Annotated in this window: 44 protein-coding genes and 1 pseudogene (1 of these 45 running past the window's edge); 27 read left to right on the top strand and 18 right to left on the bottom strand. The window is 67.8% G+C overall.

Features of this window, described 5'->3' with window-relative positions; genetic code table 11:
- Window positions 1-123: 123 nt before the first annotated feature.
- Together DAT35_RS55445 and DAT35_RS55450 are read right to left on the bottom strand one after the other, a co-directional pair.
- Entirely contained in the window at window positions 124-1,050 is a 927-nt protein-coding gene (locus tag DAT35_RS55445) for a hypothetical protein (protein ID WP_108077587.1), read from the bottom strand.
- Between the two features lie 298 nt (window positions 1,051-1,348).
- Window positions 1,349-2,275, bottom strand: a complete 927-nt coding sequence (locus tag DAT35_RS55450) for a hypothetical protein (RefSeq protein WP_108077588.1) — start codon at window positions 2,273-2,275, stop codon at window positions 1,349-1,351.
- Window positions 2,276-2,834: 559 nt separating this feature from the next.
- On the opposite strand from DAT35_RS55450, the gene DAT35_RS55455 reads away from it, so the two are divergent.
- From DAT35_RS55455 to DAT35_RS55480, 6 genes are all read left to right on the top strand, one after another.
- Window positions 2,835-4,028, top strand: coding sequence for a Dickkopf N-terminal cysteine-rich domain-containing protein (locus DAT35_RS55455; protein ID WP_108077589.1), 1,194 nt, complete (start codon window positions 2,835-2,837; stop codon window positions 4,026-4,028).
- 98 nt (window positions 4,029-4,126) lie between these two features.
- A complete protein-coding gene (locus DAT35_RS55460) occupies window positions 4,127-5,398 on the top strand; it encodes a di-heme oxidoredictase family protein (RefSeq protein ID WP_233262280.1) in 1,272 nt (423 codons plus the stop codon).
- A 27-nt stretch (window positions 5,399-5,425) separates the two neighbouring features.
- A complete protein-coding gene (locus DAT35_RS55465) occupies window positions 5,426-6,448 on the top strand; it encodes an EfeM/EfeO family lipoprotein (RefSeq protein ID WP_108077591.1) in 1,023 nt (340 codons plus the stop codon).
- A gap of 5 nt (window positions 6,449-6,453) precedes the next feature.
- Window positions 6,454-7,011 (top strand): hypothetical protein, encoded by a 558-nt coding sequence (locus DAT35_RS55470; RefSeq protein ID WP_108077592.1) that lies wholly within the window; start codon window positions 6,454-6,456, stop codon window positions 7,009-7,011.
- A gap of 154 nt (window positions 7,012-7,165) precedes the next feature.
- Window positions 7,166-9,235 (top strand): MASE1 domain-containing protein, encoded by a 2,070-nt coding sequence (locus tag DAT35_RS55475; RefSeq protein ID WP_108077593.1) that lies wholly within the window; start codon window positions 7,166-7,168, stop codon window positions 9,233-9,235.
- A 168-nt stretch (window positions 9,236-9,403) separates the two neighbouring features.
- Window positions 9,404-10,228, top strand: a complete 825-nt coding sequence (locus DAT35_RS55480) for a carboxypeptidase regulatory-like domain-containing protein (protein WP_108077594.1) — start codon at window positions 9,404-9,406, stop codon at window positions 10,226-10,228.
- An 84-nt stretch (window positions 10,229-10,312) separates the two neighbouring features.
- On the opposite strand, the gene DAT35_RS55485 is transcribed toward DAT35_RS55480, so the two are convergent.
- Window positions 10,313-11,140, bottom strand: a complete 828-nt coding sequence (locus tag DAT35_RS55485) for an Ig-like domain-containing protein (protein WP_199243304.1) — start codon at window positions 11,138-11,140, stop codon at window positions 10,313-10,315.
- Window positions 11,141-11,453: 313 nt separating this feature from the next.
- Between DAT35_RS55485 and DAT35_RS55490 the strand changes: the two genes are divergently transcribed.
- The 3 genes from DAT35_RS55490 to DAT35_RS55500 all read left to right on the top strand — a co-directional run bounded on the left by DAT35_RS55490 (window position 11,454) and on the right by DAT35_RS55500 (window position 15,061).
- On the top strand, window positions 11,454-13,049 hold the full coding sequence (locus tag DAT35_RS55490; RefSeq protein ID WP_108077595.1) for a serine hydrolase: 1,596 nt from the start codon (window positions 11,454-11,456) through the stop codon (window positions 13,047-13,049).
- 104 nt (window positions 13,050-13,153) lie between these two features.
- Window positions 13,154-14,101 carry an NAD(P)/FAD-dependent oxidoreductase gene (locus tag DAT35_RS55495; RefSeq protein WP_233262281.1) on the top strand — a complete coding sequence of 316 codons (948 nt, stop codon included), beginning with the start codon at window positions 13,154-13,156 and terminating at the stop codon, window positions 14,099-14,101.
- A 30-nt stretch (window positions 14,102-14,131) separates the two neighbouring features.
- A complete protein-coding gene (locus DAT35_RS55500; protein ID WP_233262282.1) occupies window positions 14,132-15,061 on the top strand; it encodes an AraC family transcriptional regulator in 930 nt (309 codons plus the stop codon).
- Here DAT35_RS55500 and DAT35_RS55505 read toward each other — a convergent pair.
- Both DAT35_RS55505 and DAT35_RS55510 read right to left on the bottom strand, forming a co-directional pair.
- Window positions 15,000-16,358 (bottom strand): hypothetical protein, encoded by a 1,359-nt coding sequence (locus tag DAT35_RS55505; protein WP_108077596.1) that lies wholly within the window; start codon window positions 16,356-16,358, stop codon window positions 15,000-15,002. The two genes, DAT35_RS55500 and DAT35_RS55505, sit on opposite strands and share 62 nt — an antisense overlap.
- Complete coding sequence (locus tag DAT35_RS55510) at window positions 16,355-16,831, bottom strand: hypothetical protein (protein ID WP_199243305.1); 477 nt, start codon at window positions 16,829-16,831, stop codon at window positions 16,355-16,357. Before DAT35_RS55510 ends, DAT35_RS55505 begins: the two co-directional genes overlap by 4 nt.
- Window positions 16,832-17,562: 731 nt before the next feature.
- On the opposite strand from DAT35_RS55510, the gene DAT35_RS55515 reads away from it, so the two are divergent.
- Window positions 17,563-18,957: an NAD(P)/FAD-dependent oxidoreductase gene (locus DAT35_RS55515; RefSeq protein WP_108077597.1), complete on the top strand. Its 1,395-nt coding sequence runs from the start codon at window positions 17,563-17,565 to the stop codon at window positions 18,955-18,957.
- Here the strand turns inward: DAT35_RS55515 and DAT35_RS55520 are convergent.
- A complete protein-coding gene (locus DAT35_RS55520; RefSeq protein ID WP_108077598.1) occupies window positions 18,945-19,442 on the bottom strand; it encodes a VOC family protein in 498 nt (165 codons plus the stop codon). The two genes, DAT35_RS55515 and DAT35_RS55520, sit on opposite strands and share 13 nt — an antisense overlap.
- 56 nt (window positions 19,443-19,498) lie before the next feature.
- Window positions 19,499-20,134 (bottom strand): hypothetical protein, encoded by a 636-nt coding sequence (locus DAT35_RS55525; RefSeq protein ID WP_233262283.1) that lies wholly within the window; start codon window positions 20,132-20,134, stop codon window positions 19,499-19,501.
- A gap of 145 nt (window positions 20,135-20,279) precedes the next feature.
- On the opposite strand from DAT35_RS55525, the gene DAT35_RS55530 reads away from it, so the two are divergent.
- The gene (locus tag DAT35_RS55530) at window positions 20,280-20,630 is read left to right on the top strand and encodes a DUF2845 domain-containing protein (RefSeq protein WP_108077599.1); all 351 of its coding nucleotides are present in this window, start codon (window positions 20,280-20,282) and stop codon (window positions 20,628-20,630) included.
- A gap of 2 nt (window positions 20,631-20,632) precedes the next feature.
- Here DAT35_RS55530 and DAT35_RS55535 read toward each other — a convergent pair whose 3' ends face one another.
- Together DAT35_RS55535 and DAT35_RS55540 are read right to left on the bottom strand one after the other, a co-directional pair.
- The gene (locus tag DAT35_RS55535; RefSeq protein WP_108077600.1) at window positions 20,633-21,283 is read right to left on the bottom strand and encodes an NAD(P)-dependent oxidoreductase; all 651 of its coding nucleotides are present in this window, start codon (window positions 21,281-21,283) and stop codon (window positions 20,633-20,635) included.
- 118 nt (window positions 21,284-21,401) lie between these two features.
- A complete protein-coding gene (locus tag DAT35_RS55540; protein WP_108077601.1) occupies window positions 21,402-22,718 on the bottom strand; it encodes a pectin acetylesterase-family hydrolase in 1,317 nt (438 codons plus the stop codon).
- A gap of 139 nt (window positions 22,719-22,857) precedes the next feature.
- On the opposite strand from DAT35_RS55540, the gene DAT35_RS55545 reads away from it, so the two are divergent.
- The 4 genes from DAT35_RS55545 (at window position 22,858) to DAT35_RS55560 (ending at window position 26,178) form a co-directional block, all read left to right on the top strand.
- A complete protein-coding gene (locus DAT35_RS55545) occupies window positions 22,858-23,538 on the top strand; it encodes a hypothetical protein (protein ID WP_108077602.1) in 681 nt (226 codons plus the stop codon).
- 98 nt (window positions 23,539-23,636) lie between these two features.
- Window positions 23,637-23,942 carry a hypothetical protein gene (locus DAT35_RS55550; protein ID WP_146210298.1) on the top strand — a complete coding sequence of 102 codons (306 nt, stop codon included), beginning with the start codon at window positions 23,637-23,639 and terminating at the stop codon, window positions 23,940-23,942.
- A 169-nt stretch (window positions 23,943-24,111) separates the two neighbouring features.
- The gene (locus tag DAT35_RS55555) at window positions 24,112-25,491 is read left to right on the top strand and encodes an L-serine ammonia-lyase (RefSeq protein WP_108077604.1); all 1,380 of its coding nucleotides are present in this window, start codon (window positions 24,112-24,114) and stop codon (window positions 25,489-25,491) included.
- A 42-nt stretch (window positions 25,492-25,533) separates the two neighbouring features.
- Window positions 25,534-26,178 (top strand): SRPBCC family protein, encoded by a 645-nt coding sequence (locus DAT35_RS55560; RefSeq protein ID WP_108077605.1) that lies wholly within the window; start codon window positions 25,534-25,536, stop codon window positions 26,176-26,178.
- A gap of 48 nt (window positions 26,179-26,226) precedes the next feature.
- Here the strand turns inward: DAT35_RS55560 and DAT35_RS55565 are convergent, their stop codons facing one another.
- Entirely contained in the window at window positions 26,227-26,700 is a 474-nt protein-coding gene (locus DAT35_RS55565; RefSeq protein WP_108077606.1) for a tetratricopeptide repeat protein, read from the bottom strand.
- A gap of 156 nt (window positions 26,701-26,856) precedes the next feature.
- On the opposite strand from DAT35_RS55565, the gene DAT35_RS55570 reads away from it, so the two are divergent.
- Entirely contained in the window at window positions 26,857-31,215 is a 4,359-nt protein-coding gene (locus DAT35_RS55570) for a carbohydrate binding domain-containing protein (protein ID WP_108077607.1), read from the top strand.
- Window positions 31,216-31,286: 71 nt separating this feature from the next.
- Here the strand turns inward: DAT35_RS55570 and DAT35_RS58625 are convergent, their stop codons facing one another.
- A complete protein-coding gene (locus DAT35_RS58625) occupies window positions 31,287-34,916 on the bottom strand; it encodes a hypothetical protein (RefSeq protein WP_146210299.1) in 3,630 nt (1,209 codons plus the stop codon).
- Between the two features lie 224 nt (window positions 34,917-35,140).
- Between DAT35_RS58625 and DAT35_RS61660 the strand changes: the two genes are divergently transcribed.
- The gene (locus DAT35_RS61660) at window positions 35,141-35,830 is read left to right on the top strand and encodes a hypothetical protein (protein WP_233262284.1); all 690 of its coding nucleotides are present in this window, start codon (window positions 35,141-35,143) and stop codon (window positions 35,828-35,830) included.
- 369 nt (window positions 35,831-36,199) lie between these two features.
- A complete protein-coding gene (cglD, locus tag DAT35_RS55615; RefSeq protein WP_233262285.1) occupies window positions 36,200-38,971 on the top strand; it encodes an adventurous gliding motility lipoprotein CglD in 2,772 nt (923 codons plus the stop codon).
- A gap of 46 nt (window positions 38,972-39,017) precedes the next feature.
- On the opposite strand, the gene DAT35_RS55620 is transcribed toward cglD, so the two are convergent.
- Window positions 39,018-39,569, bottom strand: coding sequence for a hypothetical protein (locus DAT35_RS55620; protein ID WP_108077616.1), 552 nt, complete (start codon window positions 39,567-39,569; stop codon window positions 39,018-39,020).
- Window positions 39,570-39,790: 221 nt separating this feature from the next.
- On the opposite strand from DAT35_RS55620, the gene DAT35_RS55625 reads away from it, so the two are divergent.
- Window positions 39,791-41,212: a hypothetical protein gene (locus DAT35_RS55625; protein ID WP_199243306.1), complete on the top strand. Its 1,422-nt coding sequence runs from the start codon at window positions 39,791-39,793 to the stop codon at window positions 41,210-41,212.
- 53 nt (window positions 41,213-41,265) lie between these two features.
- Here the strand turns inward: DAT35_RS55625 and DAT35_RS55630 are convergent, their stop codons facing one another.
- Window positions 41,266-43,422 carry a M13 family metallopeptidase gene (locus DAT35_RS55630; RefSeq protein ID WP_108077617.1) on the bottom strand — a complete coding sequence of 719 codons (2,157 nt, stop codon included), beginning with the start codon at window positions 43,420-43,422 and terminating at the stop codon, window positions 41,266-41,268.
- A 353-nt stretch (window positions 43,423-43,775) separates the two neighbouring features.
- Here DAT35_RS55630 and rsgA point away from each other — a divergent pair, with 353 nt between their 5' ends.
- Together rsgA and DAT35_RS55640 are read left to right on the top strand one after the other, a co-directional pair.
- Window positions 43,776-44,861 (top strand): ribosome small subunit-dependent GTPase A, encoded by a 1,086-nt coding sequence (rsgA, locus tag DAT35_RS55635; protein WP_108077618.1) that lies wholly within the window; start codon window positions 43,776-43,778, stop codon window positions 44,859-44,861.
- 95 nt (window positions 44,862-44,956) lie between these two features.
- A complete protein-coding gene (locus DAT35_RS55640; protein WP_108077647.1) occupies window positions 44,957-45,730 on the top strand; it encodes an alpha/beta hydrolase in 774 nt (257 codons plus the stop codon).
- A gap of 18 nt (window positions 45,731-45,748) precedes the next feature.
- Here DAT35_RS55640 and DAT35_RS55645 read toward each other — a convergent pair whose 3' ends face one another.
- Together DAT35_RS55645 and DAT35_RS55650 are read right to left on the bottom strand one after the other, a co-directional pair.
- Window positions 45,749-46,909: an acetyl-CoA carboxylase biotin carboxylase subunit family protein gene (locus DAT35_RS55645; RefSeq protein WP_199243307.1), complete on the bottom strand. Its 1,161-nt coding sequence runs from the start codon at window positions 46,907-46,909 to the stop codon at window positions 45,749-45,751.
- A 185-nt stretch (window positions 46,910-47,094) separates the two neighbouring features.
- Entirely contained in the window at window positions 47,095-48,147 is a 1,053-nt protein-coding gene (locus tag DAT35_RS55650; RefSeq protein ID WP_108077620.1) for a hypothetical protein, read from the bottom strand.
- Between the two features lie 218 nt (window positions 48,148-48,365).
- Between DAT35_RS55650 and DAT35_RS55655 the strand changes: the two genes are divergently transcribed.
- Both DAT35_RS55655 and DAT35_RS55660 read left to right on the top strand, forming a co-directional pair.
- Entirely contained in the window at window positions 48,366-48,980 is a 615-nt protein-coding gene (locus tag DAT35_RS55655; RefSeq protein WP_108077621.1) for a CAP domain-containing protein, read from the top strand.
- Window positions 48,981-49,036: 56 nt separating this feature from the next.
- On the top strand, window positions 49,037-50,050 hold the full coding sequence (locus DAT35_RS55660) for an NAD(P)-dependent alcohol dehydrogenase (protein WP_108077622.1): 1,014 nt from the start codon (window positions 49,037-49,039) through the stop codon (window positions 50,048-50,050).
- A 31-nt stretch (window positions 50,051-50,081) separates the two neighbouring features.
- Here DAT35_RS55660 and dhaL read toward each other — a convergent pair whose 3' ends face one another.
- The gene (dhaL, locus tag DAT35_RS55665) at window positions 50,082-51,779 is read right to left on the bottom strand and encodes a dihydroxyacetone kinase subunit DhaL (protein WP_108077623.1); all 1,698 of its coding nucleotides are present in this window, start codon (window positions 51,777-51,779) and stop codon (window positions 50,082-50,084) included.
- Window positions 51,780-51,854: 75 nt separating this feature from the next.
- Here dhaL and DAT35_RS55670 point away from each other — a divergent pair, with 75 nt between their 5' ends.
- Together DAT35_RS55670 and DAT35_RS61665 are read left to right on the top strand one after the other, a co-directional pair.
- Window positions 51,855-52,880, top strand: coding sequence for a lipoate--protein ligase (locus DAT35_RS55670; RefSeq protein WP_108077624.1), 1,026 nt, complete (start codon window positions 51,855-51,857; stop codon window positions 52,878-52,880).
- A gap of 89 nt (window positions 52,881-52,969) precedes the next feature.
- Window positions 52,970-53,506 (top strand): annotated as a pseudogene (locus DAT35_RS61665) (LysE family translocator); the annotation flags it as partial.
- A gap of 126 nt (window positions 53,507-53,632) precedes the next feature.
- On the opposite strand, the gene DAT35_RS55680 reads toward DAT35_RS61665, so the two are convergent.
- Both DAT35_RS55680 and DAT35_RS55685 read right to left on the bottom strand, forming a co-directional pair.
- Window positions 53,633-55,417, bottom strand: a complete 1,785-nt coding sequence (locus tag DAT35_RS55680; protein ID WP_108077626.1) for an NBR1-Ig-like domain-containing protein — start codon at window positions 55,415-55,417, stop codon at window positions 53,633-53,635.
- Between the two features lie 93 nt (window positions 55,418-55,510).
- Window positions 55,511-56,365 (bottom strand): helix-turn-helix domain-containing protein, encoded by an 855-nt coding sequence (locus DAT35_RS55685; protein WP_233262287.1) that lies wholly within the window; start codon window positions 56,363-56,365, stop codon window positions 55,511-55,513.
- Between the two features lie 118 nt (window positions 56,366-56,483).
- Between DAT35_RS55685 and DAT35_RS55690 the strand changes: the two genes are divergently transcribed.
- Complete coding sequence (locus tag DAT35_RS55690; protein ID WP_108077627.1) at window positions 56,484-56,888, top strand: hypothetical protein; 405 nt, start codon at window positions 56,484-56,486, stop codon at window positions 56,886-56,888.
- Window positions 56,889-56,999: 111 nt separating this feature from the next.
- Window positions 57,000-57,671: the 5' portion of a LysR family transcriptional regulator gene (locus DAT35_RS55695; protein ID WP_108077628.1), read on the top strand. The gene runs 213 nt beyond the window's last position; the window shows 672 of its 885 coding nt (coding positions 1-672); its start codon is at window positions 57,000-57,002; its stop codon lies off the right edge, out of view.

The raw sequence follows: 57,671 nt of genomic DNA on the forward strand, positions 1-57,671 counted from the left end.
TGCTCGCTGGAGCCGGACGCGGTCGTACCTGGTCAGCCCCCGCTGGGCGGGGCCCAGTGCCTTCCTCATCGGCACACCGTAGGCCCCGCCGCGCTATTGTGTCAGGAACTTTTGCCTACCTACTTAGTAGCTCTTGGCGCAGTAGCCGCCGGCCGCGTTCACCCAGTTCTGCTGGATGAGGTACTGGCGGGAGCCGAGCGTCATATTGTACTTGGAGCCGTTGGACGCGGTGGAGGTGGTGCCCCAGGTCCAGGCGCACTTGTCGGCGTTCTCGGCGCCGGACGTGTCGTACCAGGCGTTCAGGTCGGGGTCGGTCGCCGCCTCCTCGAGCTCGTGGGCGATGATGGAGGCCATGCCGTCCGCGCCGACGTTGCCGTTCGGGCTGGAGGCCGTCTGACCGGCGCACGACGACGGGCAGCGGGCCGCGTTACCCACGAAGCTGTACTTGATGTCCGAACCACCAATGGTGCCGTGGGTGTGCCAGCCGCAGTACTGGGTGCAGAAGCCCGAGGACGCCGTCACGTCCTGCGAGGTCAGCACGAAGTACACCGCGTTGGTGTTCTTGGGCAGCGTGCCGGCGTTGATGGCGTCCGCCACCACCTGCTGGATCTTCGCATCCGTCAGCGAGGTGCCGTACGGATAGGCCACTGTGGTGCTGCCGCCGTACACCACCGAGTTGTTCACGATACCGCCGGAGCTATTGGTGTAGGTGGTATTGATATTGAAGTACGGAGATCCACCGATGCTGTTGGCGAAGTCGGTGAGGATCGTCGTGGCGGTGTTGCCCGACCAGTTGCCGTACCAGATGTAGTAGATGGTCTTGGTGCCCGTCATGATCGGGCCACTGTGGTACGAGATGCCGTTGCTGGCGGCAGTCCCGGTCGGCTTGGCGGCCGTGGAGACGAACTGGCTGGCGATACCACCGCCCTTGCCCTCGGGCTTCACATCCACGGAGTCCTGCGTCTGCTCATCCTGCGACTGCTCCTCCATTCCACCGCAGCCAACAGCAGCCAGGAGGGAAGACAGAATCACGTAACGCACTGCGCGCATGGGGGGACCTCTCGGGTTCGCCTCGGAGCGCCGGAAGAGAAGTTTCCGGTCACGGGCGAAACAATCCCTAACACTTCCCACCGGCCAAGAAAAGAGGGCTGGCTTGGATTGCAGCTCTTTTTTGCCTGTCCGGCTTTCTTGAGGATGCAATTGATTGACATGAAATCATGGGGCATTCCGCCCGATCTTCCAGGGCGCTGGCGGACGCGCAGAAAAAAGACGGCGGGCCTCCAGCCGTAGCTCTGGAGACCCGCCGCCCATGTCTTCTGCAATCCGTTGGAGGACCCGCGACCCGCCGTCAGTACTTCACGGCGCAGTAGCCGCCAGCCGCGTTCACCCAGTTCTGCTGGATGAGGTAGTCACGGGTGCCGAGCTTCATGTTGGCCTTGGCGCCATTGGCCGTCGTGTAGGTGGTGCCCCAGGTCCAGGCGCACTTGTCCGCGTTCTCGTAGCCGCGGTTGTCGTACCAGGCGTTCAGGTCGGGGTCGGTCACCGCCTCCTCGAGCTCGTGGGCGAGGATGGAGGCCATACCGTCCGCGCCGGCATTGCCGTTGGGGCCCGTGGTCTGGGCCGCGCACGACGACGGGCAGCGATCCGGGTTGCCCACGAAGCTGTACTTGATGTCCGAGCCAGCGATGGTGCCGTGGGTGTGCCAACCACAGTACTGGGTGCAGAAGCCCGAGGACGCATTCACGTCCGAGGAGGTCAGCACGAAGTACACCGCGTTGGTGTCCTTGGGCAGCGTGCCGCCGTTGATGGCATCCGCCACGATCTGCTGGATCTGCGCGTCGGACAGCGAGGTGCCGTACGGATAGGCCACCGTGGTGCTGCCCGCGTAGTGCACCGCGTTGCTCACCTTGGCGCCAGCGCTGTTCGTGTAGGTGGTGTTGATGTTGTAGTACGGCGAGCCGCCGATGCTGTTGGCGAAGTCGGTGAGGATGGTCGTGGCTGTATTCCCGGACCAATTGCCGTACCAGATATAATAGACGTTCGTGGTGCCCGTGATGATCGGTCCACTGTGATAGGAGATGCCGTTGCCCGGTGCGGCCTGCCCCGACGGCTTGGCGGCATTGGAGAGGAACTCGCTGGCGAGACCGCCGCCCCTACCCTCGGGCCTCACATCCACGGAGTCCTGAGTCTGCTCATCCTGGGATTGCTCTTCCATTCCACCGCAACCCACAGCAGCCAGAAGAGAGGACAGCATCACGTAACGCATTGCGCGCATGGGGGGGCCTCACATGTCGCCTCGGAAGACCGGCAAAGGAATTTTCCGGTCACGGGCGACGCATTTCTTAACATCTCCTGAAGACCAGCGAAAGAGGGGCTCTTGGTTTTTGAGACTTTTCTCTGCCTGTCCAAGATTTCCACACCCGCAAGCGATTGCCACGGATTCTGGGGCATTCAGCCCCGCGAGGCGCAAGGAATTGCTCAATGAGCCAGACGATGGGGCATTCCACCCCGCACAACCCCATACGCGGCGTATGACTCGGGGCAATCCGCCCCACGGCGCTGTGGATTGATTCCACAAGTCAGGGCGAGCCCCCCCCGGACGACGCACGGCGAGTCACAGACATACACGACAAGTCACATGCTTGACGTGCCAATTGCATAGACGACACACCAAGCACCTGATTGACATGCCAATTTTTGACCGAGAGCGTCAACTGAAATGTCGCAAAACATACAGAGCGTCCTGCTTCGCGAAGCCTGGCGCCTGTCTCGCCAAGGACTGACACGGGCCCTCTTCCCGAAACAGGCCATGCCTTGTCAGAGTTCGGGGCCCCATGACTCAACACCCCCGCTCCCCCCGATTGTTTGTCGCGGTGCTTCCGCTGCTCCTGCTCGCCATGGCTTGCGGCAAGTCTCCCGACAAGACGCCCACGGATGAGACACCGCAGAGCACGCCCATCCCGCCCGAGCAGTTCGCGCAGGAATACGCGGCGGCCATGTGCGAACGCGCGCAGGCGTGCGGAAACCTCGCGCCCTATCTGGTCGATGGGTGCAAGACCGGCGCGAGCATGCTCATCGGCCCCGACGACGTGAAGAAGGCCGTGGACGCCGGCAGGCTCGTCTATGACGCGGACCTGGCGCGCCAGTGTGTCAATGGCATCGCGAAGACCCGGTGCCTGCAGGACGACCTCAGCGACGAGGTGCAGGCGCTCTGCTACGCCGCGGTCAAGGGCACGGTGCAGAAGGGAGAAGCGTGCTCGTTCCTCTTCGAGTGTGCCGCGGGCACCTGCGGAGGGACGACCGAGAACACGTGTCCCGCCACCTGTCCGGACGTACTTGCCGAGGGACAAGAGTGCTCGCGCATCCACGGAGCGCCGTGCGATGAGCGCGCCGGCCTGCGCTGCTCGGGAAACGTCTGCGTGAAGCCCGTGGACAAGGGCGAGAGCTGCGTCGACAACCTCGGCTGCAAGAGCGGGCTCCGCTGCGCGAGCAGCACCAACACGTGCGTGCCGCCGGCCACGGAGGGCACTGCCTGTGAGGAGGATGCCTCTTGCGCGGAGGGCCTGTACTGCCAGGACGGCATCTGCGCGGTTCGCAAGGGCGAGGGTCAGCGATGCTCGCTGGGGCCGGACGAGGTGGATCCCGCGCTCCGCGGTGCCCAGTGCAACGACGGACTGGTGTGCAAGGGCGCGGGGCTGGACTCCGAGGGCAATCCCCTCTCGGGGAGTTGCGTCAAGCCCTCGGCGGAGGGCGGCCCCTGTATGGACGCGCCGGCGAACAACTATGGCTTCAGCGACGGCTGCCTGACCGGTCTGAGCTGCGTGAACGGTGTCTGCACCCTGCCTCCCGTCAGTGGCGAGTGCCCCGCCTCCGGTACCTGCCGCCCCGGTGTGGCGTATTGCGCGGATGACAACACCTGCCAGCCCCTGCGACCCAACGGCGCGGCCTGTGACATCCCCCCGCAGTGCGCGAGCCGCAACTGCGCCGATGGGACGTGCACCCCCGCCGTCAACTACTGCCACGAGTGACAGGCTTCAGGGGGAGCGGCCTGGCTACCTGGCCGCCCCCTCCCAACCCACACGCATTGACATACACACACCGCCTCCGAGCGCGACAGGAGCCCCGATTGACAGCCAAACATCGGTTTCCATCTACTACGCCCGTGCAAAACATCTGGAGCATGCGTTGGTTGGGCGCGGTGGTCCTCGCGCTCGCGGGACTGGCCTGTGGTGAGAAGTCAGACTCCGAACCCCTCACGGTGAAGGCAGAGGACGGGACGGATCTCCCGCTGCGAGAGACAACGCCGGAGCTCCAGGCGCGGTTCAAGGAGGGCGACGCGCTCTTCGACTTCACCTACAACGAATCGGATGGGCTCGGGCCGCTGTACATCCGGGCCGCGTGCTCCTCATGTCACCAGTCCGCGGGCAAGGGGCCGGGCGCGGTGCAGAAGATGGCGGTGGTGGAGCCGGACGGCGTCACCTCCTCCGAGGACCAGAGCGCGCTCGCCTGGGGACACACGGTGCGCCCCTACAAGACGGCCGGTGCCACCCAGACGATCCAGGCCCCGGGAAGCGCCCAGAATGTGAAGCTGTCGCTGCGCGTGGGCCCGGCGGTGTTCGGCCGCGGCTACCTCGAGGCCATCGCCGACTCGGAGATCGAGCGGATGCAGGCCGAGCAGTCCACCCGGACCGATGGCATCCACGGGCGGGTGAATCGCGTCACGTACCACTCCCAGCCCAACCCGGAGCAGCCGTTCCACACCCACCAGCCGGGCCAGGGCAACCTCATCGGCCGCTTCGGCGTGAAGGCCCGCATCTCCACGCTCGACGAGTTCACCGCGGACGCGATGCAGGGCGACATGGGCATCACTTCGCCCATGCGTCCGGCCGAGCCCGCCAACCCGGATGGTCTCACCGACGACGGCAAGCCCGGCACCGACGTGGACCTCGCCCGCGTGAACGCGGTGGCCGATTACATGCGTCTGCTCGAGATTCCCAAGCGCGCGACGCCCGGCGCCGACGGCCCTCGGCTCTTCGCGGAAGCGCGGTGCTCCGTGTGCCATGTGCCCTCGCTCCAGACGCGGAGCGACTACCCCCTCGCGCCGCTCGCCGGCCGTGATGCGCCCGTCTACTCGGACCTGCTGCTGCACGACATGGGCACCGGCCTGGCGGACGGCATGGTGGACGAGAGCGCCACCTCGCGCGAGTGGCGCACCGCCCCGCTCATCGGCCTGCGCTTCTTCACGACCTACCTGCACGACGGGCGCGCGAAGACGCTCCGCGAGGCCGTCCTCGCCCACCAGGGCCCTGGCTCCGAGGCCAATGACTCGCTCAGCCGCTTCCAACAGCTCTCCAGCTCCGAGCAGTCCGCGCTGCTCGACTTCGTCTCCTCCCTGTAATCCCCCCACTCCCGACGAGAACCCCCCATGTACCGCCGGTTCCTCCCCCTCCCCTTCCTCCTCCTCTCCGCCGCGTCCTGCGGCAGCGAGCGTCCTCCCCAAGAGCAGGCCCTGCTCGATGTGAAGAGCTACATCCAGACCAACCTGGACGAGCTCCACAGCGCGGTGGTGGAGCTCCAGAAGGATGCCCCCGCTCCCGATGCCGACGGTTGGAATGCCACCCAGGACGCCGCCGCGGTGCAGAAGATGAAGGCGGACTGGCGCCGGGCCCGCATCGCCTACGAGCACGTGGAGGGCGCCATCGCCATTCTCTTCCCCGAGCTCGACGTCTCCACCGACCAGCGCTACGACGGCTTCATCGCCACCGGTCCGGATGATGACCTCTTCGACGACGAGGGCGTCACCGGCATCCACGCCGCCGAGCGTGTCCTCTGGTCCGACTCCATCCCCCAGCGCGTGATGGAGTTCGAGAAGGGCCTGCCCTACTACCAGCCAGCCGCCTTCCCCTCCAACGAGAACCAGGCACGCGAGTTCAAGGAGTTGCTGCTCACGCGGCTGGTGGCGGACGTCCGGATGATGAAGGCCCAGTTCGCCCCGCTCGCGCTGGACACCTCCGCGGCCTTCCGCGGGGTGATCGGCTCCATGGGCGAGCAGGTCGAGAAGGCCAACAAGGCGGCCTCCGGCGAAGAGGAGTCCCGTTACGCCCAGTACACGCTGGCGGACATGCGCGCCAACGTCGAGGCGGGCATCTCCATCTATGGCTACTTCAAGCCCTGGCTGCTCGAGCAGCCCGGCGGCAAGGAACAGGATGCGAGGATCGCCGCTGGCTTCCAGCGCGTCCAGGAGCGCTACGCCTCGTTGACGGGTGACGCGCTGCCCGAGGTCCCCGCCACCTGGAGCTCCGCGAAGCCCTCGGCGCAGGATCTCTCCACCCCCTTCGGCCAGCTCTACCAGGTCCTCGTCACCGAGTCGGATCCCGATGCCACCGGCTCGCTCGTGAGCGAGATGAACACCTCCGCCGATCTGCTCGGCATTCCCCGCCTGCCGTGAATCCCATGCGAACCTTCTTCCTGCTCGGCGTCCTCGCCGCTACCGGCTGCGGCGGTGATCCCGACGCGACGACCCCTCCAGATGTCACGGACGACACGCCGTTCATCGCCCTTCAGCGCGACTTCCAGTCGTTCTCCTCCTGGGAGCACTTCCATCTGGAGGGAGATGGCAACGGCACTCCGCACACCGGCGGCAACCGCGACATCTACATCAACAAGCGTCCGCCCAAGGGAGCCACGCAGTTCCCCACGGGCACCATGATCGTGAAACGCACGGACGGCGTCGGGGACCCCGAGAATGGCGGTCCCCGCACCTTCGCCATGGTCAAGCGCGGCGGTGACTACAACAAGGCCGGCGCGTTGAACTGGGAGTGGTTCGAGCTCATCCAGAGCAATCCCGACGACGCCTCGAGCCCCTGGCAGATCTCATGGCGCGGCCTCGGCCCGCCCGTGGGTGGCCAGTACGGCTCGAACGACGGAGGTTGCAACGGCTGCCATGGCCAGGGTGTGGCCAATGACTACGTGCAGGCCTCGGTGCTCCAGCTCTCCACGCTGGCGCGCTAGCTCCCGAAGGTGCGTCCGGACCGCCCCCCTCCCGACGGCATGCCCGTCCCCCGCATATGGGGACGGGTGAGCCCGGGCCTCCACGCCTGGAACCGGACGAGCCCGCCTCCCCTGAACAGACGGCGAGGCATAGCCTTACTCGAGGGGGACCTGGATGCCGTCGAGAGGATCCATCAGTCTTCGAGCGCTATCGAAGTCCACGGGGTTCCGGGCCACCGTGTACGCGCTCGGAGTGGTCCTCCTGAGCAACGCGAGCTCCCGCTTCGTCTTTCCCCCCGAGTCCAACGCGGTCCTCTGGCTCCCCCCAGGGCTGAGCCTCGCGGTGCTGGTGCGCGCCCGTCGCCGCCACTGGCCGGCCTACCTGACCGCCAACTTCCTGGCCCACCTCGTCCAGGAGATCCTGCGAGGAACTCCCCTGGCGGTGAACCTCATCTGGGCGGTGGGCAATACCCTGAGCCCCCTGCTCGGAGCGGTGCTGATGCGCCGGTGGGCGGGTGAATCCACGCTGTCGTTCACCCGGGTCCGTGACGTCGCCGTCTTCCTGATCGCCGGAGGGCTGATCAGCCCCCTGCCCAGTACCACGCTGGGCGCGGCGGCCATTGTCTGGAACGTCGGCGCCTCCTCCTTCTGGACGCAATGGCTGTACTGGTACCTCAGCGACATGCTCGGCACGCTGCTGGTCACCCCGCTGCTGTTGACCTGGGCACCGCGGGAGGATCACCTCGCCCCGCCCCAACGCCCCGTGGAACTGGCGGTGACGTGCGGGCTGCTGGCCCTCTTCTCCCACGTCATCTTCGGCCCGGGGATTCCCAACCTCCTGCCGCTCTCGCTGCCCTACGCCTGCTTCCCCTTCCTCCTCTGGGCGGCGCTCCGGTTGGGACCTCGCGGCGCGGCGACGGCCTCGGGAGTCGTCGGCACCCTGGCCGTGTGGCACACCACCGCGGGCCATGGCCCCTTCGCCTCCACCCTGGCCCCCATCCGGGTGCAGATGTTCTCCGTCCAGGCCTTCCTCGTCGTGGTGCAGTTGTCCGCGCTCACCCTCGCCGCGCTGGTGTGCGAGCGCCAGCACGCCGAGCAGGCTCAGCGTCTGCTGGCCCGCGTGGGCACGGTGCTCGCCGAATCCCTGGACTACCGCGTCACTCTGCCGCGCATCGCCCACCTGCTCGTCCCCAGGATCGCCAGCGGCTTCGCCCTCTGGTTGGAGTCCGAGGACGGACGCTGGGAGCAGGCGGCCCAGACCGGACTGCGGCCCGAGCAGGAGCAGCGTCTCCAGGAGCAATTGCGCCAACAGTCGGTCCCCACCGTCGCCCGGAGGGACCCGGAGATGGGCGTCGCCGTGCTCGTGCGGCTGCACCGCAAGCGCGTGCGGGGAGGGCTCGCGCTGGTGGCTCCCGGGTGGCATCCGCTGGATGCGCGCGATGTGGCCTTCGTCGAGGACCTCGCGCACCGCTGCGTCCTCGCGCTGGAGAACGCGCGCCTCTTCCAGGAGGCGAACGAGGCCATCCACGTCCGCGACGAGTTCCTCGCCATCGCGGCCCATGAGCTGCGCACCCCGCTCACCGCGCTCAAGCTGCACCTGCAGAGCCTGACGCGCCTGATGGTCCGGCTCTCGCAGGCCACGGAGCTTCTGGCCCGGCTGCAACTGGTGGCCCGGCAGGTCCATCGCCTGTCCCAACTGGTGGAGCGGCTGCTCGACGTGGGGCGCATCAACACCGGACGGCTGCGGCTGGAACGGGAGGCGGTGGATCTCTCCGAGCTGATCCACCGGGAGAAGGAGCTCCTCGCGGGAGACCTCGCGCGCGCGGGCTGCCCGCTCTCGGTGCGGCTCCACTCGAGCATCACCGGCTGGTGGGACCGGTACAGGCTGCAACAGGCCCTCACCATCCTGCTGAGCAACGCCATGAAGTTCGGCGCCCGTCAGCCCATCGAGCTCGAGGTCGACGAGACGGGCGAGCGCGCCCGCATCACCGTGAGGGACCATGGCATCGGCATGACGTCCGAGGCGATGGAGCGCATCTTCGGCCGCTTCGAGCGGGCGGTGTCGTCCCGGGAGTATGGAGGGCTGGGACTGGGGCTGTTCATCGCCCGGGAGATCGCCGAGGCCCACGGCGGGAGCCTCCATGCCGCGAGCACTCCCGGGAAGGGGACCACCTTCACCCTGGAGCTGCCGGCCTCCCACCTGCCGGAGATGCTTCACGAGACCCCCCTCCCCGCTCCCCATTGAAGGCACGGTGCGTCGATCCGCCACCCTGGGGAGCTCCCGAGCGCCTGCGCCTGTGGGGCATCCACCCAGTCGCCCATCGGGCCGCTTTTCTGTTACGACTGCCCCGGACATTCCCCACCCAGGTGCGCGCCTCCCCCCCGCGCACCGGGAGTGTGAGGAGACTGCACGATGAAGCTGCGTACGCTGGGCCTGTCGGTACTCGGTGCGATGGGTCTCTGCGCCCTGTCCGCCTGCAAGAAGGACGAGGCCGCCCCCGCTCCCGCGCAGGCTCCGGCTCCGGCCGCGCCCACCGTCAAGGCCGCGCCGCTGCCCGCGGATACGCCCCTGCCCCAGGACTCGGAAGAGGCCGCCCAGGCCCCCAAGGGAGGTGGCTCCGTCCACGGGTTCGTCACCTTCAAGGGCACGCCCCCCGCTCCCTCGCCCATCATCCCGGGCACGGATCCCAACTGCGAGGGCATGGACCTAGTGGATCAGCCCGTCCAGGTGAAGGCAGGCAAGCTGGCCAATGTGCTGGTGCGCGTGCAGGGCAACGTGCCCGGCGCCCCCACGACGCCTCCGAGCACCATGGTGGTGGTGGACCAGAACCGGTGCACCTACCAGCCGCGCGTGCAGGGCGCCGTCGCCGGCCAGCCGCTCGTGCTGATGAACAGCGATGGCACGCTGCACAACGTGCGCGGCATGTCCGGCGGCAAGCAGCTCTTCAACGTCACCCAGCCTCCCCTGAAGACGAAGGAGGCCCAGCCGCCGAAGGACGCGGACGTCATCCGCCTCAAGTGCGACATCCACCCGTGGATGACCGCCTTCGTGGTGATGAGCCCGCATCCCTACTTCGCCACTTCCGGCGAGGACGGCGCCTTCACGCTCCAGGGCGTGCCGCCAGGGACGTACACCCTCGAGGCCTGGCACGAGACGCTCGGCACGAAGACGGCCCAGGTGACGGTGAAGGAAGGCCAGGACACCGAGGTGTCCTTCGAATTCGTGGCCGCGAAGTAGGCGCGCGGCCCCCTGAACGCACCACGGGCTCCAGGTGGCAACCTCCCACCGGAGCCCGGGCTGGGACTGCCTGCTTCTTCTTGCCTACTTCTTCTTGATGGTGAGCTTCGCCTCGGTGGCCTTGCTGCCACCCTCGGCCTTGATGGTGACCGCGCCCGCCTTCACCGCCGTCACCTTGCCGGTGGCGTCCACGGTGGCGACCTTCTCGTCGCTGGTGGCGTAGGTGAAGGACACGCCCTTGATGGCGGCCCCGTCGGTGCCCTTGGCGACCACGGTGAGCGCCGCGCTCTCGCCCACCTTCAGGGTGGCGGGCACGGTCTCGAACGCCACCGCGTCCACCGCGGGCAGCTTCACGGTGACCTCGAAGCCCTGCGTCAGCTTGCCGGAGCTCACCGTCACGGTCGCGTTGCCCACGGCCTTGGCGACCAGCTTGTTGCCTTCCACCGCCACCACGTTGGCGTCGGAGCTGCTGTACTCCAGCTTCGCCGTCTTCACCGGCCGGCCGGCGTCATCCTGCACCTCGGACTCCACCACCGCCTCCGAGCCCAGGCCCGTGAGCGTGAAGGGCGCGCCCGTCACCTTGATGCTCGAGGGGATGACCACCTCGACGGCGGCCGCGCCGCTCACCTCTCCGGACTTGACGGAGATGGCGGCCGTGCCGCTCTTCACCGCGGTCACCTTGCCGGTGGCATCTACCGTGGCGACCTTCGCGTCGCTGGCGGAAAACTCGAACTTCGCCTTCTCCACGGGCTTGCCGTCCGCCGTGAGCGCCCGCGCGTCCAGGGCGACAACCTGGCCCGCCTCGGACAGCTCCACCGTCGCCGGCTTCACCTCGATGCGCTCCACCTTCTGGCAGGCGGAAGCGAGCATGACGACGGACGCGGCCATCAGCGGATTGAACAGCCTCTTCATGATGAATGTGCCTCCCACTCGCCCCGGGGCGAGTGCTTGATGTCGGGGATGAGGAACTTGGGGGTCCAAGGACCTGAGCGGTTAAACCCGCCACGCTTCAGCAATCCATGTTCCATATCCGACATCACTCCGGCGGGCGTGAAGAGCTGTGGACGGCAGGGACAGTCTACGCGGCGGGTTGTCCTTTTTTTCCACATCCGCCCTCGCCGGGCGAAATCCGGTTACGGTGGGGCCCGCCAGCACTCCGCGACATGCACCCCGAATCCAGAGCCGACACGACACACGCCCGGTACGCGCCCCGGAGGGACGCACGGTGAAGGGACTGTGGCTCGCGCTCCTCCTGCTCGGCCTCCCGGTGTGGGCGGCGCCCTCAGGTGTGCCGGTGTGCGAGCGGCCCTCGTCCCCGCCTCCGGAAGTGGAGCGGCCCTTTCCCGAGGAGGTGCAGCGGGCGCTCGAGGCGCTCGTGCGCGCGGAGTTCGCCCGGGAGCCGCACGCGGGCCTCGCGGTGGGGGTGCTGCGTGGAAGTCAGCGTTGGGTGGGCGCCTATGGCTCGCGAGACGTGGCCCGCGGACTGCCCGCGACGCCGAGGACCACGTGGCGGATGGCCTCCATCACCAAGACATTCACCGCCGTGGCCGTGCTGCAGCTCGTGGAGCAGGGCCGAATCGATCTCGACGCCGACATCCGCACGCTCGTGCCCGCGTGGCCGCAGAAGCGCTGGCCGGTGACGGTGCGGCAGTTGCTCGGGCACCTGGGCGGCGTGACGAACTACGGCCGCTTCGGCCCGAGCCATGACACCGGGCCGCTCGACACCGCGGGCGCGGTGGCCCTCGTCGCGGGCTATGAGCTCGAGGCCGAACCCGGCACCCGCTTCATCTACAGCACCTGGGCCTACAACCTGCTCGGCGCCGCCATCGAGGCCGCGTCGGGACAGAGCTATGGGGAGTACCTCCGGGAGCACGTCTTCGGACCCGCTGGCATGGAGCACGCGGCGCTGGATGATCGCCGCACCCGTGACGAGCACCACGCCGCGGGCTACCGCGTCCGGGAGGGGCAGCTCGTGCCCTCCAAGGTCGTCGATGTGTCCGGCCGCTTCGCGGGAGGAGGCACCCGCGCGACCATCGAGGATCTGCTCGGCTTTGGCGGAGCGCTGCTCGACGGCCGGCTGCTGTCGCGCGCCAGCTCGGGGCTGATGCAGACGCCGATGAGCACCCGGGATGGGCACCTCACTGACTACGGCATGGGCCTGGCGACCTGGCCGCTGCGGGGCCACTACGTGGTGGCCCACTCGGGGGCACAGCCAGAGACGTCGACGCTGCTCCTGCTGCTGCCCGGAGAGGACGTGGCGATCGTGCTCGCGAGCAACGTGGAGGGCCAGGCCGCCTCACTGCGGCGCATCGCCTACGGCATCATCGAGCTGCTGCTCGAGGGCAAAGGCTCCCGGCTGAACGCGCGCCTCCAGGATCCGGTGGACGCGGTGGTGAACGAGGGGTTGAACCGCATCTTCGGCTATGGGCTCGCGTACCACCTGTGGGCCACGCGAGGGCCGGGGACACTGCCCGGGACGGACGGGCTCTCGGAGTCCTTCGAGCAGGCGACGCGGATGCTGGATCGGAGCGCCATCGCACGCGCTCCGAACGCCGCGCGGGAGCGCATCCTCTCCGCCCACGGACCGAGCGAGGGCTGGCTCTTCGTCCGGGTGGGAGCCCACATGGCCCGGACGCTCGAGGAGGCACTGGGGCCCGAGCGGCTCGACAGCTACCCGGCAAGGGGTCCGCTCGCCTTCTTCAACGATTACCTGGCCGCCTGCGAGTCGAGGGCCTGCCCCGATCCCCTGCGCTTCAACGAAGCGCTGCGCGCGGACCTGCGCCGCTTCACCGGGGGAAACATCGAGCCCTCGAAGCACTGACCTGGCCCTCCAGTGCCAGCAGGAAGATAAGCCGATTCAGCACGAGAACCCGCTCTGACGCCCCGGTGTGTCCGCACGTATCCGTTGAGCACGTGAGGACGAACATGATGACGAGCTCGGAGCGGAAGGATGTGGTGATTGTAGGAGGCGGCCCGGCGGGCCTGAACGCGGCGCTGGTGCTGGGGCGCGCTCGCAAGGAGGTCCTCCTCTGCGATGGGGGAGTCCGTCGGAACATCATGGCGGAGGGCATCCATGGCTTCCTCACCCGCGATGGGACTCCGCCTGATGAGTTCCGGCGAATCGCGCGGGAGCAGCTCCGCCCGTACGGTGTCGAGGTCCGAGACACCCGCGTCACCTCCGTGGAGCGCACCGCCTCGGGCTTCCGGGTCGCCCTCGAGGGAGGACGCGAAGTGGTGAGCCGCCGCGTGCTGCTCGCCATGGGCCTGGTGGATGAGGTGCCGGACCTGCCCGGCTATCGCGAGCTGTGGGGCAAGAGCATCTTCCAGTGCCCGTATTGCCATGGCTGGGAGGTGCGAGATCGCGCCTTCGGGGTGCTCGCGACGAGCGCGCCGCTCCTCGACTTCGCCCTATTCCTCACCGGCTGGTCACGCGACGTGGTGGCCTTCACCGATGGCGCCTGGGAGGTGCCCGCCGAACAGCGCCAGCGGCTCGAGCGCGCCGGAGTCCGCCTCGAGCACCGGCGAGTCCGCCAGCTCATCTCCCGCACCGGGCACGAGCCGCACGGAGACCACCTCGAGGCCGTGGAGCTGGAAGACGGGACGCGGGTGGCGCGCGAAGTGCTCTTCGCCCGTCCGCTCCAACGGCAGACGGAGCTCGTGCTGCGGCTCGGCGTCGCCCTGGATGAGAAGGGTTTCGTGCGCGTCGATGCGCACCAGGAGACCTCCATTCCAGGAATCCACGCGGCGGGCGATCTCACGACGCCCCTCCAGGCCGCGACCGTGGCCGCCGCTGCGGGGTTCCAGGCCGCGGCCATGATGAACCATGCCCTCAACCTGGAGAACGCGGACTCCGGAGTGCATCCCCGGGGTTGAGCCCACGCGGTAGGAGCCGCTACGAAGGTGATGATGACGAGGAAGAAGACCGCACCCGGAGCGAAGAGGCCGTCGCTGTCTCGCGAGGAGTTCGAGCAGCACCACCTTCCCGTCTGGGTAGGACGCTACGGCGCGTTCAGTACCGACCACCGGCCGAACCAGCCGAGAGGAACAACCGCCGTCCATTCGTACGCCGTCATCGTCCTCGTGAAGCGCGGGCAGGTGAAGGTGCGGCACACCGGCGATCTGGTGCTCCGGGCGGGAGACGTCCACATCATTCCACCCGGGGACCCCCACGGAGGGGTACACTTGGAAAACGTGGACGGATGGGCGCTCGCATTCCACCCGGAGGCGCTCCCCCACGAAGACCCGAGCTGGGGGAGCCACACGGGCCCGCAGCTGGGTCCGTTGCTGCGGATCAGGAGCGGGTGCCATCCGGTCCTTCGTCCGACCGCCGCTCAACGCCAGCGCCTCGAGCAATGGATGCAGCTCCTGGAGTCCGAGCTCTCCAGCAACGAGAAGTCCCGCGACGCGGCCGTGAGCACCCTGCTCCAGTTGGTGCTGATCGAACTGGAGCGGATGAGCGGCCCCGAGACCCTACCGGACCCGGCGGGCCTGGGCCTGGCCCGGCGAGTGCTCACGCACATCGAGTCAAACGCCCTCGGACCTCTGTCCCTCACGGATGTGGCCCGAGCGATCGGACGCTCCGCCACGCACGTGGCCGGCGTGGTCCGGAAGGAGACGGGCCGCACGGTGGGCGAGTGGATCCTCGAGTACCGCATGGCCGAGGCACGGCGGCGGCTTCGAGGTACGGACGAGCGCGTGGACATCATCGCCGAGCGCGTGGGCTACGCGGACGTGACGCACTTCATCCGCCTCTTCCGGAGAGCCCACGGCCTCACACCCGCTGCGTGGCGGCGCCAGAACGGTGCCGCTCGGCAACACGGAGGAGTTGCGTGAGAGAGAAGTCCAGCAGCGACTGGCACGAGCGCATGTAACGATGGGCCCGGACAAAGGGCAGCCAGACGCGGCTACCCACGAGCACCTGTGCCTCCGAAAACTTCTTGCGAGGTATCCACTGGCCGCCCAGGGTGCGCACCAGCACCTGGCCCAGGTACGCGCCAATGGCGGGCACCGCATGCTCGTCGATGTTCTTCCGCTCGAAGACCCGCGGGAACTCCTCATGCCAGAACTGGTAGTCCACGTCCGTGAGGGACTCGGGCGTCGCCTCGAAGACGGAGGGCACCTTCGTGTGCATGAGCGCCACCAGGAGCTCGGCGAGGTAGCTGTAGATTTCGAGCGCACGCTTCGGGTCCTCCACGTCCGAAGGCAGGGCGGCGTCGGCGGGGAGCCACTCCTCGGGCTCGGGAGGTTGGTATGCGTTGAATTCGGCAATCTTCCGCTGGCGCTCGTGAATGGCAACGCTGTCCACGACACGAGAGAGGAGCGGTGCCACGTCCGGGTGGAAGCGGGGCTCCACGGGGGCGAGCGTGGCGCTGCGCTCGCGCAGGGTGCGCAGCACGGTGTCGTAGTCCAGGTCCGGCCGGAGGTGGACGTACGCGCGGGCCTGGGCCTCACGCGCCTCGTCGCTGGCGAAGTCCGCGACGGTGGGCCAGATCACCAGGAGGACAGAGCCGTTGGGGAGCGCCTCCACCCGGTGCGCCGGCGTGGACAGCATGCGCTCGCGGCCGACGGCTTCCACCAGCTTCGGACCGAAGACGTTGAGCCAGAACACCTCATAGATTTTGTCGAACCCGTCTCTGTACCAGGTCTCCTTATCGCGGCCAAAGCTGGGTGAATCCGTCAATGCCTTGTCAGCCATGCTGTGGGCTGAAGCATGGGCGACCGGATAGCGAGAGGCCCAGGCACGAACCATGTCCACGAGTCTTCGGCAGCGCTCCTCCTCGGCGAAAAAAGACAAGGGCTGCACCTTGAGCGTGATGCGCAATTCGGGAGGAAGAGGCGGGAAATCAAAACTGGGCCACATATACACTGCGGGCCACTTCGTGCGACGGAGCACGATGGACGTGCTGTTTTCATCACGCTCCTCCTCCAAGGACTTCCAAAGGGCAGCGCGGGTGTACTTGCGCCGCCGCTTGCCCTCGACAACGTCCGGCATCCACTCGCCGGCGTACTCCTCGAGCGCCTGGAAGATGGGCTCCAGCTCGCTCTCAAGTGCGGCCTGCGGGTCGAAGGCCCCTTCGAGGGTGAGTGTGAGGTGGTCCTCGGGATTGTCGTGAAGCTCCAAGACCTTCATTGAAACAGCACCTCCACTCCCTTGACCTCCCTCTCGGCTTCCCGCACGACTGCCTTCAAGTCATCTACCATCTTGGGCTTGAGGTCGCCGCCCTCGTAGATGAGGCGAACCCTTTGGACCGGCACCTTGCCGCCCTCGCCAAGAAGGGGCTTGAGGGAAGGCCGGCGGATGTTCAGCATCTCGCCGTAATAGCGCAGGGCCTCGCTCGCGTCCGCCTTCATTTGTGCCTTCAACGATTTTGGCTCCAGCAAGCTAAGGTTGCGGCTCTTGAAGCTGATCGTCTCGACGCGAGGTGGCCGTCCGGCAAGTTCGCCCTCTTCGATGACGAGCACATCCGCGAAGCGTAGGCCGCTGCCTGGCTTCCACACACCCACGTACGTCTCGATGCGGGGCTTGGCGAAGTCCATGAGGAATCGGCGCTGCGCCTGGGGGAGGGTCGCGTCGGCACGCAGCAAGTCCACCAGCGAGGCCACGCTCCTGGGCGACCTCGACGAGAAAGGCAGCGCGCTTGCGGTTGAGGATTCCGGCAGTGTCTTCACGCACGGGCCCCAGGGCGCCGAGCCGGACGGCGGACCAATCCTCCAACGCCTCCACCAGCCGGGGCATATCCACCCGTTGCTGCACGTCGACGAACTCAGCGGGTGAGCACGCCAGCAATGGAGCGAGCAGCTCCTCATCACTGGAGGACAGGTCGGGCCAGCCCGGAGGCATGGCCACGCCTCCGCAAGTGAGCGGGGCGTCCGCCTTCCGCGCTGGGAAGCCGCCCGCCCCTCCCGCTGCAGCCACCGGAGAGGAGACCGGCTGCCGCGGGCTGGTGCCCTGACGGAACGACGCGGGCCGGGAGTGAAGGCCGTCACCGCTCGTCAGACTCCCTCTGGGGTAGCCCGTCGCGCAGCCTCCAAACAGCACCAGCGCCACTACGGCCAGGAGGGCCGAACCCGGTCGCCACCCAGGCCCACGAAGCGCCGGAGCGGCGTGCACTGAAAACACCAACGAAACTTCCGCGTCTACCCGGGACGGGCCAGGGCCTGCGGAACGGGTGGACACGTGAACCTCCCCAGCAAGTCGCTTATTGGAGAGCGCGATATCAGGGACGTGACGTCGCGAGTGACGTCTTTCGGATGAAAGCTCCAACACGCGCCGCAGGGTGCCGCCGCTCGTGCTCCCCTATGCCTCCCAGGAATCCGAAGCGCGGAGAGGGCACATGGCGGACGCATTCGATGTGGTGGTCATCGGTGGAGGCCCGGCCGGAGAGAACGTGGCGGCACGGACCGCCGCGGGTGGACTCTCAACGGCCCTCGTGGAGGTGGAGCGGCTTGGCGGAGAGTGCTCCTTCTGGGCCTGCGTCCCCAGCAAGGCGCTGCTGCGGCCTCCCGAGGCACTGTGGCTGGCCCGGCACTCCCCTGGCGCTCGCGAGGCGGTGAAGGGCTCGCTCGATGCATCCCAGGTCCTCGCGCGCCGGGACGAGGTGGTCCACGGCTATGACGACAGCTCCCAGCTCGAGTGGGCGCGAGGCGCGAAGTTAGACGTGGTACGCGGACATGGCCGGCTCACGGGCCCTCGGGCGGTGCGGGTAACACTGCGAGAAGGAGGGACTCGCGAGCTGACGGCGCGCCGGGCGGTGGTGCTGGCCACGGGCAGCCGTGCGCGCATTCCGGACGTCCCCGGGCTGCGCGAGGCGAAGCCTTGGACGAACCGCGAGGGCACCGCATCCAAGGCCGTGCCCCGGAGACTGGTAGTGATGGGAGGTGGCGTGGTGGCGACGGAGCTGAGCCAGGCCTGGCGCGCGCTGGGTACCGGGGAGGTGACGCTGCTGGAGCGGGGTGAGCACATCCTCGGGCGCGTGGAGCCCTTCGCCCGCGAGCTCGTGGAGAAGGCCCTGCGAGAGAGAGGCATCACGGTGCGCACGCGCACGCAGGTGACGCGCGTCCACCGGCCCGGCGGTCAGGGCGAGGTCACGGTGACGCTCGACACCGGCGAGACGCTGCGCGCGGACGAATTGCTGGTGGCGACGGGCCGTGTGGTGTCCACGCAGGACCTGGGGGTGGAGACGGTGGGACTCACCCCGGGCAAGCCGGTGGAGGTGGATGACCAGCTCCGCGCGCGAGGCGTGGAGGGCGGCTGGCTGTACGCATGCGGAGACGTGAACGGGCGCAACCTGCTCACGCACATGGGGAAGTACCAGGGGCGGCTGGCCGGAGACCACATCCTGGGCAAGCAGGTGGAGGCGTGGGCGGACACGCGGGCAACGCCCCAGGTGATCTTCACGCATCCACAGGTGGCCGCGGTGGGCCTCTCCGAGGCGGAGGCGCGCAAGCGGGGCCTGCCGGTGCGCACGGTGCAGGTGGGCCTGGACTCGGTGGCGGGCTCGAGCCTGATGGGAGAGGGCTTCGACGGCGCGGTGAAGCTGGTGGTGGACGAGCGGCGGCGCATCCTCCTCGGAGCCACCTTCGTGGGCCCCGAGGTGGGCGAGATGCTGCACTCGGCCACCATCGCGGTGGCCGGCGAGGTGCCGCTCGACAAACTCTGGCACGCGGTGCCCGCCTACCCCACCGTCAGCGAGGTGTGGCTCCGGCTGCTGGAGTCCTACGGCTTGTGAGCCGCGGAGGCCTTCGCGAGCGTGTCGAAGGCGGAGATGACCTCGGGAGGGGCCTGCACCAGCTCGATGAGCACGCCCTCGCCCCCGAGCGGGAACTGCTCGTTGCCCTTGGGGTGGATGAACGTCACATCGAAACCGGCCGCGCCCTTGCGGATGCCGCCGGGAGCGAAGCGCACGCCCTGCCCTTCGAGCCAGGTCACCGCCGCACGCAGATCATCCACCCACAGGCCCAGGTGGTTGAGCGCGGGATCATGCACGCGAGGCTTCCCGTTCGGGTCCACCGGCTGCATCAGATCCACCTCCACGCGGAACGGCCCGACTCCGGCCACGATGATGTCCTCGTCGACGTTCTCGCGCTCGCTGCGGTAGGTGCCGTGGGGCTCGAGGCCCAGCACGTCCACCCAGAGCTTGCGCAGGGGCGCCTTGTCGGGCCCGCCGATGGCCACCTGCTGGAGGCCCAGGATGCGAAACGGTCGTGTCGTCATGGCGAGGCACCGTCGCAGAGGGAGCGCGGCCAGGCAAGGGTCTCCGCCCCGGCGTGTCAGAAGCCCGGCGGCACCCGGCCATGCAGACAGGTGATGGTGTTGGGCACGCGAGGCCCCGACCACAGTGCCCGCCGCACTCCCGAGCGCGCCTGGGGCGGCACGCCCTCCTCCACCGGCCAGTGGGGCTCCGCACCAGGGCCCAGCGAGTGAAGCCCGCTCTGCCAGGGGCCGATGACAAAGGTATGCCCCGCGGCGCGGCAGCCGAAGAAGCGCGTCCAGGCGCGAGCGAAGGCATGCCCCCGGGCCGTCCCGAATGTCTCGCAGGTGCGGAACCACCAGAGCGATTCCCCACCGGGCACGAGCCGCTCGCGCAGCGCCACCAGGCGCTCCTGCCACGGGTGGCCCGGCGCGAGCGCTCCAATGTCCAGTGGCACACGATCGATGAGCACACAGCCCCAGTTGCCATGGCCCCAGAACTGGATCTCCGCGATGCGCTCCTCGCGCGAGCGGGCGAGCAACCAATCGAGCGCCTCGGGCCAGCTCGCCGCCCCCTTCCAGTCATCGAGCCGGCCGAGCGCGCGATACAGCACACCGCCCACGCGCCACGAGAAGGTGAGACCCGGAAGACCCCACGACCCGCCGCAGGTGCGGTCGTAGACCATCAGCCTCAAGCCCGCGCTCCGAGCCGTCATCACCCGTCCTCCTCGGAAGAAGGTATCGCTCCGGGGCACCGCGAGCGAGGGGGTAGAAGCCCGCGAAGTAGCTCGGCGAATGAATATCCCCGAGGATGGGACGTCCGGCTCATCCCCGGTCCAGATTCTCCAAGGAGCCCCTCCCATGCGAGCCCTGCTGGCATCCCTGATCTTCTCTCTCTTCCTCCTCCCCCGCTCCAGTGAGGCGGCCACGCTCCGTTGCGGCAAGGAGCTCGCCTCGGACGGCGCCTCCAAGTCCGACGTGCTCCTCAAGTGCGGGGAACCGACGGCGAAAGAGAGCCGCACCGAGACGGTGGGCGAGAAGACGAAGCAGAAGACCGGGGAGGAACCCACGACGACGACCACCACCGAGCACGTCGTCACCAAGACGATCGAGGAGTGGACGTACAACTTCGGCGCCAACCGGCTGATGCAGGTGGCGGTGTTCGAGAACGGCCGGCTCGTCGACGTGAGGAGCGGCGGCTACGGGCGGTAGCCTCAGCTCGACAGGGCGACCGTCCGGCCAAGGAACTGGTCGTCCGACACGACCGAGGCCAGGAAGCGCCCGACGCTGCTTCGGGGGATGGTGTGGTGATGCACCTCGCCCTGGGTCGACGCCAGCACCTCGTGGAGGGGCCTCCCATTGGTGAGGCCCACCGGCTGGACGATGACCCAATCGAGCCCGCTGTTGCGCACCAGTTGCTCCTGGCGCTCCTTGTCGGAGATCTGCTCCTTGATGAGCCGGTAGCCCAGCTTGAAGAACCAGGGCAGCTTCTCGCGCGTCTCCCCCACGCCGAAGGCAGACACCACCACGAGCCTGCGCACCCCGAGCTTCCCCATCGCCTGGATGATGTTGCGGGTGCCCTCGGAGCAGATGGTGGTGGGCGTGTTCGACCGGTGGAGGAAGCGAACCTTCAGCGGGTTGTCATTCACCCCGAGCGACACCACCACCGCGTCCTGCCCGGATATCGCGCGCTCCACGGCCCCGGCATCCCGGGCGTCTCCCGGAGCGAGCCGCAACCGCTCCGAACGGAGACCGAGTTGATCGGCATGACGCGAGAACGCCGTCACCTCATGCCCCCCGTCCAGGAGTTCCTGGACCGCCGCATGTCCCGTTCCGCCCGTCGCACCGAAGACGATGACCTTCATGGCTCTCCCCCGTTCCGTACCCTTGGGGATGGAGCCCGCGACGGGCAACCCGGGGAATCCGCTCGTTCCGCCCTCGAGGAGGCGGCCGACCTCATCCCCGGGTGCCAGGTGGCCTGGACTAGCCGCCGATGGCGCCGTTGATCAGCGGCGCGAGGATGTCCATGCCGGGATCCTCATCGTTGTAGCCGTTGGCCGGCTCGTAGATGCGGACGCGCTGGTTGTCGTTGATGAACCGGCTGAGGAACACATCCATCGGCACGAACTCGCTGTAGCACTTGTAGCTCTGGTACGGCTCGGTGATGTACTCGTACCAGTAGTGCTTCTTCTCCATCTTCTGGCAGGCGTGCGCGCCCACGAAGGTGATGATGGTGCTGCAGTGGCTGGCGTTGATCGGCCGGCTGTGCGGGATGAAGTAGCTGTAGTTGTTGTAGAGGTTCAGCTCGGCGACCAGCTTGTCCTGGTCCTCCTTCCAGTACTGGTGGATGGTGGCCTCATCGATGGGCGAGTAGAAGCGCTCGTAGGAGAAGCGCGAGTAGTTGTAGTCCATCGTGTAGCCCGTGTAGGCCAGCTGATCATTCGGGAACTCCATGGCCAGCATGCGGTTGATGGTGCCCATGTTGTTGCGGTCGAACGAGGCCGGCAGCAGACCGAGCACCGAGTCCAGGTTCCACGACTGGCGGATCTTCAGGTGCAGCGCGCGCGAGCGATCATTGACGTTGGGCGCCAGGAAGATGGGACCCGAGTCGTTGATGAAGTAGCCGCGCGCCGGATTGATGCCGCGGCGGATGAAGTAGTACCCGGCCGAGGTGGCGGTGCCGCCAGCGCTATAGCCGGAGACCAGCAGCTTCTGGACGCTCGGGAACTGCGTCTTGGCGTAGTTGATGGCCGCCGTCGTGTTGGTATAGCCCGAGTGGTACCAGGTGAGCGTCGGCTGCCCGCCCGTCGTATCCGGGTAGGTGGCCACGCTGTTGCCCACGTGCACATCGCCCGTGCAGTAGGGCAGGTAGACGATGTTCCAGTCCTTCGTCACCAGGTCGGTGCGGCTGCGGAAGGGCAGGCCCGGATCGGCGCCGTTCACGATCGGCGAGACGTACTTCGCCGTGAACTGCGTCATGTAGTCGTCCGCGATGCCGTTCGGGTTGGCCGCGCCGATGACGCCCGCGCGCCCGCTACAGGTGTCATAGTCCCAGCACGCACCGCCACCTTCGAGGAAGAAGATCAGGTTCTTCGAGCCGCTGGTGCTCTTGTGGACGAAGAACTTGTACTGAGAACCGTTGCCACACTTCGTTCCCGGCAGTTCGACCTTCTGCCAGTCGTAGGTGTTGCCGCCGTCCACCAGCACGTCGACGATGCCGGAGACCAGCACCTCCGCTTGAGCGACGCTCGGGGGGACCGCGGTGGCTGCGAGAAGGCCCAACAAGAGATGGCTTTTCATCCCAATTCCTCCTTGGGGGGGTACAGAGTGGGACGCGTGTCTATATCACTTTCCGTGAAATAATTGTATCGCCCATCCCACCAGGAGAACGCCTTTTCCCAGGTTGCGGAGCACGCGCGGTGCGGGCTATTGCGTCGGCATGGGCGCGAATACCCGATCGAAGGTTCTCCCGTGGCTCGCGGCGCTGGCCACGCTCGTGCTGCTGGCCGTGCTGTTGTTTGTCCTACCGCGTCAAGAGGACGCCACGCGCGAGCCTCCCCAGCGCGAGGAGAAGACCGCGGCGCCCGCGAGCAACACCGCTCCACCCCCCTCCCCCAGCGCGCCCTCCGCGCCACCCCAGGCCCTCGCCGCCGTCGCGACCGACGCCGGCGTCGTCTCCGACACGCCCCCCGAATTCCAGCCCTCCGCGGAGCCCGGCAAGCATCCGGTGGACCTGGCGAAGCTGCGCGAGCGGCTGCCCGGCAACCTCTACTGGGAGCTCGGAGTCCCCACGAAGGATCCGGAGGTCCAGCGCAAGCGCGCCGAGGACGGGAAGCACTGGAACGATCTCTACGGCAAGGTGCTGTCGGGCACGGCCACCGAGGAGGAGATCCGCCAGTACTACGACCACCGGCGCAAGGTGTCGGAGGACTACATCTCGTTCGCCAGCGCGGTGCTTCAGGAGTACGGCTCCCAGCTCCCGGATCAGGAGCGGGGCCTGTACGAGCTGAGCATCCGGATGCACCGCACCCGGCTGGAGGAGATGCCCGGGCAGCTCGATGACGCGCTCGCGCGCAAGCTCACCCAGGACCAGCGCCGCAAGGAGTGGAACGGCAAGTAGGTGTCCCGGAGGCCCGTCCGTTCCGAGGGTATTCATGCAAGCGGCACCCGGGTCCCCCTTCCCGACAGGCACAGCCGCCCTCACCCTCTAGGGCAATCATGGTTCCTACCGCTGCCTCCGAAGTTTCCGACAAGCGGCGCTGGCTCGTGCTCGCTGGCCTGGTTGCCGTCCCCGTCTATGTCGTTCCCGTCGGCCTGTGGGGAGTCCGCGCGCTCTGGCCTCGCGTGCTCCGGGACGCGACCTCGGGTGCCATCGCCCTGGGCCTGGTGTCCCTGGCCGGCATGGGCCTGTGTGCCTTCGCCCGGGTGAAGACCGAGCAGCCGGGCAGCGAGCGCTGGAAGCTGCCGTCGCGCTGGCCGCTCATGCCGGAGGAGTTCGCCGCCTCGGCGGCCTCGGGCCACTGAGCCGTTGGACCTCCAGCCATGACACGTCACGGCACCGTGTCGCCGTGACGCGGCTCGTCAGCCACCACCCGCGACTGTCCGCAAGCCACCTCTTCGTCCAGGGGGCCACCGCAGCACGCGGTGTCCGCTTGGGATATAGGGTGCGCGACAATCGGGCGGGAGGCAGCGCGTGGCACTCAGTGTCTTCGACATGTTCACCATTGGCATCGGCCCATCGAGCTCCCACACGGTGGGGCCGATGCGCGCGGCGCGGCAGTTCGTGGAGACCCTCGCGAAGGCGGAAGGCGGGCTGGGCTCCGTCGAGTCGGTGAAGGTGGAGCTCTTCGGCTCGCTCGGACACACCGGCAAGGGTCACGGCAGCGACATCGCGGTGCTGCTCGGGCTGGAGGGCGAGCGCCCCGAAGAGGTCGACTGCGACGCCGTGCCGGCCCGCATCTCTGGCATCACCGAGACCGCGAAGCTGAAGCTGCTGGGCCAGCACGAGGTGAAGTTCAAGCCCTCCGAGGACATCGTCTTCCACAAGCGGCAGTCGCTGCCGCGCCACCCCAACGGCATGCGCTTCACCGCGGAGCTCGCCGGGCGGAGCGAGCCCTTCACGCGCGCCTACTACTCGGTGGGCGGCGGCTTCGTCGTGAACGACGATGGCACGCCGTCGCACGGCGTGGGCGTGAGTGACAGCCGCATCCCCTACCCCTTCAAGACGGGCGCGGAGCTGCTGACGCTCTGCCAGCAGACCGGGCTGAGCGTCAGCACGCTGATGCTGGAGAACGAGAAGGCGCTGCGGCCGGAGACCGCCGTGCGGGCGGGGCTGCTGCGCATCTGGGACGTCATGCAGGCGTGCGTGAAGCGCGGCTGCGAGCGCGAGGGCATCCTCCCGGGCGGGCTCAAGGTGAAGCGGCGCGCGGCCGGCATCTACCGCAAGCTCAAGGGGGACATGCGCGGCAACTCGGATCCGCTGCTGGCGATGGACTGGGTGAACCTCTACGCGCTCGCGGTGAACGAGGAGAACGCGGCGCAGGGGCGCGTGGTGACGGCGCCCACCAACGGCGCGGCCGGCATCATCCCCGCGGTGCTCCACTACTACCGGCGCTTCGTGCCGGGCGCGGACGACGAGGGCGCCATCCGCTTCCTGCTCACCGCGGGAGCCATCGGCATGCTCTACAAGCTCAACGCCTCCATCTCCGGCGCCGAGGTGGGCTGCCAGGGTGAGGTGGGCGTGGCCTGCTCCATGGCGGCGGCGGGGCTCGCGGAGGTGATGGGCGGCACGCCGGAGCAGGTGGAGAACGCGGCGGAGATCGGCATGGAGCACAACCTGGGTCTCACGTGCGACCCCATCGGCGGACTGGTGCAGGTGCCGTGCATCGAGCGCAACGCCATGGGCTCCATCAAGGCCATCAACGCCGCGCGGCTGGCGCTCCAGGGAGACGGCAAGCACAAGGTGTCGCTCGACAAGGTCATCGCGACGATGCGCCAGACGGGCGCGGACATGATGACCAAGTACAAGGAGACCGCACGCGGCGGTCTCGCCGTGAACATCATCGAGTGCTGAGCCCCCACGGCTCCGCGCCCCTGCCGCCTCGAAGGAAGTGAAATGCTGAAGAAGGTCCTCCTCGCGCTCGCCGTGGCCCTCGTGGGATTCGCCGCCGTGGTGGCGTCGCGGCCATCCACCTTCCGTGTGGAGCGCTCCATCACCATCGCCGCTCCCGTGGATCTCCCCTTCGGCATCGTGAACGACTTCCACAAGTGGCACTTCTGGTCTCCGTGGGAGGCGCTCGACCCGGCGATGAAGAAGACCTTCGACGGGCCCTACGCGGGCCCCGGCGCCATCTACGCCTGGTCCGGCAACGCGCAGGCCGGCGAGGGGAAGATGACCCTCCTGGAGTCACAGCCCTACGACTCCATCCACATCCAGCTCGAGTTCATCAAGCCCTGGCCGGCCACGAACACCGTGGTCTTCACGTTCCAGCCGGGGCCCGAGGGCGTCACGGTCCGCTGGGCCATGGAGGGGCACCACACCTTCATGGCCAGGGCCTTCTCCCTGTTCGTGGACATGGACGGGATGATCGGCAAGGACTTCGAGAAGGGCCTGGCCACCATCAAGTCGCTGACCGAGACCGAAGCGAAGAACCGGCTCGAGCGGGAGGCCCGGCTCAAGGCCAAGGCCGAAGCCGAGGCAGCCCAGGCGGCTCAGGCCGCGCCCACCGCGCCGGCCCAGGCGACGACGACCACACCCTGAAGTCCACCGGGGCGGGAGGCTCCAGGAGCCCCGCCCCGAGTCATCCCCTCACTTGGGGCCGCCCAGATTGGCGCAGGCGCGCTTGTCACCGCCGTCGCAGGCGCGCTGCAGGAGCTTCGTGGCCTCGGCGTCGTTCTTCTCGGCGCACGCGCCGGTCCTGTGGCAGATGCCCGCGCTGAAGCAGCCCGCCGGGTCACCGCCGTCACACGCGCGCATGTAGAGCGAGAAGGCGCGCGCCGGATCCGCGCTCACGCCACGCCCCTGCCAGACGAGTGAGCCCAGCACGTTGCACGCCCGGGCGACGCCCGCGTCGCACACCCGCGTGTACTGCTCGGCCGCACGCGCCATGTCTCCCTTCCGCTCCGCCTCCGCGGCCGCGTCGAGACATCCCTGAACCGTCCCACTGGGACACTTCTCATCCTTGCTCGCCAGGGCCGCCGCGGCCTTGTCCTCCTGCTGCGGTGGCTTCTTCTCCGAGCACGCCACCACCGAGAGCAGCGCCAATACCCAGACCCTTCTCATGGACTCCTCCTCTTCACATGACGCAATGCATTGAACGACGCGATGCCTTGAACGACGCAACGCGTTGAAAAAGGTTTTACCGGGAAAAAGTGACAACCCGCATCAGTCCAACTAATTCTCCTAGTGAAGCACCCAACCCCCCCACCGAGGAGTCCCATGCATCGATTGAGAGCGTTGCTGTTGCCCGCCCTGGCGGCGCTGTTGCTGCTGCCAGCCGGGCCGGCGCGAGCACAGATCGCCGCGTCGCACGTCTACCACAACCACATGCCCAACTTCTGGCCGTACTACGACGTCAGCAAGTACGCGTCCACGCCAGTAGGCGGAGCCATCCGCTACACGTACGACGGTCAGGTCATCAACCTGAAGAAGAGCCCGCCGGCGAACTACACGTACTACCTGCCGTCGGGCGCGCCGATGCCGCACGACGACCTGGTCACGTACTACTCGCACGACGCGAAGACGGGCGCGTACCTGTACTGGCCCCCGGATGTGGCGGCGGACATGAACAGCAACGCCTCCACCGGGCAGATCCACGTCACCATGTCCGCGGCGGTGGTGAACAACGTCAACGACCTCAATGCCTTGCAGAACGTCCCCGGCTACACCAACACGAACTGGGGCTCGCCCTGGAGGGACCGCTACAACGCCCTGCGCACGCCGGGAGGCAACCGGACGCTGGATCTCATCCACTTCACCGGCCACCACTCCATGGGGCCGCTGGTGGGACCGGAATATTTCCTCAAGGATCTCATCTACCAGAACGTCACCCTGGCCCAGCCCTACTTCCTGGGGAGCAACTTCCAGTCCTCCAAGGGCTTCTTCCCCACGGAGCTGGGCTTCTCCGAGCGCCTCATCCCCACGCTCACGAAGCTGGGCATCCAGTGGTCCGTCATCGGTGACAACCACTTCTCGCGCACCCTCAAGGACTATCCCTTCCTGAACGACCCGGGCTCGGACACGCTGGTGTCGCCGCCCAACCGCGCGGACCTGCAGAACACCAGCAACGTGGGAAGCTGGGTGAGCGCGCAGATGGCGCATGAGCAGCAGACCATCCGCAACAAGTACCCGTTCGCCTCCACCCCGCACTGGGTGCGCTACGTGGACCCGGCCACGGGCGCCGAGTCGCGCATCGTGGGCATCCCCGTCAACCAGAACGGCTCCTGGCTCGAGGGCTGGGAGGGCGAGGCCACCGTCGACGTCGTCAACCTCAAGAGCTTCGAGGGGCTCGTATCCCAGAAGCAGTTCTTCGTCATCGCCCATGACGGAGACAACTCGGGCGGACGCGCGGGCTCGGCCAGCACCTGGTACAACGGCCGGAGTGTCACCTGCACCAATGGCGTGCAGTGTCTGGGCATCACCGAGTACCTGCTCAACAACACGCCCGCCTCCACGGACGTGGTGCACGTGCAGGACGGCTCGTGGGTGGACACGCGCGACTCCTCGTCCGATCCGCAGTGGCACCACTGGAAGCTGCCGTTTGGCATCTGGAAGGGCCAGTTCCCCGCGTTCAACTCGGCCACGGGCCTCAACCTGGCGCCCAAGACGAACCTCAGCGGCGTGCAGGAGGGCATGACGGTCTCGCTCGAGTACGGCTGGCATTACCTGGAGCGCAACTTCGCGCTGCTCCAGGCCTCCCTCAACTACGCGAAGACGGCCGAGCAGATCTGGCTGGACGCCCACCCCAACCACTGGAAGCCCTCCACCACGCAGGACAACCAGGTGACGTATGCGGGCAACCAGCTCAATCCCTGGATGATGTCCTATCCGGTGAAGGGCGACCCGAGCAACGACTGGGCGGGCGGCGCCAACCCCGCGGAGCTGGCCTGGTACTTCCTGATTCCTTCCATTGATTCGGGCTTCGGCTACTACGACGAGAACCAGGACGACAACGTCAAGCCCACGCTGTCCTTCAACCAGTCGCTCTATTTCTCCAAGCCCTACGTGCAGGACCGCATCGCGCAGGACCGCACGGGGCCGTCCGTCTGGTGGCCGCAGCGCTGGCCCTACAACCCGGGCAGCGCCAACACGGACAAGTCCGAGGGCTGGACACTCCACCACTTCGACAACACCTTCGCCCTCTATACCTACGCGTACGACGTGAGCGGCATCACCAGCATCAAGGCCCGCGTCCGCGTGCACACCAACAAGAGCATCGACCCGCTGGACAACACCCACAAGGTGTATGACCCCGCCGCGCTGAAGGCGGCCGGCGTGTCCAACATCGACACCACGCGCGTGGGCGCCTGGGTGGACTATCCGCTCACCCGGCGTGACCTGAAGCCTGTCATCAATGGCGTCGCGTGGCAGCCCACCTACCTGCCCGTCATGGCGAAGGTGCCCGCGCAGGAGATCGGCGACCTCTACTACGTCTACCTGGGCAACTACCGCGACCAGCTCCTCGACTACTACATCGAGGCCACCGACAGCCGGGGCAACGTCACGCGCAGCGAGATTCAGTCCGTCTACGTCGGCGCGGGCAAGTACAACCTGGTCGGCGGCAAGTACGTCGAGGACATCAACGGCTCGGTGCAGGGCACGTATCCGTTCCTGGTGGTGGACACCACCGCGCCCTCCACGCCCACGGGACTGGCGGCCTCCACGAAGACGGATCGCTCGGTGACGCTCACCTGGAACGCGGCCTCGGACAACGTGGCGGTGACGGGTTACGACATCTTCCGCAATGGCACGCAGGTGGGCTCGAGCACCAGCACGAGCTACACCGACAGCGGCCTGACCGCGAGCACCACGTACAGCTACACCGTGAAGGCGAAGGACTCGGCGGGCAATACCTCGGCGGCCAGCTCGGCGCTCTCCGTCACCACCCTGGCGCCGGATACCACCGCCCCCTCCGCTCCCACGGGGCTGACGGCCTCGGGCACGACGAGTTCCTCGGTGGCGTTGCTGTGGACGGCTTCCACCGACAACTACGGCGTCGCCGGCTATGAGGTGTACCGCAACGGCACGCTGGCGGCCTCCGTCACGGGCACGAGCTACACGGACACCGGCCTGTCACCGAGCACCACGTACAGCTACACCGTGAAGGCGAAGGACGCGGCGGGCAATGTCTCGGCGGCGAGCTCGGCGCTCTCCATCACCACCGGCGCGGGCAACACCACCACCATCTATTACAAGAAGGGCTTCACAACGCCTTACATCCACTTCCGTCCCGCGGGCGGCACGTGGACGACTCCGCCGGGCTACGCCATGCCGGACTCGGAGATCTCCGGCTACGCGAAGTACACCGTCAACCTGGGCACGGCCACGCAGCTCGAGTGCGACTTCAACAACGGCAGCGGCACCTGGGACAACAACAACGGCAGCAACTACTTCTTCCCCACGGGCACCTCCACCTTCAGTGCCGGCACCATCACCTCCGGTGCCCCGGTGGTCGACACCACAGCGCCCTCCGTGCCTGGCAACCTCACCTCGCCCTCGAGCACGGCCTCGTCCGTGACCCTCTCGTGGACGGCGTCGACGGACAACGTCGGCGTGACGGGCTACCTCGTCTTCCGCAATGGCACCCAGGTGGGCTCGCCCACAGGCACCACCTACACGGACAGCGGACTCGCGGCGAGCACCGCGTACAGCTACACCGTGAAGGCGCGGGACGCGGCGGGCAACACCTCGGCGGCCAGCTCGACGCTCTCCGTCACCACCAGCGCCGGCAACTCCGTCACCGTCTATTACAAGAAGGGCTTCACAACGCCCTACATCCACTATCGCCCCGCGGGCGGCACGTGGACGACGGCGCCGGGCGTCGCCATGCCCGACGCGGAGGTGGCGGGCTACGCGAAGTACACCGTCAATCTGGGCACGGCCACGCAGCTCGAGTGCGACTTCAACAACGGCAGCGGCACCTGGGACAACAATGGCGGGCTCAACTACTTCATCCCCGCGGGCGTGCAGACCTTCAACGCCGGCACCATCACCGCGGGAGCTCCGTCCGCCGACACCACCGCTCCCAGTGTGCCCTCGGGCCTGGCGGTGTCGTCCAAGACGTCCACCTCCGTCTCGCTCACGTGGACGGCCTCCACGGACGCCAGCGGCATCTCCGGGTATGACGTGTACCGCAACGGCTCGCTCGTGGGCTCTCCCACCTCGGCCAGCTACACCGACACGGGCCTGAGCGTCGGCACCACGTACAGCTACACGGTGCGGGCGCGCGACACCGCGGGCAACGTCTCGGCCCAGAGCACGGCCCTGAGCGTCACCACCAGCACCACAGGGGCCACCGTCACCTTCAACGAGACGGCCAGCACCGTGGTCGGACAGAACATCTACGTCGTGGGCAGCATCGCGGCGCTCGGGAGCTGGAACACCGGCTCGGCCATCCTGCTCTCACCGGACAACTATCCGACGTGGAGCGTGACGCTCAGCCTGCCCGGCTCGACGTCCTTCGAATACAAATACATCAAGAAGGACGGCAGCGGGAACGTCACCTGGGAGAGCGGCTCCAACCGCACCTCGACGACTCCGGCGAGCGGTAGCGTGACGCTCAACGACACCTGGAAGTAGCCCGGACATCCGATGCCCCGGCGCGAGGCCCACGAGCCTCGCGCCGGTGGCCGGAATCTGCCCAACCCTCGCTACCCACCCCGGGCCAGGGTGTGGCTACCGCTCCAGACACGGTTGAGGGTCATCCACATCACGCCCGTGGTGGTATCGAAGGAAGCGAAGTAATCCACGTCTGCCTTCAACGTGGCGCCATCCAGGGTGATGCTCGGCGGAACGCCGCCCAGGCCGCGGACGAGGAAGATGGGATTCTTGATGTCTCCTCCCGCGGCATTCAGGGTCACGGAGAACCCGCCGGTCACAGCTGCCTGGAACTCATAGGCCCCATAGACGCTGTTGTAACCAGGCACCGGATAGGTCGAGATGTCGGAGCGGGCCACACCGACAGGACCCGAGGTGACCACCTGGCCCTGGGTCGCGGTGAGCTGCGCCTGGAGCATGCGCTCCACCTGGGTGGTCTGGGCCAGAACATCTCCCGTGCTCTGCCGGCCCATGACCATGACGACGGAGTAGCTCTGGTAGGGATGACCCGAGTAGTTATTCTCGTAGCCATAACCCGAGTACGAAGGGTTGCCGACGGCACCGTACATCAAGCCCCAGGCGAGACGCTTGCTTCGGGTCGGATTGTAGCCATCCATCTCGTACTGGCACATCTGATAGGGCCAGTTCCAGTTGTCGGGCATGACCCAGTTGTCGCCAGGAGAAGGATCATTGCGGGTCTCGGAGGTGCGGCCCCAGTTGTCATTGAACCAGGTGCCTCCCGTGTTGTGCTGGAGCCAGTTGAGCGTCTGGACCATGCCCATCTCCGCATCGGCGCTCCGGGAGTACGTCAAGGTATAGGGGACGACGTTGGGTTGGCTGTAGTCCCAGCGGCTCTGGGCCAGGAGCGGTTCGTCACGGGAGAAGAACCTGTACTTGTCGCCCCACTTCACACCATCCACATTGGAGTTGGTGCCATCACCATCCCAGGCGATGTCACCATAGGGAGTGCGGGAGTCCGCGTTCTTGGACAAGCCCGAGGAGCCGGCGGCGCTGGTATCGAAGGTGACGGAGTAGACCGGATGGTCCCGTCCCGTGGCGAAGAACCAGTGGACCGTGGTCTTGATGGGGGGGTTGCCGCTGATGGGCATGTTCCAGGTGAACTCGTGGATGGCGTGATGCCGGCCCACGAAGACCTGGCGGTAGTTGCCCGAGACGTCGGCGGAGTGGGTCACCCCGCCGCTGCTGTCGTGGTTCACGATGTAGCCCCAGCCGTTCCACTTGCCGCTGGCGCCCGTGCCCGTGGCGACACGCTCCTGGGTGCCCAGATAGAACCGGAACTGCCGGAGCATGCCGCCGTGGCTTCCACCCGGATCCACGGAGTCGTTGCGCGTGAGGACCGCCGTCCGCTGCTGCCGGCCGGAATCCAGCCAACGATAGACATCCGAGTCATAATTCCCAGGGAGCTCGTGAGCCCAGGTGAGGGATGCCCAGACGTCTGGGGGAATAGTCACTGTCACCGTCGTGATCGCCGTGACACTGCCCGCACCGTTCGTGGCTGTCAGCGTATAGGTGGTCGTCGCGGTCGGGCTCACTGATACGCTCGTCCCCGTCACCGCTCCCACTCCCGACGAGATGCTCAGGCTCGTAGCCCCTGTCACTGTCCAGCTCAGTGTCGAGCTCTGGCCCAGGTTGATTGTCGCCGGTGCCGCCGAGAACGTCGTGATGGTCGGCGGAGGCACCACCGTCACTGTCGCGGTCGCCGTGACGTTGCCCGCGCTATTCGAGGCTGTCAGGGTATAGGTCGTCGTCGCGGTCGGGCTCACCGCCACGCTCGTCCCCGTCACCGTGCCGACTCCCGGCGAGATACTCAGACTCGAGGCCCCCGTCACCGTCCAGCTCAGTGTCGAGCTCTGGCCCCGATTGATCGTCGTCGGCGCCGCCGAGAACGTCGTGATGGTCGGCGGAGGCACCACCGTCACCGTCGCCGTCGCCGTGACGCTTCCCGCGCCATTCGTGGCTGTCAGGGTATAGGTCGTCGTCGCGGTCGGGCTCACCGCCACGCTCGTCCCCGTCACTGCACCCACTCCCGACGAGATGCTCAGGCTCGTGGCCCCCGTCACCGTCCAACTCAATGTCGAGCTTTGCCCCAGATTGATCGTCGTCGGCGCAGCAGAGAACTTCGTAATCGTCGGCGGAGGCACCACCGTCACCGTCGCAGTCGACGTGACACTGCCCGCACCGTTCGTCGCTGTCAGTGTATAGGTGGTCGTCGCGGTCGGACTTACCACCACGCTCGTCCCCGTCACCGTGCCCACGCCCGGCGAGATGCTCAGGCTCGTGGCCCCTGTCACCGTCCAGCTCAGTGTCGCGCTCTGGCCCAGGTTGATAGTTGCCGGCGCCGCCGAGAACGTCGTGATGGTCGGTGGAGGCACCACCGTCACCGTCGCGGTCGACGTGACGCTTCCCGCCCCATTCGTCGCTGTCAGCGTATAGGTCGTCGTCGCGGTCGGGCTCACTGCCACACTTGTCCCCGTCACCGTGCCCACGCCCGGCGAGATGCTCAAGGTCGCGGCCCCTGTCACCGTCCAGCTCAGCGTCGCGCTCTGTCCCAGATTGATCGTCGCCGGTGTCGCCGAAAAACTTGTAATCGTCGGCGGAGGCACCACCGTCACTGTCGCGGTCGCCATGACGCTTCCCGCGCCGTTCGTGGCTGTCAGGGTATAGGTGGTCGTCGCGGTCGGGCTTACCGTCACGCTTGTCCCCGTCGCCGTGCCCACGCCCGGTGAGATGCTCAGACTCGTAGCCCCCGCCACCTCCCAGCTCAGCGTCGTGCTCCCACCCAGGAAGATCGTCGACGACTCCGCTCCGAACTTCGTAATCGTCGGCGGAGGCACCACCGTCACCGTCGCGGTCGCCGTGACGCTTCCCGCGCCGTTCGTGGCTGTCAGGGTATAGGTCGTCGTCTCGGTCGGGCTCACCATCACGCTCGTCCCCGTCACTGAGCCCACGTCCGGTGAGATGCTCAGGCTCGTGGCTCCCGCCACCTCCCAGCTCAGCGCCGTGCTCTCATCCAGGAAGATCGTCGACGACTCCGCCGTGAACGTCGTGATGGTCGGTGGAGGCACCACCGTCACCGTCGCGTTCGCAGTAACGGTCCCCGACTCGTTCGTGGCTGTCAGGGTATAGGTGGTCGTCTCGGACGGGTTCACCGTCACACTCGACCCTGTCACCGTGCCCACGCCCGAAGAGATGCTCAGGCTCGCGGCTCCCGCCACCTCCCAGTTCAGCGCAGTGCTCTCACCCCGGAAGATCGTCGATGGCACCGCCGCGAAATGGGTGATCGTCGGTGGCGGCAGAGGCGGCTCGGTCACCTTCACCGAGGACTCCGCGTATCTGCTCTTATCCGCCACACTCGTGGCTCGCACCGTATACGAGCCCGCCACTCCTGGTGCCGTGTACACGCCCTCAGAGGTGATGCTCCCGCCCGTCGCCATCCAGCTCACCGACGTGTCGCTCGCCCCCGTCACCGTCGCCGTGAAGCGTTGCGTCTCCCCCGTGGAGAGCGTCACCGACGCCGGGTCCAGGCTCACCGTTACGCCAGGAGTGCTCCCGTCCGGGGTTCCACTGTCGGGGGGACTGACGATGGGATCGGTGGCCCTGTCACACCCGAGCAGGGCCAGCAGGGGTAACATCAGCACCAGGGAGCTCAAATTCCGGTACATCGGCGGCCTCCAACCCGAATGGGATGCGCGCAAAGGGGGGGTGCATGACACCCCTATCACCCTCGAGTGCGCAACGGCGTCGTAGCTGACACGTACAGCCACCATCCCAATCAACAGAGCCCATCCGCTGAGAGCCGAAAGAGACAACCCCGGCACAAGGCTCGTAAGCCTCGCACCGGGGTGCGCCCCTGTTCTCATACATCGGGTGGGACTGCCTGGATGGGATGAGCTTCGCGTTGACGTGTTGCGAGACGAGCCGGCTCGACACGTGCACCGACGCGCTCCGCGGCCATCGGAGCCTGTTGGATGCGCTCACCGAGCGAACGCTGTTCGTCTCGCACGGCCGACTCGAACTCCGGGTGGGCAGCTACACCCGGGCCGCCGCCCAACGCGAGGCCGAGCGTGAGCGGCAGGAGGCGCTGCGCGCACAGCACGTGCGCGAGGAGCACCAGTTCCACCGCGCGATGCTGGCGGCGGCGGAGCAACTCCGGAGCGCGAGCGCCTCGCGCAGCGTGGGCCCTCGGGTGAAGGACCGGTATGACTCGGATGCCCGTTCGGTGATGGCGAAGGACCTGGCGGAGAACGCCGAGGAGCACCTGTTCGTGCTGCCGCAGGACCTCGACGAAGCTCGGGCGCTCGAGGCCGTGGACACCATCCGCGCGCTGCCACGGGAGGACCGGAGGCGGGTGCTCTCGCTGGTGGCCGCGCTCGGCGGAACCCGGCCAGCTCCTCGCCACCCGGTCTCCCTCCCCGGGCGAAGCGCGCAAGCTGTTGCTCGCTCGGGCCCTGGCGACGCGGGCGTGGGGGCTTGTGCTCGACGAACCCACCCAGTACCTGGATCTCCCATCGGTGGAGCGGCTCAAGCGAGCGCTCGCGGCCTACGACGGCGCCCGGCTCCTGGTCACCCACGATGAGACACTCGCACGCTCGTACACCGAGCGCCTCTGGAGGTGCGGGGCTGGAATGAAAGCCTTTTCATGCCCCAATCCCTCACAACAGGAGGGCACACCTGGTGTGATGCCGATTGGGCGCGGCCTCGAACGCCTGTCCGTGTCCAGTCCCACACACTCCGTGCGCCCCATCCACACTGTGCGCGCAAAGACTCATCACCAGTGAAAATGGCCCAACCCCAGTGAAATCCGGCACCACGCACAAAATCCCAGTCCCAACGAAACATGCGGACCTGCGCGCCCGATCGCGTATGATGTCAAACACATACCGCGAAGGGGGGGGCGGTTTTCTCAAACACGCCAGGAAATCACTGGCGGGAGGAAGAGCCCCGAATGAATCCGAAACGACTCCTCAGCGCGGCGCTGCTCGCGATGAGTCTGATGACGGCAGCCGCGTGTAGCGGTGATCCGAAACCCGACCCGGGCACGGACCCCGGCACGGACCCCGGCACCAACCCACTGCCCACGGATCCCAACGATCCGAACAACGCCACCAAGGACACCGACTGTGACGGTCTGAGCGACAAGACCGAGTTCGAGGTCGCCTACGACGGGCTGAAGACGAACCCCGGCGTGGCGGATACCGATGGGGACGGGCTCCCGGACGGGCTCGAGGTGGGCGTCACCAAGGCGGTGACGGGCACCAACTGCACCATCACCCCGGACCTGAGCACCGCGGTGAACACGAGCCCGGTCAAGGCGGACACGGACGGTGACGGTCTCCCGGATGGTGTGGAGGACGCGAACCACAACGGCAGGGTGGACGACGACGAGACCCACCCGCTCCTCGTGGACACCGACTGCGACGGCCTGCGCGACGGCCCGAGCACCGCGAGCGTGAAGGGCGAGGACCAGAACGCCAACGGCAAGCGCGAGGCCACCGAGACCGACCCGCGCCGCTTCGACACGGATGGCGACGGCATCTCGGACGGCGTGGAGCTGGGCGCCACCACCAACCTGGACACGGCGAACTGCACCGGCATCTTCCGCCCGGACGCCAATCCCGGCACGACCACGGACGCGACCAACCCGGACTCCGACAACGACGGCGTGAGTGACGGCGCCGAGGACACCAACCAGGATGGCAAGGTGGACCCCGGAGAGCTGGATCCCAACAGCAACGACGCCTCGGGCCCGGCCGGCCAGGTGTGCACCACCGCCAACCTGCGCCCCGTGATCTTCAAGTCCGAGGACGGCCCGGACATCAAGCTGGCACTGCCTCCCACCTTCCAGGAAGTCACCCAGATCACCTCGGGCGGCGAGGTGAAGGGCCTGGTGGGCTACGACAGCACCTCGAAGATCGCCTTCCTGGCCTTCCGCACCACGCCTCCCACGGGCGCCACGGATCCGCTCGGCGACGAGGAGGCACTGCGGCCCTCCATCGACTCCAAGGGTACCCTGAGCAACCGCACCGCCCAGGTGTTCAAGACCTGGGAGGGGTTCAACGCCGTGCAGGCCTTCTATGACCAGGCCGGCACGACGACGGACCTCAAGCGCCGCACCGACCAGCTGGTGGACGCGCTCCTGCCGGGCAGCACGGGCCGCCTGAGCAGCGCGGCGGCGGGCGTGAACGGGAACTTCCGGCTCCAGACGCTCTTCGTGCACCGCTCGCCCCAGAGCCTCGTGGTGCTCATCGCCGTGGCCCCCCTGGCGAACGTGACGGGGAACAACCGCAGCACGACCGCGGCCTTCTCCGTCAAGGATCTCTCGGATGGCTCGGCGCTCGCCCAGTTCGGCGAGCCCACGGCGGTGCAGTGCGAGCGCTTCTCGCTCAAGACGTCGAAGGTGGACTTCCTCTTCGTCGTGGACGACAGCGGCTCGATGAAGAGCTCGCAGGCCTCGTTGGCCACGGCCGCCCAGGCCGCGGTGGACGCGCTCAATGCCTCGTCGCTGGACTGGCGCATGGCGCTCGTCTCCTCAAGCTACCACACGGGCAGCTCGAGCAGTACGAACAATGTGGCCAAGGTGCGGCGCTTCACCCGCAACGTGAACAAGGTCAAGGCGTGGCTCACGGAGAACAGCACGTGCTCGGGCACCTCGGGGGGGACGTGCAGCGGGGTCACCACGACGCCCGAGGCTCCGACCGCCCCGTCCTGCCCCGGTGATTCCACCCAGGGCGCCAACGGTGGCTGCTGGGTGGGCATCAGTGGCGATGCCGCCGAGGGTGTGCTGGGCGCCGCCCGCAAGGCCGTCGACGACATGACGCCGGGCACCGCCCCGACCGCCTCCGAGTCCGACAGCCTGGTCCGCAGTGACGCGGACATCGTGGTGGTGCTGCTCGGTGACGCGGATGATCAGACCATCAGCTACACCAACACGGCCGGCAACTGCGGTGCGGGTGGAACCCAGAACAAGGCGGGAACCGACTGCGAGAACGTCACCACCTTCATGAACTTCTTCGGCACGACCTCGGAGCTGCCGAAGCCCACCAACAAGACGGGCAAGCACATCGCCGTGCACGGCATCGTGTGCCCGTCCGGCCAGGCCTGCGGCTGCACTTCGGGCACCTGCAACCTGTCCAACTCGGGACGTGAGTTCAACCCGCAGCCCGAGAACGGTGTGGCCAAGCAGCGTCACGCCGCGGTGGTCAACGCCTCGGGCGGAGTGATCGGCTCCATCCTCGACACCGCTTCCATCGGCGCCTCGATGGACGCGATCATCAACGACACCATCGGCAACGCGGGTTACAAGACCCTCAAGCCGCCCATCGGCGCCTCCATCAAGGTGGCCATGGAGAACGTGAGGGATCCGGCCGTCTGCAAGACGAGCAATGACGTTCCGCGCAGCACGGTGAACGGCTTCGACTTCGACGGCAGCGCTCGCACCCTGTCCTTCTTCGGCGCCTGCCGCCCCGCGGCCGACACGACCCAGGTGGCGGTGTCGTACCAGTACTGGGTGGATGACGTGAAGGATCCCAACGGCGGTGTCCCGTGCAAGGACGACCCGAACTACACCCCGAACGAGCCGGACCACTGCACCGGCCCGCTGCTCGGCTGCAACGACACGGGCAACCAGTGCGTCTGCAAGCCGGACTGCGGCAATAGCTGCGGCGCGGGTTCGCGGTGCGACATGACCCGCTGCGCCTGCATCCCGATCATCGGCTAGCAGTGGATGTGCTCCGGACCCGATGCGCTCGGGTCCGGAGCGTGCGCTACCGCCCGGCGGGCGCGAGTGCGAAGAGCAGCAGCGCCGCCTGCTCCGAGGCACTACGAGAGAGAAACTCGGGCGGCACGGAGAGCCGCACGGGAGGTGCGAGCCGGCTGTCGCAGCTCCGCGGCCCCTCATACCAGCCCTCGGTGTACGTCAGCTCGTAGCGGCACTGGTTGATGTAGACGTGAAGCTCCTTCGAGTTGAACCGGAGCGTCACGCGCCCATCGACGAAGCCTCCCTCGGCGAGCAGGGTGTCGCCCTCCTTGTGGACCTTCAGGTTGACGGGAGTGGAGCCGACGACCCCGGAGGCCCCGCCCTCCTTCAGCGTGAGCCGCGCCGCCGTACCGAGCGCCCTCCCCCGCAGCTCCGTCGCGGAGCGGTGGAGTTGGATGTCGGCGGAGAGGACATCGTCCCCGCTGAGTTGCAGGTTGTAACTCTCGTAGGGCAGGTGCACGGCGATGACCGGGGAGTCGGGCGCGCCAGCGGCCACGCCGCCCACGAGGAGACCGACACCCAGCAGCGACCCACGGGACCAGGAGCGAAGAGAGGGCATGCCTCCAGTCTAGACACGGCCTCCGCCTGGCGCTCGCCTGCATGGCTACCTGTGTGGGATTTCCTGGGAAAGCTCGGGGCAGGCCGACTCCACCCCCAGAGCGGCGGGGTGCCCGCGAGGGAACATCGTTTCCCATTCCGAGCCGTCCACGCGCTCCGTGCGGCCTTCGGAACCGGTACGCGGCTTGCTCCTGCGCTTCCCGGCGAGGGGGGCGGACGACGGTGATTCGGAAACTGCTGGGTGTGTGTGGGGCGGGCGTGTTGGTGGCAGCGGTATGGGCATGCAGTGGCAAGGACGAAACGGCGCGCCCGGCACTCGAGGGAGAGCCACCCGTCGAGGAGCCAACTTCCGACGCGGGCCCTCCGCCCACCGAGGATGGAGGCACGTCCTCGCCAGACGCGGGCACCCCGCCCGATGACGGAGGCACCCCGCCCCCCGACGCCGGGACTCCGCCGGATGCGGGCACGGATGGAGGTACCGGCGGGCAGCAACCGGACCCATGGCCGAAGGAGGCGGCGGTCAACTACACGCAGCGCTTCGGCGTGGGCCATCCGCAGGGGGTGGCCGTGGATGACGCCTTCAACGTCTGGCTGCTTGCCGGCAACCGCATCGGCGTGCTGCGGCCCGGAGACACGCAGCCGCTCTGGGCGAGCGATATCGGCCAGGCCGGCCGGGGCTTCTCCTCCACGGTCATCTGCGGCGGCAGCGCCGGCCGCGCCTATGTGGGCTACTACGCGCAAGAGCTCGTCCAGCCCATGCGCTCGTCCTACCAGGACGCCTCCTACCTGGAAGGGGACCTGGACGCGGTGAAGCTCACTCCGGACGGCAACCTCGTCCTGGAGGAGCACATCACCCACTCGTTCCGGCGCGAAGCGGACAATCCCGGTGGCCTCGGGTGGAACTCGAGCAACAACATGGGCATCCGCAACTCCAATGACTGGAGGTTCGACGAGGATCGCTCGGTGCTCAGTTGCGTGAAGGTGATGCGCGGCCGGGACAAGGGCGAGGTGTATATCGGCACCAACCACGGCGTCACCCGCATCCGCGGGCTCGACTACAACAGCCACCGCCACCCGGTGTGGTGGGACAACGGCAGCCAGCGCGCCGGCTACACCTATGCGGTGGGCATCGCCCAGGACGGCGACGTGCTCATCGCCAATGACTGGACCTTCGGCATCGTCACGCCCAACGCGGACCTCGGCCTCTGGGACGCGATGGTCCCCGAGGAGCTCAACCCCATGAAGGTGCAGTCCTCGTACCTCCCCGAGGTCAACTCGCTGCCCGAGTTCGATTTCTGGCGCGGCTTCCAGCAGACGAAGGACGGCCGCTACTACCTGGCCAGCAAGGAGTACGGCCTGTGGCAGCTGAGCATCATCTCGAGCGGCAATCCCTTCCAGAAGGGCATCAAGGTCCCGGGCCTGCCCACCAACGGCCTCACCTCGCTGGCGGCCACGGATGACGGCTCGCTCTTCATCGGCACGGATGGCTCGGGCCTGTGGCGGATGGACGCGAACAAGCAGCTCACGCGGGTGCCGAACATCCAGGGCCGCAGCGTGAGGCAGCTCGTCTACGACCCCAACGGCACCCCGGCGATGCTCTACGTCCTCACCGACGCGGGGCTCACGGTGCTCCGGGGCTACTGAAAGGCGGGAGACGGCCCCTGTGGCTCAGCCGGTCTCCCGCCCTGCCCTCCTTCTCACCAGACGCGCACGCGCTGCTCGGGTGCGAGGTAGAGCGTCTGGCCGGCAGTGGCGCCGAAGGCCTGATACCAGGCATCGACGTTGCGCACGGTCGAAGCGCGGTACTCGCCCGGAGAGTGCCCATCCGTCAGCAGGAGGCGGCGGAGGGTCGGCTCGCGGTACTTGTAGCGCCAGACCTGACCGAAGCCCAGGAAGAAGCGTTGGTCACCGGAGTAGCCGTCGATCACCGGCGCCTGCTGCCCCCCCAGGGACAGCTGGTAGGCGTCGTAGGCGATGGACAGGCCTCCCACGTCCGCGATGTTCTCGCCGAGCGTCAGCTCGCCATTCACCGAGGCGTCGGGCAGCGGGCGGTAGGCGCTGTACTGCGCGGCGAGCGCCTCGCCGGCGGCCTTGAACTTCGCCGCATCCTCCTTCGTCCACCAGTTGGCCAGCTTGCCGCGAGCGTCGAACTGAGCGCCGACGTCGTCGAAGCCATGGACGATCTCATGCCCAATGACGGAGCCGATGCCGCCGTAGTTCACCGCGGGGTCCGCGTTCGGATCGAAGAAGGGCGGCTGCAGGATGGCCGCGGGGAAGATGATGGAGTTCTGCTGCGGCGAGTTCAGCGCGTTCACGAGCTGCGGAACCATGAACCACTCGGACCTGTCGACCGGCTTGCCGAGCTTGTTCAGGTTGCGCTGATACTCGAAGCGCGACGCGCGCTCGGCGTTGCCGAAGGTGTCGCCGCGAATGATCTCCAGCCCCGAGTAGTCACGCCACGTGTTCGGGTAGCCGATGCCGACCTGAAGGGTGGCCAGCTTCTCCTTCGCATGTGCCTTCGTCTCCGGAGCCATCCACGCCAGCGCGTCGATGCGCCGGCCGAGCGCCGAGACGATGTTGCGGACCATCTTGTCGGCCTCCGCCTTGGCTTCCGGCGGGAAGTACTTCGCGACATAGAGCTTGCCGATGGCCTCACCCATGGCGTCGCCGGTGACGTCGACACCGCGCTTCCAGCGCTCGCGAGGCTGCTGTGCGCCGGAGAGCACGCGGCCGTTGAACGCGAAGGACTCGTCGACGAAGGCCTTGGGCAGGAAGGCCGCGGAGCGCGCGATGGCGTGGAAGGTCAGGTAGTCCTTCCAGGTCTGCAGGGGCTCGCTGCCCACGAGCTTCGCCATTCCCGTCAGGGCACTCGGCTGCCACACAATGAGCTCGCGCTGCTGCCCGAGGCCCGCCGCGCCGAGATAGGCGTCCCAGTCGAGGCCGGGTGCGCGCCGCGCGAACTCGTTCCGGGCCCAGGGGTTGTTGACCTTGGCGACATCCTGCGTGTCCACCTGGGCCCAGTGGGCCCGGGCGATGTTGCGCTCGAGCTCGAAGATGCGGCGCGCACGGGCCTCCGCGTCGGAGATGCCCGCCAGGCCCAGCATGGTGGCGATGTGCTGCTGGTACTTCTGCCGGATCTCCGAGAACCGCGCGTTGTCGACCAGGTAGTAGTCCCGATCTGGCAGCCACAGGCCGCCCTGCAGCAGATAGGCGGCATAGCGCGACGGCTCGTTGAGGTCCTCGGTCACCCAGAGGCCAAAGAGCCGCTCGGTGGTGACATGGCCCGTGTTGAGCGCATCGACGTCGGCGCGCAGCGTACGGCCGAGGGCCGCGGCGAGCGCCCTCCGGTTCGCGATGGAGGCGATGGCGTCGAGCTCCGGCTTGAGGGGCGACAGGCCCTTCGCCTCGATGGCCGCCTCGTCCATGAAGCTCGCGAAGAGGTCACCCAGCTTGCGGACCTCGCTGCCCTCGGGGGCGTTGGCGCTCGAGGCCTCCTCGATCAGCGAGCGCGTGCGCCGGCTCGCCTCTTCCGCGAGTCTCGTGAACATGCCGTAGCTGGACCGGTCGGCGGGGATCTCGGTCTTGTCGAGCCACGTGCCATTGACGAAACGGAAGAAGCTGTCGCCAGGAGCGACGGACAGATCCATCCCCGCGGTGTCGACACCGAAGCTGCCATAGGTGGGCTTCGGAGCTGGAGCCGGGGCGGCGGCTGGCGCGACGGGAGGCTGGGCCTGGGCCGACGCGGGCGCCTTCTCCACCGGTGCGGAGGTGGCACATGCGGCGAGCCACGCGGATGCACTGGCCGTGAGAACCGTGCGCACGGCTCCCGGAATACGTTTGAATCGAACTGTCACGTGAAGAAACCCCTGGGAAGGCCACTCGAACGCCGTGTGGCGACCATGCTTCCGTCAGGAAGCGCGGTGGCAGGACGAGTAGGCGGAAATCGGCTCCCCAACAACGCGAGCTGTCGCTTAATCCCGAAGCTTGTTATGGCGTGGGGTGCAGAGCGGCGATGAGCGCCGCCCGCGAGCACTCGGAGGCACCATGAACTCGCCCATTGTCCCTGCCGCGGTCGCAGTCCTGTTCGCCCAGAAGGCGCAGGCCGCTTAAGCCGGCTCCGAAGGCCCGTCGTAGAGCGGTCCCGCCCCTGCTGGGTGCCCTGAAAATCAGGTGCGCCGTAGGCACCGCTCTGCCCGGAATCCTTCCAGTGCTCATCGAATCCCTCGGCTGGGGTCCAGACCTCGCCCACGCGTTTTCGCTTCTCCTTTCCCAATCCTCCCTCCCCCTCGTCCCCGGCCGCGTGGTGCGCCAGGAGCGCGGGCTTCTCACCCTCCAGACCTCCGACAGGACGCTCCTCGCGCGTCCCTCGGGACGGCTCCTCCACCACGCGCCTGGAGCCGAGGCGCTGCCCACCATCGGCGACTGGGTCGCGCTGGTGCCGCCCTCCGGCGATGGAGAGGCGCTGCTCCATGCCGTCCTTCCCCGCCGCGGCGTCCTCATGAGGCGCGAGGCGGGAAGCGAGCACGAGGGCCAGCTCATCGCCGCCAACCTCGACGTGGTGTTCCTCGTGACCGGATTGGATGGGAACTTCAACCCGCGGCGCATCGAACGGGCGCTCACCGTGGCCTGGAACAGCGGTGCCGAGCCCGTGGTGGTGCTCAGCAAGGCCGACCTCCAGGAGGATGTCTCCGCCCGCGTCCTCGAGGTGGAGGCCCTGGCTCCGGGAGTCCCCGTGCTCGCCCTGAGTGCGCTACACGGAACGGGGCTCGAGGAGCTGCTCGCACGGCTTCCCGCCGGGAAGACAGGGGCGCTGCTCGGCTCTTCGGGGGTGGGTAAGTCGACCCTCGTCAACCGGCTCCTGGAAGAGGCGCGGCTGGCCACCCAGCCCGTCAGCCAAGAGGGTGACAGGGGCCGCCACACCACCACCCACCGGGAGCTCTTCGTCCTGCCCCACGGAGGCCTGCTCATCGACGGGCCGGGGATGCGCGAACTCGGGCTGTGGGGAGAGGAAGACGGCCTGGGCCAGGCGTTCTCCGATGTCCTCGCGCTGGCAGCGGACTGCCGCTTCTCGGACTGCGCGCACCAACGCGAGCCGGGGTGCGCGGTGCGGGCCGCGGTGGACTCCGGGGTGCTCTCTCCAGAGCGGCTCGCGAGCTTCGAGAAGCTCCAGCGCGAGCAGGCCTACCACGCGCGTCAGGCGAGCAGCGCCGGGCAACGCGAGCACAAACGCCTCGAGCGGAACCGCACCCTGGAAGGCTGGCAGCACTCGCGAGCGAAGCGGCGCGGAGACTAGGGAGGCCGGGTAAGGCCGCCCGGTGACAATGCGGGAGGATGACGCGGCGCTTCCATCCATCTATGGTGGATGGACGCCGTCGCATCCACCATCCCATGGGACACGTCCACATCATCCGAGACTTCGCCTCTCCGCAGGAGGGGCTCACCCGCACCGTCCGCATCTACACCCCGGATGCGTACGACCATGAGCCTGGCCGGCGGTTCCCCGTGCTCTACATGCACGACGGGCAGAACGTCTTCGCCCATCCCGAGTCCGCGCTCTACGACACCTGGTGCGCCAACGTCACCCTGGAGCACCTGGTGTCCGAGGGCAGCCTGGAGCCCTGGCTCATCGTCGCGGTGGACTCGACGCCCAACAGGCTCGCCGAGTACTCGCCGTGGGACGAGCCGCGCAGCCACGTCCAGGCCCGAGGCCTCCCCTACGTCCGCTTCTTCGTCGAGACGCTCAAGCCCTATATCGAGGCCACCTACCGCACCCGCCAGGGCCCCGAGTGGACGGCGGTGATGGGCTCGTCGATGGGCGGCCTCATCTCGCTGTATCTCGGGTGCAAGCACCCGGAGCTGTTCGGCCGCATCGGAGGGCTATCGCCCTCGGTGATGTGGGGCTTCAACCGGCTCTTCGAGGAGTGGTCGGCCCACACCCGGCGCTGGTCTCGCATCTACCTGGATGCGGGCCTGCACGAGATCATCGATCCGGTGGGCTACACCATGTACTACGGCGACGCCACCCGCGGCTTCTTCGAGCACCTCCAGCGGCTGGGCTACGCCAGCCACGAGCTGTTCCTCGTGCTGGAGCCCGGGGGGAACCACCACGAGAAGGACTGGCAGCGCCGGCTCCCCCTCGCCATGCGCTGGCTGCTCTGCTGAGGGCCTGGGGCCTCGCGCTCAACTCCGCGCCTGGATGAAACGCAGGGCCTCCTGGATGGCCGGCAGCTCCGAGTGCCGGAGGAGGTACATCTCATCGCCCAGGGCGCTGCTGAAGACGGAGGGCAGCTCGCGGTGTTGCAGCAGCGTCCCACCCAGCCGGGCCACCACCTCCGCGTGACCGTAGCGGTACTCGCGGCCGGTGCGGCGGCCGACGTGACACACGTGATACTTGGGCGTGTAGCGAAATCCGCTCAGGTCCTCGCCGGTCAGCAGGCGCGCCCACAGACGGTACACGTCGATGTCGCACGCGTAGTTCATCATGTCCGTCAGGAAGGCTCCGGGCGGACGCAGGTTGGCCTCGAGCGCGACGAAGTCCCCATTGGCCAGGCGGAAGAACTCCAGGTGGAACCAGCGCTCGCGCAGGCCGAGCGCCGCCACCGCCTTGCGGCCCATGGCATCCAGCGCGGGAGGCAGCTCCTTGTGGCTCCAGATGGAGAGATCCTTCTGCTCGAGCACCGACTCCATGATGCCGTCGCTGTACTCGTGGCTGAAGGCGAAGATGATGTGGCCCTCGCGGTCCACGAGGCCGTCATAGGTGACGATGGTGCCGCGCACGAAGGCCTGGGCGATGTAACCGGACAGCGGCTCCGCGAAGGCCCCGTCCACCTCCGCGTCGCTGGAGACCTTGAAGGTGCGCGCGGCGCCCACGCCCACGTCGGGCTTGAGAACGAGCGGATAGCCAACGCTCCGGGCGAAGGCCTTCACACCGGCCGCGTCCTTGACGGGGATGGCATCGGGGTGAGGGATGCCGGCCTGCTTGAAGACATCGTGCATGCCGAGCTTGGAGCGCAGGCGGGCGATGTCTGCGGGCAGGAGGCCGGGGACGTGGAAGTCCTCGCGCAGTTGCGCCTCCACCTCGAGCCAGGTCTCGTTGAGCGAGTCGATGCGGTGGATGCGGCCATGGCGCCAGGTGAGGTAGCCGGTGGCGCGCAGGAGGGCGTTGGAGTCGTGGAGGTTGGGGGTGAAGAAGTATTCCGTGAGGGAGTCGCGCAGCTCCTGCCGGAGGGCGTCGTAGGGGGCGTCACCGATACCCAGGACAGTGACACCCCGCTCGCGCAGAGCGGTGACGAAGTGGAAGAACTGAGGGGGGAAGTGGGGCGAGATGAAGACGACGTTCACGACTGCGCCTCCGCCGGCAGGGCCTTGTGACTGACGCATCAGGATACCTGACGCCCTGGGTTCAGTAACAAAGAAGATGACGCAAAGCGCCATGAGCCCACCAGAGCAGGCTCCGCCGGGTAGCGGGCCAGCAGCGGCCCGGGAGCCCCCTCCCCCCTCACGCGCGGCCGTTCACGTCTTGAACCTCAGGGCAGGAGTTGCTTCAGGTACTCGGCGGCATACGGCGCGAGCAGGTCGCTCTGCAGCAGCAGCGGATCACCCAGCAGACCCGCGGCGGAGTCCCGGTCCAGCTCGTGGACACCCATCACCTCGAGCGGCTCGCGCGAGCCGAAGGCCTCCAGGACCACGATACGGCCCTCCCTGGACGCGCCCTCCCCCGTCGGCGGCTCGCCCAGGAGCCGCTCGAAATACTGCAGGGACCCCTCCCGCGCCCGCGCCTGGCGGACGACGCTGATGACGACGACGACGCGCTCCCACTGCGCGGGAGGCATCGTGGAGCGGATGGTGCGGACGTGCTGGTGGAGCTGGTCGAGCTCGTCGCGGGCCGCGGCCCGAACATGGGCGATCAGCACCGGGCGCACGGCCTGGACGAACCGGGAGAGGCGCTCGGGAGTGGGCCTTCCGCGGGAGAGGCACTCCGCGAGCAGGGTATCGGACTCGCGCAACAGCGTGCGCGCACCGTCCAGCAGCTCGGGTGGGACGTCCCTCCGGGTCGTGGAGGCAGGGTCATCGAGTGCCGCCAGGACCGCGGGGATGAGCTCTCGCGTGTTCCGGAAACGCTCCTTCGTCTCCTCGGAGAACTCGGGACCAACGTTGCCGAGCAACCCCGCATAGACGCTGAAGGGGACATGGGAGAGCGCCTTCAGCGTGTGGTAGCGCGAGGTGAAGACGGGATAACGCGTGGTCTTTCCCTGCCAGGAGAGGGTGAGCGTCCCGTCCATGAGCAACACCGGGCGCTCGCCCGTGCCAAGCCGGGCGACATAGGCGGCACGGGCACTCGCGTACTGCTGGTGGAAGAGCGCATTGAGGGCCTTGAGCGGATCCTGCTCCGCATCGCTCGAGCCCGACGGCTCCTTTGAGTCGTGAGAGGACGTCCGGGCCGCGGGTGCCTCTGGAGACACAGGAGCAATGGCGGAAACAGCAGCAACGGCCGGAGCCGCTGTCTGACAAGCCACTGAGCAGAGTCCGAGGAGCGCGGCGAGCAGCAGGTGGCGGGCGACGACGCTGGCGGAGGACATGGCTCCCGGAGTCTCCGAACGAGCCAGGTCCACCGTCAAACCCAGGGAGACGTGAACCGACTTCTTTCACACGCTTCGCTCCGTGTGCGGGCACCGCGAGCCCTCGTCAGGCTGAGTGCTTCCATGGATTGACAGCCATTGCCAGACAGGCTTTATAGCATTTCAGCTTTATCCTGTTTTGCACATCTTGAAATTTTTCACCCCAGAAGAGGCTCCGAATGAACCGAAACCTGAGCGTCCCGTCCCTCCTCCTCGGTGTCACCCTGCTCGCGGGTTGCGGAGCCGATGTACCCATTGCGCCCGTGGGAGAGGGGTTCCTGGGCGAGGCGGCTGAATCCTCACAGGGCAGCGAGCTCCAGTCCCTGGCCGTCGCCGCGGCCTACTGTGACGACGTGCTCACCTGGGACGCATCCTGGCAAAGCTTCGAGAGTCAGGTGCTCACCCTGGTGAACCAGAAGCGCGCGGCGGGTGCCACCTGTGGTGGCGTGGCCAAGCCGGCCGCCCCCGCGCTGACCCTGGACACCCGGCTGCAGTGCGCCGCCCGCAAGCACTCGAAGGACATGGGGACGAACAACATCTTCGACCACAACGGCTCGGATGGATCCACTCCGTGGCAGCGCATCACCAACGCCGGCTACACCTATACGGCGGCGGGCGAGAACATCGCGGCGGGCTACAGCACCCCGAGCGCCGTGGTCAACGGCTGGATGGCGAGCACCGGCCACTGCAACAACATCATGAACCCCAACTTCAAACATCTCGGGGTCGGCTACTTCTACAAGGCCGGCAGCACCTACAGCCACTACTGGACGCAGGACTTCGGCCGGCAGTAGCCGAACTCGTGGCTCCGGTTCCCACTCCGGCGTGAGGCGCGCTAGAACCCGGAGCCATGAAGGCATACGAGATTCGCGGTGGATTCGGGCTGGACAAACTGGTGCCCTGCGAGCGGCCGGACCCCACTCCCGGCCCCTTCCAGGTCCGGGTGCGGGTGAAGGCCACGAGCCTCAACTACCGGGACCTGATGATGGTCGAGGGCCGCTACAACCCACGGCAGAAACTGCCCCTCATTCCCAACTCGGACGGAGCGGGCGTGGTGGATGCCGTGGGACCCGGCGTCACCCGGGTGAAGCCCGGGGACCGGGTGATGGGCCTCTTCTCGCAGGCATGGCTCGCCGGAGAGCCCTCCCGCACCGCGCAAGCCACCACCCTGGGCGGGCCGCTCGATGGGGCGCTCGCCGAGATGATGCTCCTCCACGAGGAGGGCGTAGTGCCCACGCCTCCGCACCTGTCGGACGAGGAAGCCTCCACGCTGCCCTGCGCGGCCGTCACCGCGTGGAGCGCGCTCGTCACCCAGGGTGGACTCAAGGCGGGCGACACCGTGCTGCTCCAGGGCACGGGAGGCGTCTCCATCTTCGCGCTGCAGATCGCTCGGATGCTGGGCGCGCGCATCCTCCACACCTCCAGCCGTGACGACAAGCTGGAGCGCGCCCGCTCACTGGGTGCCCACGAGGGCATCAACTACGTGACGACCCCGGACTGGGACAAGGCGGCACGCACCCTCACCGGTGGCACCGGCGTGGACCATGTCGTGGAGGTGGGCGGTGCCGGCACCTTCGAGAAGTCCTTGCGCGCCGTGCGCCTCGGGGGAACGGTGTCCGTCATTGGCGTGCTCAGCGGAGGAGCGGGGACGGCGCCCCTCACCCCCATCCTCATGGGGAACCTGCGCGTGCAGGGCGTCTTCGTGGGCCACCGCCAATCCTTCGAGGCCCTCAACCGTGCGCTGACCTTGCACAACATCCACCCGGTGGTGGACCGCGTCTTCCCCTTCACCGAAGCGCCCGCCGCCTTCGAGTACCTCAAGAGCGGCGCGCACTTCGGCAAGGTCGTCATCCGGGTGGAGTGAACCCTTCTCCAGGCGGGCTTCGCCGCCCGCCTCAGCCGATGTACCGGGAGAGCGGCTTGAGCCAGACGACGACGGCCGCCGCCCCGGCGTCGGGGACACCGACGGCGCGCTCACCGAGATAGCTCGCTCGCCCCAGGCGCGGCTTCATCCGCGACGTCTCCTCCGCGCCCTTCTCCGCCGCTTGGACACAGGCGTCCCAGGCCTCGGCGGGAGGCTTCCCGGCCTTCAGCGCTTGCGAGAATGCGTCCGCCGCCGGGCGTAGGGCGTCGAGCATCGTGCGGTCCCCGGGACGGGCACCGCCCAGCTCCGCCACGGCCTCGACACCGGCCTGGAAGGCCTCGGCCCAGGCGGTCGCGTCCGGGCTCGTGTCCGCCAGGTGGCGGGCGGCGCGCAACAACGCGGTGGCGTAGAACGGCCCCGAGCTGCCGCCAATGCTGCGCCGCAAGGCTCCGCTGATGGCCGTCAGCGCCCGGGAGGGGCTCGTCCAGGAGGACTCGGGCAGGGCGCGCAGGGCCGCCGCACCGCGAGCCAGGCTGATGCCCAGATCGCCATCGCCCGCGGCACTGTCGAGCTCCGTCAAGCGCGCCTCGGCCGCGTCGAACGCGTCGGCGACCGCGAGGACCGCCTGTCTGAACCGGGCCATCCCGGGGTGCTCCTCGTGGGTGCCCGCGGGAGCTGGCGGCGCGGGCGGCACGGGCTGGCTCCGGCGAGCCGGGGCGATCTTGCCGTTGCCCGGCCAGGCCGGTGCGCCGGAGACCGCGTCGAGCCGGTGCAACCGCGCGTCATCCACCCTCAACAGGGACAGCGAACAGCCGGGCATCTCCAGCGCCGTCAGGAACGAGCCACTCCAGGCCCGCTCCACGGAGACACCCCGCTCGCGCAACACGGCCAGGGCCCGGCGGGCCACGATCGCCAGCTCCATGGGCGGCGTGCCTCCCAGACCGTTGACCAGCAAGGCCACGCGGTCGCCGGAGCCAATATGCCGGTCCTCCAGGATGGTGGCCAGCAGGGTCTCCACCAGCGCGTCGGCCGGTTGCAGCGGCACGCGCCGCACACCCTGTTCGCCATGGATGCCCAGGCCCAGCTCGATCTCTCCCTCCTCGAGCGAAAAGCCGGGACGGCCCGCCGCGGGCACGGTGCAGGGACCGAGCGCGACGCCCATGGTGCCGAGCTCGGCGGCGGCCGCGGCGGCTTCCCGTGCGACCTCCGCGAGCGAAGCGCCCGAGGCAGCGGCGGCACCGGCCACCTTGTGCACCAGCACGGTGCCCGCGATACCCCGGCGCCGTCCGGGCTCGACGGTGTCGCGCAGGGCGACATCATCGGCGACCACGACAACCTCCGTCGGGATGCCCTCCGCACGCGCCAGCTCGGCGGCGAGGCCGAAGTTCAGCCGGTCACCCGTATAGTTCTTCACGATCAGCAGCGCGCCCGCCGGTCCCGAGACAGCCCGGATCGCGGCCAGGACGGCGTCGGTGCTGGGCGAGGTGAACACATCCCCCGAGACGGCCGCGTGCAGCATTCCGGCGCCCACATAGCCCGCATGCGCCGGTTCGTGTCCGCTGCCGCCACCGGAGAGGATGGCGACCTCGCGTTGATGGACGTCCGCGGGAATGTCGGCGCGGACCACCACGGCCTCGCCCTCCAGCAACGCCAACCCTGGAGAGAGTGAGACCAGTCCCTCGAGCATCTCCCCCACGACCGAGCGGGGGGCATTGACGAGTTTCTTCATCCATCAACCGTCGCCGCGCCGCCCGAGTCACGTCAAGTCTTTGTCGCGCTTCCTCCCCAAGGTAGCTTGCCCCCCATGTCGCCCAAGCGAGTCCGCATCCTCCTGTCCCAGACGTTCAACCCCTGGTTCAACCTCGCTACGGAGGACTGGATCTTCCGCGAGATGGACTCCAGCACGCAGACGCTCTTCCTGTGGCGCAATGCGGAGACGGTCGTCATCGGCCGCAACCAGAACCCCTGGTCCGAGTGCAACCTGAAGCGCATGGAGGAAGACAAGGTCTTCCTCGCGCGGAGGACCAGCGGCGGTGGCGCGGTCTTCCACGACCTGGGCAACACCTGCTTCACCTTCCTCTCCTCCAAGGAGGGCTACAACAAGACCACCAACGTGACGATCCTCTTGAATGCACTCAAGCGGCTCGGAGTGACGGCCGAGGCCTCGGGACGCAACGATCTGGTGATTCCGCTGGAGGACGGGCCCCGGAAGATCAGCGGCAGCGCGTACCGGGAGACCCGTGACCGGGCCTTCCATCACGGCACGTTCCTCATCTCCACGAACCTCACACGCCTGACGAACTACCTGACCCCCCACCCGAAGAAGCTCGAGTCCAAGGGGAGCACCTCCGTTCGCGCGCGGGTGATGAACATCACGGACCTCCAGCCGGCGGTGACACACGAGTCCCTGGTGCAGGCGATGATCGGCGCCTTCTGTGACCACCACGGGGCCACGGCCGAGCCCGAGCCCCTGGATCATGACTTCCTGAAGAGCCAGCCGTCGCTCGAGGGCATGTTCGAGAAGTTCTCGTCCTGGGACTGGCGCTTCGGCAACGCGCCCCAGTTCCACCATCAGATGGTCGAGTACCTCTCGTGGGGATTCTTCGAGGTCCACATCGACTCCGAGAACGGCCACATCAGCCGTGCACAGGTCTTCTCGGACGCGCTCTTCCCGGATCTGGTGCAGGAGCTCCAGGCCGCCCTGGTGGGAAAGCCCTACAGCCGCTCCGGAGTGAAGGACGCCGTCACTGGGGTTCGTCCCCGTCACCCGGGTCAGGAGCGCGAGCTCGACGAGCTCGAGGCGTGGCTGATGAATCAGGTGGAAGTATGAGCCCGCTCCGTGCCGCCCCGGCGCTCCCCTAGAGGATGAACACCCTCATCACCGCGCTGGTGGCCTTCACGTTCGGGTTCATCGGCTCCATGCCCCTGGCGGGCCCGATCGCGGTGCTGGTGTTCTCCACGAGCGCACAGAAGCAATACGGCACCGCCCTGCGCATCGGGCTGGGCGCCGCGCTGGCGGTGGCGATCTACGCCAGCGTGGCCTTCTGGGGGTTCTCGACCTTCCTCGCGAACCGCCCCGCGGTCCTCCCCGTGTCGCACGGGTTGAGTGCCCTCGTGCTGACCGTGCTCGGGGTGCACTTCGCCCGGTGGAAGCCCCGGGACGAGCAGCAGCCCGCTCGAGGCCACAACCCGCACCTCCAGGGCTTCCTGCTCGGCTTCACCATCGCCGCGCTCAACCCCACCCTGCTGGCCACCTGGAGCACGGCGGTCGCGTTCCTCTACTCGCAACAGCTCGTTGCCTTCTCCGGGCTGCTCGCCCTCCCCTTCGGTGCCGCCGCTGGCGCGGGAGTGGCGAGTTGGGAGTTGGTGTTCGTCGGGCTGCTGCGGCGCTACCAAAGCCGGTTCTCGCGTCAGGCCCTGGCCTGGATGGTTCGCGGCATGGGGGTGCTGCTCCTCGTGGGCGGGGTCATCACGGGGATCGAGCTCGTCCGGGAGCTCGTGTCCCCTCCAGGCCCCAGCGCCCACGCCGCCCGAGCACCCCCCACCCCACGAACCGGGGCTGCTCGAGCGGACGCGCCCGACTCAGGGCGTGACGGTGATGTTCACGAGCGGCGTCAACGGGCCGAAGAAGCCCACACCGTCCTGAACCATCTCCCACTGGAAGGGATAACTTCCCGGTGTGCCGGGCGCGGCGACAGTGAAGGAGAAGGACTTCTGCTGACCCTGGTGAATGGTCTCGCTGGGGGCGAGGAAGGCGCGGCTGGGGCCCCAGGCGGTGTTGTTCGCCGGACTCTGTGAACCCAGACGGAAGGCGTTGAGCTCCGTCCAGGCGGAGGTCCCCGTGTTCTTCATTGTCACCGTGACGGTGAAGCTCGTCCCCGCCTGCACCGTGGTGGGCACCCCCTGGCTGACGAAGGCGGCACCGAGCGGAGGCGTGGTGAGGAACGTCTCCAGGACCAGCTGGCGGTGCGGCAGGAAGGTGGTGCGCAGCGCCGTGGAGATGTCGAAGCGCGTCGGGTCCGTCGGATCATCGAACTCGGTGCTGTGCACGAAGCGCGAGGAGGGCGGCCACGTCAGGCCCCCGCCCATCGACTGGCCGTTGCTGCGCTGGTGGCATCCACCGCAGGAGAGCGCCTGGGCCCGAGCCACGATGTCCTTCGGCGTCAGCGGGCTGCCGATGGCGGTGAGCTGCGCCTGGATGTTGGCGTGGAAGGCACTCGGCCCCGCGCCGAAGCGGGTCACGTAATCATCCACCGTCCCCGGCGTCTGCGAGTCGCTCTGCCCGGCGTTGAAGACATCCGCCACCGTGTAATTGAAGGTGTTGATGTTGTTCACCGCCAGACTCTGCACCTGCGAGAGGAACGCGCTCTGGAAGGCAGGCGCCAGCGGGTGGGCGGAGGCCGGATCGAACAGATCACCCCAGGGGTTGGTCTTCACCGTCACCGGGACGAACTGCAGGGTGCACCCCAAGGACGAGGAACAGGTACGCATCAGCTTGAACTCGTGCAGCAACCATGGGCCCTGGATGAACTGGTTGGTGCGCACCTGGCCCAGGCTCCCCGCGTTGAAGCCGTAGTTGCGCATGTGGACGACAGGCGAGAAGCCGGTGAGCCCGTTGAAATAGAAGTTGCTCAGCTTCGCCGCCCGGGAGGGGATGCTGGGATCGGCGGTGAGATCGGACCAGAAGTCGGCCACGGGCCGGCAGCCCTCCAGCCCCAGGTCCTGCCGCGGGTTGGGCAGCACCGCCTCGAAGATGATGAAGTTGCGGCCGGGCCCCACACCCACCTTCTTCGCGAAGACGATGCGGTACTCGCCGCAGTCCGAGCCGTTCGCCGGCGCCAGATCGAAGCGGTTGTAGAGGCCCACCGCCACATAGTCGTTGATGGACGGCGTCGCACCTAGAGGAGCCTGGGAGCCCTCACCGGGGCGGCACGGGTAGGTGAAGCCGTTGAGCGTGCCCCCGTTGTCCGTGCAGTGCGGGCTGAACGGCAGATCCGGTTGCCCCGGCGCCGGGTTCTGCGTGTCCCAGAGTTGCCGGAAGAGCTGGGTGGCCGTGAAGCCACCTCCACCATTCTGGGTCACCATCTGGTTCAGCACCGTCACCAGCGAGAAGCTGGCCAGGATGCCCTTGTCCGTCACCGCCAGGGAGCGGCGTGGATCCACCGGCACCACCATCTGCGCCGAGACCCCCTGGCGCTCCGGCAACAGCAGGCCGATTCCTCCGCGCTCCGAGTGCAGGGGACCCGAGACCCCTGCCCCGCTCCCTGAAGGTCCTTCCTCCTGCCCTGACGAAGCTCGCTCACCGCATGCGCCCAGACCCGCGACGAGCGCTATCGCACAGATGAACCGGCTGGCCCACCTTTTCATGTTTTTCCCCTCTGGCTTGGATTCAGGGGATTTATACACCAGGAGTCACATTTCCTCCAGTCCCTGTGAAAAGCTGCATTTGAGACCGCGACCTCACGTGGCAGTGCTCGGCCAGTCCGCGGCGGCTCGTTTCAGCACCTCGGCGGTCGCCGCATCCGCGGGAAAGAAGGACTCGATCGCGAGCCCGGCGAGCGTGATGTCGGTGGCGGTGCCGAAAACAGTGGTGGTGCTGAAGAGTGACAGGAGCCCCTGGGGAGTCTGGAGGCGCAGGGGCACCACCACTCCCGCGTACTCCTGCTCGCGGGCGGGCCCCTGCGAGGCGTGGGAGGAGCCCCCATGAGAGGCATAGCCGCGAAGCTCTTCATGGAGCGCGGAGAGAGTCGAATCCGCGGTGAGCTCGATCTGCCGATGGAGCCGGGTGAGGACGTGGCTGCGCCACTGCTCCAGATTGGCGATGCGCGGCGCAAGCCCTGAAGGGTGCAGGCTGAGCCGCAAGACATTGAGCGGAGGCTGGAGCATCTCGGGCGCTATCCCGGCGAGCAGCGAGCCCACCGCGCGGTTGGAGGCAAGCAACGTCCAATGCCTGTCCACGGCGAGTGCCGGATAGGGCTCGTGCCCGGTGAGCACGAGGTCGACCGCCTCCCGTGCGGCACGCAGCGCGGGGTCGTCGAGGTTCCGCTCGGAATAGACGGGGGCGAACCCCGCGGCCACCAGCAGGGCGTTGCGGTCATTCAAAGGCACATCGAGCTCCTCCGCGAGATGAAGCAACATCTCCCGGCTCGGTTGCGATCGGCCCGTCTCCAGGAAGCTGACGTGCCGGGCGGAGACCTCCGCACGAAGCGCCAGCTCCAGCTGGCTGAGGCTTCGGCGCTGGCGCCACATCCGCAACATCTCTCCCACCGGTCGGCCCTGAATCGTCATGCCGGGAGGATAGGGGCGGGACGTCATCCCTCCAATTACCTCGGGCGTAATCGACTCCGGATGGGTCGCCGCGCATTTTGTGACTGAAGCGACGGAGGCCTCTCGCCCCGTCGTGAACCCCCTTCCTCACGGGAGAACGCTGAACATGAGCTCGATGACTGCTTCGTGGAACCTGCTGCGCCGTGCCCTGCTGGCCGATGGTGTCATCAGTGGCACCACCGGGGCCCTGATGATGATCGCCGCCAGCCCACTGGCCGGACTGCTGGGGCTGAACGTGGCCCTGCTGCGGACAGCGGGCTTCAGCCTGCTCCCCTTCTCCGCCCTGCTGGTGTACCTCGCCGGGCGAACCATCGTCCCTCGGTGGGTCGTCTGGGGAGTCGTGAGCGCCAACCTGCTGTGGGTCATCGACAGCGTGCTGCTGCTGGTGACCGGCTGGGCCGACCCCACACTCTGGGGCTACCTCTTCACCGGGGGGCAGGCGCTGGCGGTCGCGGTCTTCGCCGGGCTGCAGTACGTGGGGCTGCGGCGCTCGGTTCCCGCGCTTGCCTGAGGTGGTACCGGCAGACCGGCGAGGCGCGTGGGCGTGATCCACAGGACGCGCCTGCCGCCTACGCCCGACGGGATTCGCAACCCGCTACACTCCAGGCCACGAGGGAAGAGCATGGATCTGGAAGAGTTGCGCGCCTTTCTCGACGTGGTGAATACCGGTTCGTTCCTGTCCGCCGCGGACTCCCTGGGCGTGTCTCGCACGACCTTGAGGCGCCGCGTCGAGGCGCTCGAGGCACGCGCCGGTGTGCCACTCCTCAAGAGCACTCGCCAGGGCATCGTCTTGACCGAAGCCGGCGAGGTGCTCGCCCAGCGCGGGCGGATCATGATGCAGGAGACGAGCGCGTTGCTGGCATCCATCCGCGAGGTGGGCCAGGCGCCTTCGGGGGTGCTGCGAACGGTGCTGCCCGTGGGGCTGCCGCCGCACCTCCTCACGCCTCTCTTCGGGCTGTTGCGGAGCGCCTATCCGCTGCTGCGCGCCCACTTCCGCTTCAGCGACAACCCCCTCGGCGAGCCGCTGGACAACGTGGACATGGCGGTCCACTTCGGGGAGGACACCCCCAAGGGTCCGTGGCTCTCGCACGTGGTGCTTCGGATGCGCGAGGGCCTGATCGCCAGCCAGGAATACCTGCGGCAGCGAGGGACTCCGCGCTCGGTGGAGGAGCTGCGAGGCCACGAGCTCTTTTCCTGGGAGGCCCCGGGAGACGATGCGCGCATCTGGCCCACGCTCCGGGGCACCTCGTTCGCGGTCGAGCCGGCGCTCATCGCGACGGACATCCACCTGATC

It is taken from the genome of Vitiosangium sp. GDMCC 1.1324 (assembly GCF_003044305.1).
Taxonomy (GTDB): domain Bacteria; phylum Myxococcota; class Myxococcia; order Myxococcales; family Myxococcaceae; genus Archangium.

Bases quoted from the DNA above. Each gene is read 5' to 3' on its own strand.
- DAT35_RS55445 (WP_108077587.1), bottom strand. From the start codon at position 1,050: ATGCGCGCAGTGCGTTACGTGATTCTGTCTTCCCTCCTGGCTGCTGTT.
- DAT35_RS55450 (WP_108077588.1), bottom strand. From the start codon at position 2,275: ATGCGCGCAATGCGTTACGTGATGCTGTCCTCTCTTCTGGCTGCTGTG.
- DAT35_RS55455 (WP_108077589.1), top strand. From the start codon at position 2,835: ATGACTCAACACCCCCGCTCCCCCCGATTGTTTGTCGCGGTGCTTCCG.
- DAT35_RS55465 (WP_108077591.1), top strand. From the start codon at position 5,426: ATGTACCGCCGGTTCCTCCCCCTCCCCTTCCTCCTCCTCTCCGCCGCG.
- DAT35_RS55470 (WP_108077592.1), top strand. From the start codon at position 6,454: ATGCGAACCTTCTTCCTGCTCGGCGTCCTCGCCGCTACCGGCTGCGGC.
- DAT35_RS55475 (WP_108077593.1), top strand. From the start codon at position 7,166: ATGCCGTCGAGAGGATCCATCAGTCTTCGAGCGCTATCGAAGTCCACG.
- DAT35_RS55480 (WP_108077594.1), top strand. From the start codon at position 9,404: ATGAAGCTGCGTACGCTGGGCCTGTCGGTACTCGGTGCGATGGGTCTC.
- DAT35_RS55485 (WP_199243304.1), bottom strand. From the start codon at position 11,140: ATGAAGAGGCTGTTCAATCCGCTGATGGCCGCGTCCGTCGTCATGCTC.
- DAT35_RS55495 (WP_233262281.1), top strand. From the start codon at position 13,154: ATGATGACGAGCTCGGAGCGGAAGGATGTGGTGATTGTAGGAGGCGGC.
- DAT35_RS55500 (WP_233262282.1), top strand. From the start codon at position 14,132: ATGATGACGAGGAAGAAGACCGCACCCGGAGCGAAGAGGCCGTCGCTG.
- DAT35_RS55505 (WP_108077596.1), bottom strand. From the start codon at position 16,358: ATGAAGGTCTTGGAGCTTCACGACAATCCCGAGGACCACCTCACACTC.
- DAT35_RS55515 (WP_108077597.1), top strand. From the start codon at position 17,563: ATGGCGGACGCATTCGATGTGGTGGTCATCGGTGGAGGCCCGGCCGGA.
- DAT35_RS55520 (WP_108077598.1), bottom strand. From the start codon at position 19,442: ATGACGACACGACCGTTTCGCATCCTGGGCCTCCAGCAGGTGGCCATC.
- DAT35_RS55525 (WP_233262283.1), bottom strand. From the start codon at position 20,134: ATGACGGCTCGGAGCGCGGGCTTGAGGCTGATGGTCTACGACCGCACC.
- DAT35_RS55530 (WP_108077599.1), top strand. From the start codon at position 20,280: ATGCGAGCCCTGCTGGCATCCCTGATCTTCTCTCTCTTCCTCCTCCCC.
- DAT35_RS55535 (WP_108077600.1), bottom strand. From the start codon at position 21,283: ATGAAGGTCATCGTCTTCGGTGCGACGGGCGGAACGGGACATGCGGCG.
- DAT35_RS55540 (WP_108077601.1), bottom strand. From the start codon at position 22,718: ATGAAAAGCCATCTCTTGTTGGGCCTTCTCGCAGCCACCGCGGTCCCC.
- DAT35_RS55545 (WP_108077602.1), top strand. From the start codon at position 22,858: ATGGGCGCGAATACCCGATCGAAGGTTCTCCCGTGGCTCGCGGCGCTG.
- DAT35_RS55550 (WP_146210298.1), top strand. From the start codon at position 23,637: ATGGTTCCTACCGCTGCCTCCGAAGTTTCCGACAAGCGGCGCTGGCTC.
- DAT35_RS55560 (WP_108077605.1), top strand. From the start codon at position 25,534: ATGCTGAAGAAGGTCCTCCTCGCGCTCGCCGTGGCCCTCGTGGGATTC.
- DAT35_RS55565 (WP_108077606.1), bottom strand. From the start codon at position 26,700: ATGAGAAGGGTCTGGGTATTGGCGCTGCTCTCGGTGGTGGCGTGCTCG.
- DAT35_RS55570 (WP_108077607.1), top strand. From the start codon at position 26,857: ATGCATCGATTGAGAGCGTTGCTGTTGCCCGCCCTGGCGGCGCTGTTG.
- DAT35_RS58625 (WP_146210299.1), bottom strand. From the start codon at position 34,916: ATGTACCGGAATTTGAGCTCCCTGGTGCTGATGTTACCCCTGCTGGCC.
- DAT35_RS61660 (WP_233262284.1), top strand. From the start codon at position 35,141: ATGAGCTTCGCGTTGACGTGTTGCGAGACGAGCCGGCTCGACACGTGC.
- cglD (WP_233262285.1), top strand. From the start codon at position 36,200: ATGAATCCGAAACGACTCCTCAGCGCGGCGCTGCTCGCGATGAGTCTG.
- DAT35_RS55620 (WP_108077616.1), bottom strand. From the start codon at position 39,569: ATGCCCTCTCTTCGCTCCTGGTCCCGTGGGTCGCTGCTGGGTGTCGGT.
- DAT35_RS55640 (WP_108077647.1), top strand. From the start codon at position 44,957: ATGGGACACGTCCACATCATCCGAGACTTCGCCTCTCCGCAGGAGGGG.
- DAT35_RS55650 (WP_108077620.1), bottom strand. From the start codon at position 48,147: ATGTCCTCCGCCAGCGTCGTCGCCCGCCACCTGCTGCTCGCCGCGCTC.
- DAT35_RS55655 (WP_108077621.1), top strand. From the start codon at position 48,366: ATGAACCGAAACCTGAGCGTCCCGTCCCTCCTCCTCGGTGTCACCCTG.
- DAT35_RS55660 (WP_108077622.1), top strand. From the start codon at position 49,037: ATGAAGGCATACGAGATTCGCGGTGGATTCGGGCTGGACAAACTGGTG.
- dhaL (WP_108077623.1), bottom strand. From the start codon at position 51,779: ATGAAGAAACTCGTCAATGCCCCCCGCTCGGTCGTGGGGGAGATGCTC.
- DAT35_RS55670 (WP_108077624.1), top strand. From the start codon at position 51,855: ATGTCGCCCAAGCGAGTCCGCATCCTCCTGTCCCAGACGTTCAACCCC.
- DAT35_RS55680 (WP_108077626.1), bottom strand. From the start codon at position 55,417: ATGAAAAGGTGGGCCAGCCGGTTCATCTGTGCGATAGCGCTCGTCGCG.
- DAT35_RS55685 (WP_233262287.1), bottom strand. From the start codon at position 56,365: ATGACGTCCCGCCCCTATCCTCCCGGCATGACGATTCAGGGCCGACCG.
- DAT35_RS55690 (WP_108077627.1), top strand. From the start codon at position 56,484: ATGAGCTCGATGACTGCTTCGTGGAACCTGCTGCGCCGTGCCCTGCTG.